Raw genomic sequence first — 57671 nt, 5'->3', positions numbered from 1 at the left:
GAAAAGTCCGTCCTCGAAATTTCAAGGGGTCTTCGACCAAGACCGCCGCAGGTTAGACAACCTGCATTACATCCACGCCGCCTAACTTCATGCCATTGCCCCTGAAGGGGCGCAGGAAACTCAAGCGTCCTGCGCCCCTTCAGGGCGCGCGAGATTTAACTGGCTCATTGACCTGTGGCTGCATCCCAGGCTAATTTCTTTTGCCCCAAAGGGGCAATGAGCCACTGTCAACCTGGATTTTTTAATTTTAAAGAGCAAGCGCAAACCGCCAAGAACGCCAAAAGTTCTCAAAATAATTTGGTGTTGTTGACGGCTTGGCGGTTCCAATTTCCTGAGAGCTAAAATCAATCAGTGTTTGCCCGGAGTCATCGCTACCCCTTTGCGCTGCGCCATAATATAGGCTTCCAGGGCGCGCATCTTCGGGTCATCAGCCGCCAGGCGCGGACCGCGCGCCGGGTTTTCAATACACCAGTTAATCATATCGCGCAGCAACGCTACTTTTTTCAACTGAATTTGAAATTTGGGATAGGTTTCGGGATGGGTATTCGATGCGTTCGGATGACACATCGCACAGGCAACCCCGTTGGCGCTGCCAATCAACTGGTCGCTATGAAAAATCTGATTGCCGTATTCGATCTCCCGCGTCAATTCTTTTTCCCAAATCAACTTATCGCGATTGCTGAAATCAACCGGCTGCTCTTTGGGTGATTGTGCAACCTCCGCATTTTTTTTCGCAGTTGCTTTTTTACCTTTAGCTTCGGCAGCCTGTGCCTCAGCAATTTCGCGCGCCCAGGCTTCAGCCGTCGCTTTGTCAACCGTGGTCATCCACATCGACATCAATTGATTGGATACGGCTTGCGCCTGCTCCGCGTTCATGCGCCCGTCAGCAGCAACGCCCGGAACCTTGATATAGGTTTTGCCATCGCAAAGTTGCACGACCAGATTTTTGCCATCGCCTGGCACCGGCGGATGTTTCGGTTCCTGCGCTCGCGCGACTTGGTAGCACATAACGCCTGCGCCGATGAAGCCAACCAGCATCAGCATCTTCAACCATTTTCTTTTCATCGTTCATCGCTCCTTTCTAATAGGACTCCAGCGTCGTCTTTGCCGGTTTATCCAGCGTGCCGTTTGAAGCCAGATATTTTTCGGAAACCATCATCGGATTGCGATTCCACAAATCGTAACGCATATCCACGTAGCCGCTCGGATTGACCGTGACTTGCCCGTCGCCCATCCCCTCGGTTTGATTGAACGGGTCTGGACGATTCATCTGCACGGTGAGTTTCGGCAAGCCTGTCGGCGCATAGGGCCAGGGCCAGGCGGTCGCCAGCATTCCATGAAAATGAATGTTGCCGATGCGATTGGATAAAACCTGATGCGTATGCCCGTGAATCACCGTGACCGATTTGTAGGGACGGAGAATCGCCTGCACCTGCTCGGCGTCGTCTGTCCAGAAATTCCAGTCGCGATAATATTTGTAAAGCGGCGAATGCGAAAAGACGACAAGCGGCGTGGTTTTGGGAACTTTCGCCAGGTCGCGTTTGAGCCATTCGCGCCCCGCTTCACCGACTTCAAAACGGCTCTGGCGACCATCATCGAGTCCCGCGACAATCTGCATGCGCTGCATCGGCGTCAACCCTTTCGCCGTCCAGAAATCTTTTTCATTGACGCTCATCAAGGTAATAAAGTGAACGCCTTTGTGCTCGAATGAATAATAAGGCTCGCCGAAAAGCTCTTTCCACAAATCGCCCATATCCAAAAACCAGTCGTGTTCGCCAACCATTATCTTCATCGGCGCTTTGAGCTGTTTGAGAATTTCCGCGCCGAGTTTTAATTCGCTCGCCTGTCCGAGTTGCGCGAGGTCGCCGCCGTACAAAACGAAATCGGGTTGCGGGTCGAGCGCGTTGACATCCGTGACAGCGCGTTCAAGCTGACGCACGAATCGTTCATTCAGTTTTTTTTCATAGAGGTGCGAATCGGAAATATAAGCGAAACTGAACGGCTTAATCGCGCCGCTTTGCGCGCCGGTTGCCGCATTCACCACATCGACCATCTGAAATGAGTGTGGCACGAAACTGGCTCCTACAGCCGCTCCTGCGGCGCTTGCTGCCATCTTCATAAATTTTCGCCGACCCGGTTCGACCTGCCCCGCGCTCATCAGTTCCTTAAACCACCGGTCACGCTCGCGCAGGTATTCTTTTCGACGTTTCGTCCATTTCAAAGTAATCATAATTTTTCTCCTTAGTTTGCAAGAGATCATCCTCTGCGTTTAACCTTGCCTAACCTAACTTTGGACTCCCGACTCCAGACTTTCTGAGCTATCCTGGAAACGGTGCGCGGGTTTGCGCTTTGGTATTTTTTGCGCGTTCGCGAATGCTGTCGCTCGTCAGCGTTTTCAAAAATTCCACGAGGTCTTCCATTTCCGGGTCTGTGAGTTTCAACGGGCGCATACCGCCATCCAGGTTGGGGTTGGCTTCGCCGCCTTTGTCATAAAATTTGATGACATCCAGCAAAGTCTTTTCCGACCCGTTGTGCATGTAAGGAGCCGTGAGTTCAATATCTCTCAACATCGAAGTCTTGAACGCGCCGATGTCTTTCAGTTGTTTGGTGACCAGATACCTGCCAAGTTCCGAAAAGCCTTCCTGCAAAGCGAGTTCGTCAATGGCTTTCGGGTCGTTGGCGATTTGTCGCGCCCGCCGCGCCAGTTGATTGAAGTTCACATTCTTTGCCGCAACCCCGATGTTGTGAAATTTAAAGTCCGAGAAAAACGGCGAAGAGGGATTGAACGCATGACAGGATATGCAACGCGCTTTGCCGTTGAATAATTCCCAGCCGCGTTTTGCCGATTGAGAAATGGCGTTTTGGTCGCCCGCGATAAAGCGGTCAAAAGGCGCGTCACCCGATAACAAAGTCCGTTCAAACGACGCAATCGCTTTGGCGATGGTATCGATGGTAATCGGTTGGTTGGGAAATGCGGCGGCAAACAGCGGCGCATACTCTTTGGCTTCACGCACGCGTTGCACGACGATGGTATGGTCTTTCATGCCCATTTCAATGGGATTGATAATCGGCAGTTTGGATTGTTCTTCAAGCGACGGCGCGCGACCATCCCAGAATTGCGCTTCATTAAACATGGCGTTTAAAATCGTCGGCGAATTGCGCGCGCCTTTTTTCATTTCGATACCGATGCCAACCATATTGCTTTCAGCAAAGGCGGTCGCCGGATCGTGACAGGTCGCGCAACTGACGGTTTTATCAACCGACAACCGTTTATCGAAAAAGAGTTTTTCGCCGAGCGCGACTTTCTCAGCGGTGATGGGATTGTCTTTGGGAATCAATTGCTCGAACAGGTCGGCGGGCAATCCTTTGGGAACTTTCACTTCAAACTTGGGAGCCTCAGCCGCCGCCACACGCCCTTCGTTTGAATCGAGGGCGAACAAAAAGGCGGCAGAAAGAAAAATGCTTGCTGCAAAGATTTTGATTTTTGCCTGGCTTCTCATAAGCGATACCTTTCCGGTCTGAAGCGTCTCAGACCGCGCTAGTAAGTTTGACAACAGAGTGAATTGAGATAAAAAAATTTTTCAAGACAACCGCCGGTCAGGTTGCGCTGGCAGTTGCGTGGGTTAGAATATGTCTAAACTAATACTTCGTCAAGTTTGAGATGGGTTGTACAGGGCTTTTATGATAAAAAAAATCTTGCTACTATTGCGGTTGATTTTTTAGAGTGAAAAATTATGGCGGCAATACACAGGGCACACATCGAAGGGCGAATGCGCGAAGGCGGGCTGAAAGTCACGCCGCAACGTTTCGCCGTGTTAGAGTTTCTGGCAGCGAGTCACGACCATCCGACGGCGGATGAAATTTTCAAAGCCATCAACCATCAATTTCCACGCGCTTCGCGGGCAACCGTCTATAACGCGGTGACGGCACTAGCGGAAGCAGGAATGATTGATGTGATGTGTCTGGATGACGGCATCACCCGCTACGATGCCAACCTCACGCCGCACCACCATTTCGTTTGTCGTCAGTGTTATAAAATCTTCGATGTTCCGAGCGATGAAGTGCGCGGCAAACTGACGATGCAAACGCCGCACGAAGTTGAATCTTACGAAGTCATCATTCGCGGACTGTGTCAACATTGCCAGAGCAAGCAAGCGAAGCGGGCGAAGTAATTGAAAATATTGTAGGGGCAAGGCGAGTGAGTACCCTTACTTGCCTTGCCCGGATTTTGCGAAAGCAAAATGACGATTCATCAGCAGCCGATTCGGGCAGGTACCCCTACTTGTTGCAAATTCTTTCAGCCTTCTGATAGGTTAATGAACAACCTTTATTCACCAGCCGTAATACTTTCAGGCAAATTTTCTGAGGAGAAAAATATTACAGTGAAATCTAAAATTATTTTTGCGCTCATGCTTTCCATGCTGTTTTTGAATGTCCCACTCTATGCGCAAACTGCAAAAGCGACGATTCGCGGAACCGTGACTGACCCACAAGGCGCGCGAATTGCAAAAGCGGAAATTAAATTGACCAATAAAGCGACTGGCGAAGTCAGAACGACAACCGCCAACGATGAAGGTGAATATGCGATTTCGCAACTCTTGCCGGGAGTTTATGAAATTTCTGCACAATCGAGTGGATTCACCAAGTATCAAGAAGAAGTTCTATTGAATGTCAATCAAGAGCTTCGCTTAAACCTGAATCTGAAAGTCGGCGCTGCACAGGTGGAACAAAATGTTTCTCGTGAGGGTTCCTCGCAGTTGAAAAAAGAATCCGCTTCGCTCGGTACAGTGATTGAAAATCGACAAGTTACCAACTTGCCGCTTGATGGGCGCAACTTTCTGGAACTTACCTTACTGGTTCCCGGCGCGGCTCCCGCGGCTCCCGGTTCCGCCGGGTCGGTGCGCGGCGATTTCGCCTTCTCGATTAACGGCTCACGCGAAGATTCCAATTATTTCCTGCTCGACGGCGCATTCAACGTTGACCCCAAACTTAACACCTTTGCCGTAAAACCCGCGGTTGACGCGATTCGCGAATTTGAAGTCTTGACCAACAGCTATGACGCTTCGTTTGGTCGCAATGTCGGCGGACAAATCAATGTCGTCACCCAATCCGGCTCGAATAGTTTTCACGGCACGGTCTATGAATTTTTCCGCAACGGGGCGCTCGATGCCCGCAATTTTTTTGCGCCGCGCAATGAAGCGGCTCCGAAATACAGCCGCAATCAATTCGGCGGTTCATTCGGTGGTCCCGTTCGCAAAGACCGAACATTTTTCTTCGCGGATTACGAAGGCACGCGCATTCGCGAAGGGCTAACCCGCGTCACCAATGTGCCGACACTTGCTGAACGCAACGGCGATTTTTCGCAGTCGCTGTTTAATAAACCGCGCGACCCGTTCACCCAGCAACCGTTTCCCGGAAACCAGATTCCCGGATTTTTTATTAATCCTATCGGGCAGGCGATAGCCAAGCTCTATCCGTTACCGAACCGCAACACGCCGCTTGCCAACTTCGTTTCGTCGCCGATTGCGCGCGATAAAAACCATCAATTCGATGTTCGCGCCGACCATCGGTTCAACGATGCGTCAACGCTGGCTTTTCGTTATAGCTTTGCCGACCGCGATTTCTTTGAACCCTTCGCGGGCACGGGCTTTTCAACGATTCCCGGTTACGGCAACGATGTCACCAGACGCGGGCAAAATTTGCTGCTTAGTGAAACCCATATCTTCACCAATAAATTCATCAATGAAGCGCGATTTGCTGTAAGCCGCATCGCTTCAACGGTCTTTCAGGAAAACGCCGGAACCAGCGTGAACAAATTGGTCGGCTTGCCGGATATTTCAACCAATCCGCGCGATTTCGGTTTAACGGCGATTCGCATCGCAGGATTTTCGCCGCTCGGTCATGAATTCAACAACCCGCAAGACAGCACCACAACGGTTTATCAATTTGCCGATAATGCTTCGTATACCAAAGGCGCTCACCTGTTTAAATTCGGCTTCGATTATCGCGCTACACAGCAAAACGCTTTTCGCGATGTGCTCTCACGCGGACTCATCGGCTTCATTGATCAGGCGTTCACGGGTAACGCGCTTGCCGATTTGCTGTTGGGGCTTCCGGCATTCACGACGATTGCGCGCGTCGATAATCCGCAGCGCCTGAGAAATCACAGCTACAATTTTTATGTGAATGATAACTGGCGCGTCTCGCCTAATTTCTCGCTCACCGCAGGGCTGCGTTACGAATACAATTCGCCTTCGGTTGATGCCGACGACCGCGCTTCGATTTACGATCCGGCGACGCGCTCATTCGTTGCTGTCGGAACCAACGGCATTCCGCGAAGCGGTTACGAAGCTGATAAAAACAATTTCGCGCCGCGCCTGGGGTTTGCCTGGACGGTTAAAGAGAGCACGGTGGTTCGTGGCGGTTACGGATTTTATTACGACCAATCGTCGCTTGCGCCCGGTGAATTGATTTATTTCAACTCGCCCTATTATCAACTCAATACCTATTTCACCTTTTTGCCGAATGTATTGCTGACATTGAACGACCCGTTCCCGGCAAACTTCCCGATTCCTTCGCCGCAATCGGCATTCACTTATCAACGCGATTTGCGAACCCCTTACACGCAACAATGGAATTTGAATGTGCAACAGCAACTCGGCAAGAGCCGCGTTCTCGAAATTGCTTATGTCGGGTCAAAGGGCACGAAACTCATTACTGCGCGGGACATCAATCAACCGGCGGCAAGTCCTTCGCCGTTCAACTTCCGACCGCTGCCGCAATTTGCTGATATTAACATTCTGGAATCGCGTGCGAATTCCAATTACAACGCTTTGCAGACGCGCTTTCAACAACGCCTGAGCGCGGGATTATCGGTGCTTACCGCTTATACCTGGTCGCGTTCGATTGATGACGCCTCGGGATTTTTTACGAGCGCCGGCGACCCGAATTTTCCGCAAGACAGCAACAATGTGAGTCTGGAACGGGCGCGTTCGAGCTTTGATGTCGCGCATCGTTTCTCGCTCAGCTATTCGTATGATTTGCCGTTTGGCAATGGGCATAGCGTGTTGGGCGATAACGGATGGCTGACGCATCTGGTTTCAGGTTGGCAAACGCTTGGCATTGTCACACTGCAAACCGGCAGACCGTTTACGGTCGCAATTCTTTCGGACATTGATAACAGCAACACCGGGCGTTCAGGTTTAGGGTTTGGCGCAAACGACCGTCCGAATGTTGTCGGCAATCCGAGTGTTGGCAATCAAACCCCTGACCAATGGTTCAACACCTCGGCGTTTGCTTTCCCGGCATTCGGTTCGTTCGGTGATGCGGGCAGAAATATTCTGGAAGGTCCCGGCTATCAGAATTTCAATGTTTCGCTCATTAAAAACACCCGATTGAAAGAGGATGTGAATCTGCAATTTCGCGCCGAGTTTTTCAATCTGTTCAATCATGCGAATTTCGATTTGCCGGATAATTTCTTAGGCTCACCGACGTTTGGCAAAATTCTTTCGGCGCAAGCGCCGCGCCGCATTCAGTTCGGCTTGAAGTTGTTGTTTTAAGGTTGCATCAGCATCGGTGAATTAAAAAATCGGGTGGGACAAATCTCACCCGATTTTTATTTTGGCAAAAGGCGATTCAGGTCAATGCAGGGATAAGCCCTACAATCAATCTACAACAACCGGCATTTTTATAAATTCGCCATAACGATTTGCGGCATCGCGAATGCTGCGAGTTTGCGCTTTGCTGAATTTTGTGAACGGCGTGGATTGAATAATCAGTTTCTCTTTTTTCACTGTGCGCTTCCAAATACCGACCACTTGCCCGTTAATCACAATGATGGGGCTGAAGATGCCGTTGCCGTTATGTAAGAAATTTGCATACATCGGGTCGAGCACGGCGCTGCGGTCTTTATAAGCAACCGTGTATTCATCAAACGGCGGCAACAAAAAGGCTATGGATTTTTCAAGCTTTGCGGAAGGCATAGACGAAGGCATCCAATAGGTCACGTCAGCAAGGTTTTCCTGCACCAGAAAAGCTTTCGCCAAATCAATCGCCGTTCGCGCATCGGTCATCGTTAGTCCAGACCACCAGACAAAATCCTGCAAGGTTGCGGGCGCGTGACTGGTGAAATAACGCCGCGCGAGTTCTGCTAACGCTTCATCGCGTTCTAAATGCTTTGGCGCGGGAACCCATTCATCGAGCAAAACAAAGGTCGGTTGCTTGCCTTCGCGTGCGCCGAAACAGATGAGTCGTTCATGCGCAAGTCTTCCAAGAATATGCAACCCGCGACTGTTGGTCGTTGAAATCCCGGCGTTTTCTAAAAGCTTATACATCGCGCCGCGTGTCAGTTGGTTGCCGCCTTCAAGCGCGCGAACCAGTATTTTTTCACTGCGGATAATGTCAGCTTCTGTGAGTTCCATCTGTTGGCTTCGCCTTTTGATACCGGCAATCACCCGCGAAGCTAAAAGTTTGAGCATCCAGTGGGCATCGGTTGCCGCGACAAAATGCAAGGTGCCGCGCATCGGCCAGGTGCGCACGATACTTCGCTCAGCAATCGCTTTGTGAATATCGGCTTCAAGGGCATTTTGTGTACGCAGACCGATTGCCCATAATGAGCCGGGAAAATCCTGCGCCTGCACCGCGCCAAGCCAGGCAACCACGTCACCCGGCTTTTTAAATTTTGTGATGGCGAGGTGTTGGTTATGAAGTCGTTGTTTGGGGATGTCTGAGATTTTCATGGTCAAGGAGTATAGCTCACTCTCTTGAGATTTTTCAGGTTTCGCCTCATCACTTCATTTTAGTTGTGAGAGTATTTCATAAACGCGGTCAAAGAGGGTTTCTTCAACCAGTCCTGTGCAATGGCAATCGCAAACTGCACAGATAGTCACTCGCCGCAAAATTATCAGGTTTATTTATCGAATAAAACTTTCATTTGTGGTGACTGTTGCAAAGTGCTATTTTGCATTTCTGCATGGATGTGCCAATCAGACAAACTGTTTTAAAAATTCACCCGCAAGATAATGTGCTGGTCGCCTTGACCGATTTGCCCGCAGGCTACGGAGTTTCTTTAAACGGCACACAGGTCAATTTAATCACCAGCATTTCCGCCAAACATAAATTCGCAACTGCGGATTTAAACATCGGCGAACCGATTACCATGTATGGCGTGCTGGTCGGTAAAGCGATAAAACCGATTCGCCAAGGCGAAGCCATCACTACCGAAAACACCCGTCATCAGGCGGCTGAGTTTCACGAAAAGACTTTTGATTTTCAGTGGTCGCCGCCCGATGTAACGAAATGGCGCGACCGAACCTTTCTCGGCTATCACCGCTCGGATGGACAAGTCGGCACCGGCAATTACTGGTTGGTCATTCCGATGGTCTTTTGCGAAAACCGCAATGTCAGCGTCATTCGTCAGGCATTTGAAAAAGAACTCGGATTTGCCCAACCGGAAATTTACCAGAGCCAGGTCGCCGAACTCGTCAGGCTTTATCAAACCAACCGCATCGAAGAGATTCAAAACTTCCCGGTTAAACCGTTCGCTTATGCGCCACAGCAAAAGCGCGTCTTTGAAAATATTGATGGCGTGAAATTTCTTATCCACGAAGGCGGTTGCGGCGGCACTCGCGAAGATGCGCGCAACCTGTGCGGATTATTTGCTGGATATATCCATCATCCGAATGTCGCAGGGGCAACGATACTGAGTCTCGGATGTCAACACGCGCAGGTCGCCATGCTTCGCGAAGAGCTGCACAAACGCAATCCGCATTTCGCGAAACCTTTGCTGGTTTTTGAACAACAACAGAGCCAATCGGAATTCGCGATGGTGTCGGCTGCTATCAAAGAGACGTTTCTCGGTTTAATTGCAGCCAATCAATTACCTCGCGAGCCTGCGCCGCTTTCGCATCTGACGCTCGGTTTGGAGTGCGGCGGCTCGGATGGCTTTTCCGGGCTTTCGGCAAATCCGGCAATCGGGCACACCTCTGATATGGTTGCGGCGCTTGGCGGCAAAACCATTCTGTCGGAATTTCCCGAACTCTGCGGCGTTGAACAGGCGTTAATCAATCGCTGCACACGCGCAGAAGTTGCCAACCGTTTCATTCAACTGATGCGCGATTACGATGCCCGGGCGCGCGCTGTCGGTTCGGGTTTCGATATGAATCCATCGCCCGGAAATATCCGCGATGGACTCATCACCGATGCAATGAAATCCGCAGGCGCAGCGAAAAAAGGCGGCACCTCGCCAGTCGCTGCGGTGTTGGATTATCCCGAATACGCCACCGAAGCGGGACTCAATCTGCTCTGTACGCCGGGAAGCGATGTTGAATCAACTACCGCAGAAGTGGCTGCAGGAGCCAATCTGGTGTTATTCACCACGGGACTCGGAACCCCGATGGGCAATCCGGTTGCGCCGGTCGTCAAGCTTTCAACCAATTCTAATCTCGCCGAGCGGATGTCCGACATCATCGATATTGATTGCGGCGCGATTATTTCCGGTGAAAAAACCATTGAGCAGATGGGCGAAGAGATTTTGGAATTTGTCATCAAGGTTGCAAGCGGCGAAATCAAAACCAAAGCGCAGCTACTCGGACAGAATGATTTCATCCCCTGGAAACGCGGCGTGTCTTTGTAGTCAAAGAAATCATGAGCAATTTCAGATTAGATAATAAAGTCGCGGTCATCACCGGCGGCGCAAGCGGCATCGGGCGAGCGATTAGCGATACGTTTGCAGCAAACGGCGCGTTCGTCCACATTCTTGAACTCGACTTGAATCAAGCCGAAACGGCAGTTAATGAAATTCGTGCACAAGGTGGTCAAGCCCGCGCACATCTCTGTGATGTCGCCAATCAACCGAATGTTCACGAAGTTTTCAACGCCATCCTTGCCGAACATCCCATCAATATTTTAGTCAACAACGCGGGCATCGCTCACATCGGCAATGTTGAAAACACCGGCGAAGCCGATTTTGACCGCATTTTCCGCGTCAACGTCAAAGGCGTTTATAACTGTATGCACGCCTCTATTGCGCAGATGAAGGCAACTGGCGGCGGGGTGATTTTAAATATGAGTTCGGTTGCCGCCTGGGTAGGCATCGCTGACCGCCTGGCTTATTCGATGAGCAAAGGCGCAGTGGCGGCGATGACCTTATCGGTTGCCAAAGATTATGTGAAAGACAACATTCGCTGCAATTCAATATCGCCGGCGCGTGTGCATACGCCGTTTGTTGATGGTTATTTGAAAAATAATTATCCGGGCAGAGAGCAGGAGATATTCGACAAGCTATCGCAGACGCAACCCATCGGTCGCATGGCACGCCCGCAGGAGGTCGCTAACCTTGCGCTGTTTTTATGTTCCGACGAAGCGGCGTTCATTACCGGAACCGACTATCCGATTGATGGCGGCTTTATCAGATTGAATAGCTGAGTTCGCTCGTTGGCTGGTTGATTTGGTAAGCCTGAATGTTCACTATATTAATGCTCTTTCACCGCAGAGAACGCAGCGGCAGCCCAGAGAGCACAGCGCTTCAGCCAAACGCAAATTTGCTATAACCATGATCATAGATTCGCATCAACATTTCTGGCGTTATGACCGCCGTCGTTACGATTGGATAACCGATGAGATGGAGGTATTGCGTCGTGACTTTCTGCCTGCGGATTTACTGAGTGAATATCAGGCGAGTGGCGTTGACGGTTCGATTGCCGTGCAGGCAGACCAGTCGGAACGCGAGACCCGATTTTTACTCGAACTGGCAGAGCAAAACGATTTCATCAAAGGCGTCGTCGGTTGGGTTGATTTACGTGACGCGAATTTGCCGTTGAAACTTGCTTACTTCGCGCAGTTTAAAAAGCTCTGCGGGTTTCGTCACATTGTGCAATCGGAACCCGATGATGATTTTTTACTCCGTGAAGATTTTTTGCGCGGCGTGGGTTATTTGCAGGATTTTGACTTCACCTACGACATTTTGATTTACCCGAAACAACTTTCGGCGGCGATCAAATTTGTTGAACAAAAACCCGACCATAAATTCGTCGTTGACCACCTTGCCAAACCGTTTATCAAAGACCGGATGGTGTCGCCGTGGCGCGAACAGATGCAGGAACTCGCGCGCCACGAAAATGTCTATTGCAAGGTTTCCGGGATGGTGACAGAAGCCGACTGGCAAACCTGGCAAGCCGAAGATTTCAAACCCTATCTGGATGTCATTTTTGAAGCGTTCGGCAGCGAGCGCGTGATGTTCGGCTCGGATTGGCCCGTGTGTCTGGTGGCAGCAAGTTACGAGCAGGTGAAAAATTTAATCACCGACTACCTCGAAGAATTTTCCGAATCGCAACGGGCAAACATTATGGGATTAAATGCCGCGCGCTTTTACGATTTGCAAGTGTGAATGACAACCTAAGTTTGTAACCAGGCGATTCCGATTCAAACGATTATGAGTAAGCGATTTTGTTTAACTCTGGATTTGCAGGACGACCCGCAACTGATTGCCACATACCGGCAGCATCACGAAAAGATTCCCGAGGCGATTACCGCAAGCATCCAATCCGCAGGCATTGAAGATATGGAAATCTATCTGCTCGGTACGCGCATGTTTATGATTATGGAAACCCGTGATGATTTTTCATTCGAGGCGAAAGCCACTGCCGATAATGAAAATCCAAATGTTCGCGAATGGGAAGCGTTGATGTGGCAGTTTCAAAAACCTTTGAAAGAAGCCAAAGCGGGCGAAAAATGGCTGTTGATGGAAAGAATCTTCAAACTCGAAAAATGATGCGCGCGATGAATTGAATTTGAAAATTTCTCTGCTTGTCTTTGGCGCTGCCTTCACCTAAACTTATTGCACTCGAAGCAAAACCCCACCCGCTAAACTACATTTCTCTGAAAGTTGTTATGCGTTCAAAAAGACATTCAAGCGAAGCGCAAGGGTTTTCGCCTGCTGAACAGCGCGCTGCCAAAGCCGAGAGAATTCAGGTTTCAGAAGCCGAACCTTACGGATGGATTGCCGAATCGGAATCCAAAAAAGAGTCGTATGTGCTGTACGCAGACCCTTACACCAAACGATTGGTTTGCACCTGCGCCGATTTCATCTATCGCGGCAAAGACGACCCGCGATATGAATGCAAACATGTGTCAGCGGTCTTGAAATTCATCGGGCGCTGGTATCTCGTCAACGGCTATGACCCGATACAACAAATCTGTAAAAACGAAAGCGTCTCGACCACCGATGAAACGCTTTCCGCCTGAGTCGGTTTAGGATTTGCCGGTTAATTATCTACCGTGAAAGCGGTCGCGCGCGAGACATTGGTTTGTTCATCGCTTACGGTAATCTTCAATTGATAAGTTCCCGGTTGAAAACTATCGAGCGGGATGGCGCTGGCGAATTGAATGCGTCCGCTGGCATCGGGCGCGGGCAATTGGGCGGCAACGCCTGCGAGTTTTTTGCCGCCCTGTAGGACTTCAATCATCAACCTGGGCGTCGCTTTTGCGCCTTGCGGCAAATAGACATTAAAGAAAATCGGCAACTGTTTGGTGGTCGCTTTTTTTAAGGGTTCGCCGAGGTTCGGATAAATAATCAATTCGCCGTAATGAAACGGATTGGCAATTTTCTTCTCTTCGGCGCGCATTTGTTCGGCGCGTTTTAAAATCACCACGCTGCTCAGACGCAAGCGATTTTCATCGCTTCCTGCAACTTCAAACTCGGCAGTTTGCGTGCTGGCTTTTTTACTGGTTGCGTCATAAGCGACGGCTTCGATGGTATAACGACCGGGCGCGAGTTGCGTCTCTTTATAAAAAAGCACTTCGCCAAGTTTTGCCGCTTCGATTTTATCAAGCGGTCCGCCAAGCAAATAATGTTGACTCAATTTGCTGACCACCTGTTGGTCGGCGTCTTTAATCAGCGCAATAATCGAAAAATCGCTGCTGTAGGTGTTCTTATCTTTATTGGGTGTGTAGGTGAAAGCAATGGATGGCGCTTCAATCAACACCGGCACCAGTCCGGCGCGTTTCGGTTCGGGAAAATTGAATCCCATCACGCGCAGCGGAAAAGCATTCGAGGGTCTATTCATTGCCGCAAGCGCCGGAGCTTCAAAATCAAGCACCGGCGAAGCGCCTGTCGAGCGCACCGCATAATAACCTTTGCGGGTTTGGACTTCGAGGTCGGAGCGTTTCAGCTTCACGGCGATTTTGCGGAACTTGCCATCGTAATCCTGATTTTTCGGAACATAAGAGAGCACATAATGCGAGCGCATATCTTCATCGACGCGGCGCAACCCTAAACCTAAATCATTGGTTTCGCTAATCAGCATGCCGCCGGTTTCACTGGCAAGGTCGGTAAGCCCGCTATGCGGGTTGAGTTTGAGCAAATCTTCGTTGCGCTCCAACTGCATACTGAGCGGGCGACCCGAGGTGTCTTCGCGTCCTGACGCGGTTTGACTGGCGCGACGATTACCGAGGGCGCGAATTTCTTTGGCGGATTCGGCATCGGTGCTTTGTACGCGCAAACCTGCCGCGTCAACCGCATAGATGCTGACGTTGGCGCGATTGGCAGCATTGATGACGGCGCGAAAATGGGCTTGCACAGCGGGGGGAATGGCGATGCCTTCGGAAAAGAAGATAATCGATTTGCGCCCCGGCACGGTGCGAAGCGAATTGACCATCGCCATCAATCCGTTGGTCGTAGCGTAACCTTGCTGGTCGCGTTCGAGCATATCGAATACTTCAAGGGCGCGAAGATTCATCTCTGCGAGTTTCTGTTCGACGACGGCTGCGCCAATCGCATTGCCCGAAGCGTTCGCTCCCGCCGCGCCGCCCGGTCCGCTGGCGGTTGCGCCGCCCTGGGCGACTGAGGCTTGATTTTGCAGACTGGTTACGCGGTCTTGAATATCGCCGCGATCTTGACCCGCGCCGGCGGTGAACGTAGAGGTGCCAAGCGACGCGGCTTTATCGATTCCTTGTCGTAACAACTGTGGGTCATTGGTATAGGGTTGCAGAATTTTCAATGAAAGGTCGATGGCGCAGACGGTTGCCATGTCGTCGGGTTTGAGGCTTTCATTGACAAAACTCATTGCCGCTTTGTGCGCCAAGCCGCGCGCGTTGGGTGACAGGCGATCAAATACCAGGGCAATGACGCTGATGTTTGAAAACGGTTCGCGCGAGGTAACAGGCGTCGTCGTCGTCGTGGTTGTCGGCGCGTCTTTTTTGGTTTCCGTAACTCCAGTCACATCGCGCGAAACCAGACGAAATGAAGTGACCTCCTGCTTAACTTCGTCTTCAAGAATTTCAAAATCCGTTGGCTTTAAATCCTTAACGATGCGCCCTTTTTTATCGCGTACCACAACGTCAAGGACAACTTCGCTGGCGCTCAGGATAATCTGGTCATCACTTTTTTGCGGACTCTGTGCTTGAATAAATAAAGCGTTGGTTGAAATAAAAAGCGTAAAAAGCAATAAATAAATCATGCGAGATTTCATAGGGAAATCCTTTCAGCAGATGAATCAATCAAGGTGGAACCGTATCTGTACGCGCTAAGGGAAATTTTAGCGATGCGGTTATTCTAATTGAGAAACCCTGTGGACGCTATGCGGATTTGGGCATCAAGACAGGGAACTGAAAGCTTATCAAGCGTTGCGTGTCTAAGCTCTTTTGTAAAAAATTACCGATTTTTATCAATGACTTTCCGCTTGATGCGACTGCATTGGCAACGTATAGTTTTTCTATTCGCAAACAAGTATGTAGGTCTTTAAGATGAGCAATCTGAAAATTAAATTTGTGCTGATGTGGGTTGCGGCTGCTTTGTGTGCTGCTCCATTTGCATTTGCACAAGCCAAAGAAGCGCAACAAATTTTTACGCGAGCTATGGAATTGCACCAGGCGGGCAATCTGGAAGCCGCCGCCGAAGAGTACAAAAAATTTCTGACCCTCTATCCCAAGGTCATCGAAGCGCGTTCCAACCTTGGCGCGGTGTATGCGCGGCTCGGTCGTTTTAATGAAGCCATCGAAGAATACAAAAAAGCATTAACCATCGATAAACAGAATGCCGGTGTGCGCTTTAATCTCGCCGTGGCTTATTACAAATCGGCGCAGTATACGGAAGCGGCAAGCGAACTGGAAAAACTGGTGTCGGCTGATGCGGTGGTTCAAAACCCTTTGTTGTTGTTGGCGGATTGTCGCCTGAGACTTGGCGAATATAAAAAAGTCATCGCTTTGCTTTCGCCTTATGAATCGTCGGCTTCGGAAAATCTCACCATCGCTTATCTGCTCGGCACGGCTTACATACGCGACCATCAACCCGATAAAGGACAGGTGCTCATTGATTACATTCTTCGCAAAGGCGAATCCGCCGAAGCGCGTTTGTTGATGGGGTCGGCTTATTTGATGATTCGCGATTATCCGGGAGCCGCCAAAGAATTTGCCCGCGCCATCGCGCTCAATCCGCAATTGCCGACGGCAAATTCGATGCACGGGCAAGCCTTGCTTGGCGCAGGCGAACGCGAAAGCGCGATGAAAGCCTTTACCGCCGAACTCGCAATTAATCCCAATGATTTCGAGGCTAATCTCTATTCAGGAATGTTGCTCAAAGAAGACCAGAAATACGAAGAAGCTTTGAAATTTTTGCAGAAAGCGTTGAGCGTGCGCTCGCGTGAACTGAACGTGATTTATTTCATCGCCAATGTGAATATGTCGCTTGGCAAAACCGTCGAAGCGCAACGGATGCTTGAAGACATCATCAAACAGGCTCCTGATTTTGTTGAAGCGCACGTCTTGCTTGCCACAGTTTATTATCGTTTGAAACGCAAAGTGGACGGCGACCGCGAACGCGCTATCATTCAAAAGCTCAATGCCGAACGGCAATCGAAAGCGCCGGGCGCGAAAGAAGGCTTAGGCCCGGCGTATCGCGGCGAAACTTTGCCGGAAACCAGGAAGCCCGATAAACCCGAAGAGAAAAAGCCATTTTGATGTGCAGTCTTTCGCAAAGAAATCAACAAGCAGATATGAACATGGAAAAACCACAGAGCCACAAAGGCACAGAGCCGGAAAAATTATTCGCAAAAGAGATGTTTAGCAATCCTCTGTGGTTCTGTGTCTCTGTGGTGAAAAAAACAAAAGCCTTGAATCGCGATATTGGCAGAGTCAGAGCGAATTTCAAACAACCGGGCATTGTCCTTTTGGTTATGGCATTGGTTATTTGCCTTTCGCCTGTAACCTTCGCGCAATCGAAAGGGGCAAAGCGGAAAGCGCCTGCGAAAACGGCTCCGAAAGCCAATCCGCAATTTGAACAATTTTCCAGGCAAGCGGATGCTGCGCGGCAGGAAGGGCGACTTGAAGATGCCATTGTGCTTTACAATCAGGCGTTGCGCGCGAGTTCCAACTGGGTGGAAGGCTGGTGGTATCTCGGTTCGATTTTTTATACCCTTGACCGCTACGGCGAAGGGCGCGATGCCTTCAGAAATTTACTGGTTTTACAGAAAACCAATGGTCCCGGCTGGGCGATGATCGGGCTTTGTGAATTTAAACTGAAAAATTACGACGAGGCGCTCGCCGATATTCAATATGCCCGCCAACTCGGTTTGGGACAGAATAAGGAACTGACCAATGTGGTTCGTTTTCACGCTGCGCTTTTGCTGACTCGCGCAGAACAATTCGAGTTGGCTTATGAAGCATTGCGCGATTTTGCCCGTGAAGGCAATGAGAGCATGAGCGTGATTGAAGCGATGGGCATCAATCTTTTGCGTATGCCGTTTTTACCTGCGGAAGCGCCTGCCGATAAACGCGAAATCATTTTGCTTGCCGGACGCGCCGCATTTTTTATGGCAGCGCGCCGCGTCGGTGAAGCGCAAGGCGCGTTTCAGGAACTCTTAGCGCGTTACCCAGACGCGCCCAACGTGCATTACGCTTATGGGGCGCACCTGTTGATTGAAAGCCCCGACCAGGCGCTTGAAGAATTTAAGCGGGAATTGAAAATCTCACCGGCACATATTCCCGCGTTATTGCAAATCGCTTTTGAATATTTGAAACGTAACGACGCCGAAGCGGCAAAACCATATGCCGAGCAATCTGTAAAAATCGCGCCCAATTTGTTTGCGACGCGCAATGCGCTCGGTCGTGTACTGACTGATCTGGGGCAGATTGACGAAGCCATTAAAGAATTGGAAAGCGGTGTAAAACTTGCGCCGGAAAGCCCCGAAATGCGCTTTGCGCTCGCCCGCGCTTACGCCCGCGCCGGTCGCAAAGATGATGCCGCGCGCGAGCGCGCCATGTTCGTTAAACTCGATAAAGAAAAACGCACCCGGCGCGAAGGCGCACAAGCTGTCGGCGGTATCAGCGCCGACTCGGAAAAGAAACCCAAAGAAAAACCCAAGCCTTAATGATTTTTGAATTTTGTAAATCAGTTTCACGGCTTTGATTAAAACCGATGTCCGAAGCCAATAAAAAAATTGTTCTCGATTATGTCGAAGCGTTCAATCGCGGCGATATGAACCGGCTTCGCGAGTTGTTTTCGGAAGACGCCGAAGTGCAGGGCGTGCTCGGTTGGGGCGGCATGGACGTTGTCGTACCGATTTGGCAAGAGTTGCACGCGGCATTCAATATTCAATTGCAGGTTGATGCAATAATTGGCGAAGGTGATACGGTTGCGGCGCGTTATACGGAACGCGGCACCTTCAATCAGGCGTTTCGTGGCAACCAGCCAACCGGAAAAGCTTATGAAATCGTCGCGATGGAATGGTTCATCTTGAAAGATGGACGCATTCACAGGCGCTGGGGCGCACGCGATTCGGCTTCGCAAGCCAGACAAGTAGGCTTGCCGCTCAGTTAAATTTTCAGTTGGTCGCCTGGTTATAAAAAGGCGCGAAATATCGCGCGCTTTAAAGCGCAGGCTGCCGACACGGTCAATCTTAATTCATCATCAACGGTTCCGACACATTCATCAAACTTGGGAGAAGTTGTTTTTTCATGACCCAACCTCGTTCTCTTAACAGTTCACCAACGCGCTTTTTCAAATCCATTGCGCTACTGATGTTGTTCAGTTTTGCCGGAACCCAACTCGCTTTTGCCTGGCAAAATGGCGCGGCAAGCGAGCCAATCTTTGAAGAGATTACGGCGCAGGCAAGCGGCATCAACTGGGTACACGATAACGCCATGTCGCCTGAACGTTACCTGCCGGAAACCCTGGGTCCGGGTTGCGCTTTTTTGGATTATGACAATGACGGGTGGATGGATTTGTACCTCGTCAATTACGGCGCGTGCGATTTTTTCAAACCGACAAAACCGGTTCGCAATGCGCTCTATAAAAATAATCGTGACGGCACATTTAGCGATGTCACCGAAAAAGCCGGAGTCGCGGGCGGCACTTTCGGAATGGGCGCAACCGTCGGCGATTACAACAATGATGGTTGGGAAGATTTACTGGTCACCGCTTACGGCAAATGCATTCTCTATAAAAACAATGGCAACGGCACGTTTACTGATGTCACGGACAAAGCCGGTGTTGCAGCAGCGGGTTGGACGACCAGCGGCGCGTGGTTAGATTACGACAATGACGGATTGCTCGATTTGTTCCTCTGTAGCTTTGTGCAGTTCGGGTTGAATAAACATATTTTTTGCGGCGATAACAAACTGGGTCGTCGTTATTACTGTATTCCGCGTGTCTTCAATCCGTCTTCGAGTCTGCTTTTCCGCAACAACGGCGACGGCACGTTTACGGAAACCGGCAAAGGCACGGACATTGAAAAAGCTCTGGGGAAAGCTCTTGGTGTGGTCGCAACCGACATCAACAATGATGGCTTGATGGATTTGTTTGTCGCCAATGACACCGTGCAAAACTTCTTGTTCATCAATCGCGGCAAAGGCAAATGGGAAGAGGCGGGACTGGCTTCGGAAGTTGGATTCAGCGCCAACGGTGCGCCGCGTTCGGGAATGGGCGTAGACGCTGCCGATTTCGATAATGATGGCTGGCAGGATTTGTTTGTCGCCAATGTTGACCAGGAGATGTTTTCGCTCTACAGAAACAACAAAGACGAAACCTTCACTGATGTTGCAAGACCAAACGGGGTAGCCGAAGCCACGAGGCTACTGAGCGGTTGGGGCTTGAAATTTTTCGATTATGACAATGACAGCAACATCGATTTATTTTTAGCCAACGGACACCCCGACGATATGATTGAACACTATGCAGCGAATGTGAAATATGCCGAACCGTTATTGTTATTTCATAACGAGGGCGGGCAACTGAGAAACCTCAGCGACAAAGCCGGTCCCGTGTTTAAAAAAGATTTTCCGGCGCGCGGGCTTACGGTAGGCGATTACAACAATGACGGACGATTGGATGTGATGGTCGCCAATAACGGCAAACCGCCGCTGCTGTTGCGCAACAATTCCGGCAAAGAAAATCACTGGGTAGGCTTAAATTTGCGGGGCGCAAAATGCAATCGTGATGCGATTGGTTCAACGATTACCTGGTCGGCGGGCGGCGTGAAAAAATCAAGAATGAAAACCAGCGGCGGCAGCTATCTTGCGTCACACGATATGCGCGAAGTTCTGGGAATCGGCAAAGCGACGAAACTCGACTGGATTGAAATCAAATGGGCACAACCGAGCGGCAAAGTCGAACGCTTCACCAACGTGCCGGTCGATAAATACATCACCATCGTCGAAGGCAAAGGCATCGTCACCAATTAGAGTTGGTGACGAAAATAAAGAGTGAGCTTGCTTTGGAGTGCTGCGACCGGTCGCAGCTTTTGATTAAATCAGGATAACCTCGGATTGGTTGTAAGTATTCTACGGCTGCGGTTGCAAAACAAAAGCGGTGACTTGTCACCACACTCCAAAATTAGTTTGCGGTTGATTTTACTTGCTTGCCCGTGCAAGGTTATCCGAGACCGAAAATCTGATTAAGCGATGCTAAATTTTTAGCAGTCTGCTCGGCATCTTCTTTCAGTGAGATTAAATCCGAATACAACACGCGCAATTGGCGTTCGATTTGACTGTCGGCAAAAAGTCGCGCATTGAGTTGCACACTGCTCAAATCAATCGCAAGCCCCAGGGCTTTCCCGTCAATCGGCGCAAAACGCATATACATCACCCCGACATAACCGCTCGCCTGGCTGGCTTCAGTCACCGGAAGCGCAGATTTTGCGCCCGCCGCTCGTGCTCGCGTTTTGATGACATCGGGCACATTGCCAAGTCCGCTTTGAATTGAAAGCAGACTGGCGCGCACGCCTGTGACTTGGCGTTTTTTGCCGCGCGATGAAGCGATGCCCAAACTGCCTGTGAGTTCGAGCCTGCCTTTATTCAGGCTGGCGCTTGTTGGCACAAACACGAATTCATATTTTCCGGCAGCGGTTTCAAAATTACCGGCAAAGTTTTTGCCGCGCATCAGCGCCGCCATCGAATAGAGTTTTTTCGCAGGTTTCGGTCCCGGCGCATCGCGCAAAGATTGTTGACTGATGAAACTGTTCGACATTTTATTTGCTCCGCTGTTTACAAATTACCGCGTTTATATTCTTCGGCGAGATATTCACAGGCGCGAATCGTGAGCGCCAAAATCGTCAGCGTCGGATTTTGATTTGCCGAACCGACGAATGCCGCGCCATCCGTGACGAACACATTTTTCACATCGTGCAGTTGATTGAATTTATTGAGCACAGAGGTTCGCGGGTCGTTGCCCATGCGCGCCGTGCCGAGTTCGTGAATGATGCGACCGGGCGCAGAGATTTCGCCGCCGGCATTGATATTGGTCGCGCCTGCCGCGTGCAGAATTTCCGCGCCGCTTTCGAGCGCGTCTTTTGCCATCTCGCGTTCGTTGTCGGAATGCTGAATGTGGAATTTCAATACCGGGATGCCCCAGGCATCGACTACACCATCGGGGTCAATCTCCGCATAATTTTCAAAACGCGAGAGCATCGCCGCGCGCACCGAAAAATAGGCGGGCGCAGTCCACCAATAACGCGCTTTCTTTTTCAAATCTGAACCAAACCCCGGAACCCCTTTCGCGCCGGTTCCCATGCCAATCGCCGTCCAGCATTCAAACCCGTAACCGCGAATAAATTTCGGATGCCGGGTCTCTTTATTCAAATTGCGAAATCGTGGAATGAACAGTCCGGTTGACTTGCCATCTTCGTTGACCGGTTCGCGACCCGCAAGGCTTGGGAAAGTTGCGGAGATACCGACGCCGCCGAAATGGTCAACCAGGTAATGTCCCAACACCCCAGATGAATTGCCGAGACCGTTCGGATGTTGACGCGATTTTGAATTGAGCAGAAGGCGCGTCGATTCGAGCGTCGAAGCCGCAACCACAATCACTTTGCCGAAAAATTCCAACTCCTGAAAAGTGACGCGGTCAACCACCGCTACGCCTTTGGCTTTGCCGGTGTTGGTGTCGGTGATGAGATGGCGAACGACCGAATTGGGTCTCAAGGTCAGGCGTCCGGTTGCGGCAGCAGCGGGCAAGGTTGAATTGACGGAATTGAACATCGCGCCGACATCGCAACCATCACCGCAGTTGCCGCAGAAATGGCATGCCGCTCGTTTGAATTTTTTGTGATGGGCGCGCGTTGCCGTGAGCATTGCCACACGCGCAGTGATTGCCGGGCGTCCGAGTTTGGCAGCGCCTTTCTTGATTAAATTTTCGCCGCAGGTCAGTTTCATCGGCGGCAAAAAATTTCCGTCAGGCAGATGCGGCAAGCCGTCGCGATTGCCACTCACGCCAATCCAATCTTCGGCTTTGTCGTAATAAGGCGCAATATCTTTGTATTCGATAGGCCAATCGACATCAAATCCGTCGTGCGAGGCGGCTTTGAAATCCAAATCCGACAGCCGCCAGGAAAATCTTCCCCAGTGCAAAGTTTTACCGCCGACCACACGCGCGCGCACCCACAAAAAAGGTTTGCCGGGTTCTGTGGTGTAAGGGTGCTCCGTGTCTTTAATATAAAAATGGCGGCTGAAATGCGAAGCGGTGTCCTGCATCCATTGTTCTTTGGCGCGCCAGTTCGGCGGACCCATTCCGCGATACATATCCTCGTAGGGCCAGGTGTGCTGAGAAAAATCGCGCGCCGGATTAATCGGCGGCCCGGCTTCCAAAACCAGAACGGTGAAGCCGCGTTCGGTGAGTTCTTTTGCCGCCATGCCGCCCGATGCGCCCGAACCGATGATAATCGCATCATAGATTTTTTGCTTCTGCGTAATAATCAAAATTTCCTCCAAATATTGCCGCAGGTGTTTTTCAGAAATGCGTCAGCAGTTGACCAATCAATTCGGATAAGGTTCGCCTTCTTTAACGACGCGAATCTGATGGTCAGTGAATTTGAAATGCGAACCAGGCAATTCGATTTTCGGCATATGGCAACTTGAGCATTTGTTTTTGCCGACCGGACAAGCCACCGCAAGGCGCTTCGTTTCTTGCGCGAAGCCCGCTTTCACAGACTTGTTTTTCGGGTTGTGACAGGCTGTGCATCTGGCGTCGTAATAGGCGATGTCATGTTTGCGCCCTTCGTGCGGGTCGTGACACGCCGTACAACTGATGCGTTTGTCTTCGGTGTCATAACATTTGCTGTTGGTCAGGCGATAGGGTTGAAAGCGTACATTCAACACGCCTCTCAGCCCCATCAAGACAACCTGTTCCCACGAACGATGACACGCGCCGCAAAAATTCGACATGCCTTCGGTATCGAGCCGGTCGGGATTGAAGATGAGTTTCTGACCTTCTGCGCCTGAACTGACCGCTGCAACATGTTTTTCGCCAGGCCCGTGACAGGATTCGCAAGCCACGCCTTCGATAAAATTGTCGAGTTGAAATTTTGCGCCGTTTACCGCGCCGGTCGTATGACAGCCGAAACAGTTGCGCGTCTCTTCGGAACTCATTTCACGCCCGACGGCTTCATCCAGGGTTGCGGGCGGCGTCGGCAAATGCCCCATCGTAAAATCCAATCCGCGAATGTCGTTATAAAAACTCAAGCGGCTTTCATAAAAACGATTTTTGTATTGCAACACGTAAGTTTGCCCGGCTTCGCCATTGCCAAAACAGTAACGCACCGGCACCGATACGGTGTTCGTTCCATCGCTTACGCTGTAGTTGATTTGATTGCCTTCGCGGGCGATTTGATAACTGTATTTGCCATTGCGAAAAGTCAGGTTTTTATTGATGCGAAAGACTTCATTGTTTTCGGCAAAGGTGAGCGCTTTGCCCATATGTGTATGCGGTTGGGTTTTGGCTTTGGCACTGTGACATTCGGCGCAAACTTGGGTGCCGACATATTTTGCTTCGGTGGCTTGATTCGGCAGCCATCCCGGAACCGTCATTTGCTGAGGCTGGCGCGCAGAAAAGGATTGCAGCGTGACTCCTGAAATAAGCAAGCCGAGCGCGACACAAATTTGCAGAATCTTTTTACGACTCATGAAAATGATTTCCAAAGTTTGACTTGTCGGGTGCAAGCATCATAACCGAGCCATTTTTTTGCTGCAACGGATTGCCGCAGCGCACGCCAGAAGAAAATTGCCGAATGAATAGTTGTTGATTAAACAAATTTGATTTTGCCAATTAGGAAATGACAAGCCAAAGCGATGACCAGACCGCCCGCGACATCAATGAAAAAATGCTGTTTGGTGGTCAGTGTTGAAAGACTAATAAAAAGCGTCCACAAAATAATTGCTGCGCCAAATTGATGATTCTCTCGCCAGACGCCCGCCGCTGAAAGCCAGGCGAGCGAAATGTGCAAGGACGGAAAACAGTTGGTCGGCGCATCAATTGCGTAGAGCATAGCGAGGGCTTCGCGGGTTAGCCCCACATCGTTTAATGGCAAACGCGGAATGGTTGTCGGGTAGATGAAAAAAATGAAAAACGAAAGCAGGCTTGCAAAATTCAAGGCATAAAAGACGCGACTTAAATTTTCCCGGCTTTTTAACAGCGCAATATTCAATGCCAGCAACAGGAATTGCGAATGGTAAATCCACACTGTCCAATCTATGAAGGGAATCCTCCGGTCAATAGTTGAAGGCGAGAGCACGACCGGCGTTTGCAAATGCACATTACCCGTCAATGTGTAAAGCAAAACAAAACTCACATAACTGATCGCCGCCACCCACCACTTATATTTGATTTCGATTACCGGTAACTTCATCAGGCGACTTGGTGTTCGGGTTGGGTAATGCGTTCAGGGAGTTGGGCGAGTTGAAAAGCTTTAAGCCGCGCTTGTTTTTCGCGAATCTCTTTACGGTATCGACCTCGGAGGATTTTCCAAAACATTATATTCAGACACCGCGATGCGCGAATCGAAAACACCGCGTCCTGCATATCGATATAACTGCGCTCGAAAAGCAAATGCCCGATAAGCCCCACCAGTTGCGATGAAGGCAGTAATAACAGCAACCAGTAATTTTTTAAGGCAAAGGCTAAAACCACTAAACCATAAAAAATCACCACACCCACAGCATGCAAAAAAATGTTTGCCGGATGCTGATGCTTCAACACGAAAATATCCCAGTAATCGGTGAAGGGGTGTTCAGGAATCTCCCGACTGATGCGATTGCGCCGTTTCTGCTTTTCCAAATTTACGGAAGGCAAAGTTTGCGTGAGCACGTCGCCCAGAGGTTCCCTGCCTGAAATTTCTCTCGCTTCGCCATCTTTAAAAACGCGCGCGCCGTTTATAAAAACCGCTTCAACGAGGCGTTCATTGCCGCGTTTCACCATACGCATTGCGCCGTCCAGGACAGGGTCTTCGATAGCGACCTGTTCGGTGATGGGCGCTTTTAAAAATTCAGGATTGATTAATAGAAAATCGGCTTTTGCGCCTTCGCGTAAAACGCCCGTGTCCAGGCGAAACCACCGGGCTGGCTCTCCGGTCACCCGCGACACCGCTTTTTCGGGCGACATAAAGCGAGTCTGCACCGCCTGTTTTAAAAGCGAAATCGCGCCGTCGTAATATCCCAGATTTTGCACGTGCGCGCCGGCATCGGTGAAACCCGGCAAGACGAATTCCTGCGCCATCAAGTTCAAGCGTTCTGTTAAGCGGTCATTTGCGCCGGTCGTTACCCAGCGCAAATCCGTGTCATAGGTTTCCAGCAGTTCAATAAAGAAATCAACCGCATCAACATTTTTTTCACGCGCTGCCTCGGCAAACGTTTTGCCTGCAAGCGTCGCATCGGGAGCGCGCACAATGGTCATTAACGCGAGGTTTCGATGAAAAGTGTTGCGGAAGCCATTTGACCATTGATGTTTGAACGCTTCACGAAAGCCCGGTGATTGCCAGAGCATTTTTCGCGCGTCGCGGGTGTCGCAATCGTTCAAGCGCACCCCGCAGGCGAACTCTTCAAAAAGCGGTGTAACCGCGCCATCCGAATAAACCGTGAACGGTTCGGTCAAGGTTTGAAAACGGATATTGCAGCCGAGAATTTTATTCAAGAAAAAGAGCATCGGTCGAAACACCCGCCAGAGCCTGCGATTGGCTACGGAATCGAGCGCCGCTAAGATGGTGATTCGCAACTGTGGGCGCTTTAAACTCAGGCGCAAAATATCCAGAAGCGAGCGGTGATTTTGCGGATTGGGCGTAACTTGAAAAACCGCGTCGTGTTGGCGACAGACATCGGCAAGGCAGGCGTACTCACGGAAGTCCGCGTGTTGCGAAGGGATGGTTCTGCCGCGGAATTCTCCGCTCATCATATGCCACGGCACCATGTCAATCGAGATGCCCGTGAAACCGGCTCCCAGAGCCAGTTTGGCGATGCGGCGCATTTCCGCAAGTTCGGCGTCGGGGGCTGTATCTTTCAAACTGCGTTCCAGTCCCATCACCTCGGCGCGAAGCGCGCTATGCCCTAACAGGGCAGCGACATTGACTCCGAGCGGCAGTTGTTTGAGATGCGCGAGGTATTCCACGGGCGTTTGCCAGTTCATCGAAGCGCCGAGCCATTTTTGAATTAAGACGGGCGAAAGGGTTTCGACACGTTGAAAAATATCCGCAAGGGTTTGCGGTTTGCCGAGCGCAATCGAGAGGCTGCAATTGCCGATGACTACCGAAGTGACCCCGTGACGAACCGATTCAATCAAGGACGGAGCAATTTCCAATTCGAGGTCATAATGGGTGTGGATGTCAATAAAACCCGGGGTCAGCCAACGCCCGGTTGCCTCAATGATTTCTCGCGCCGATTCAGCGATATTTTTTTTAATGATTGCAACTTTGCCCTGAACGATCCCGACATCGCTTTGCACGGGCGGCGAACCCAGACCATCAAAGAGCAGCGCGTTTTTAATGATAAGGTCGAGCATGGGAGATTAAGCCACAGCGTATTCTGTGTGTTGCCGCGCTTCGGGTGAATGAAAGGCTAAAACGATGCGATCTTTGGGAATGCCTGCCGCTTCCAACTCCCTGGCAATACCCTGTTCAGTGCCGTCGCGTTGAATCCACAACTTGTCATTGATGATGTCTATGTGAATGAGACAGCCATGCACTCTCCTTTTATCCCAGCCGACATTGACAAGCAGATAATGATCGCCTTCCCTATCAAAAATTGTTTGCGTTTGAATTTCTCCGTAAGCGTAAGGGATGCGCGCATATTCAGTGAGTACCTGTTCAATAATCCGGCGATATTCAATCAAATTATCCATTTCAAAACTACCTCCTCGTGTTCATCGAAAATCAAAAGACGAAGATGTTGGGTATCCAAAAGTAATTTACCAATTGGCTCTTCAAACACATCTTGCCAAGTCTCTTCACGCACTGCCAAATATAGCGCGCGTTCCGGTTCGATTCTACACAAGACTTCGTGGTAAACGATATATTGACCGATAGCATTTTCAAGATCATTCATGCTTGATGCGCTTAGAAAACTTTTGACTTCAACAGCAATTCGGGTACTGTCTTTTTCCGCGCCAAAAAATTGCTCCGCGCCGAGATCAACATACATATCTTTGAGACCCCATTTGAGTTTTAAAGGGTCATGAGTAATTGTCCAGCCATCTTTCATCAACGCGCGTTTTACTTTCTCATGATAAATATCTTTTGCTGGCATAAAAACTCCACGCGGTTGTTTTCCTGGATTATATCACTCGTGAATTTCTTCGGATTAATTATGAGGCGCTACTTTTTACCGCGTAAGAACCAGGCGACAAGGAAACCGATGAGCAAGCCGCCGAGACCCGCCCCGATGCCGACTTTCGAGACATAACTTTTTGCCGCATCAGTGACCGGATTATCTAAAATATTGGCACCAATGTGCAGGTTTAAAATTTTCCATTTGCCATTTTCTTTAATGACGGTCGCCGTCCAGCGGCTTTTCATGATGCGCGTGTCACCGTCGCTGAAATTATAGGTGTCGGTTGAGGTGCCGTGACTGAGACCAACATTATCGCCAACGAATTCCGTTAGCGCGTCGGCTTCGGGGTTGAAGTTGATGCTTTTTAAAGGTGCCTGATTACCGGTAAACAACGCGGCAAATTCTTTTTTGAAATCATCGAAATTGGTGAAGAGTTTCTGGTCAACCGTAGTAATGGAAAATTTTTCGGCAAACAACGGTTTGAGCGCGTCGAAATTTTGGGCGTTCACCGTTTCTCTGGCATTTCTCAACAACGCGCGCAACTCTTCGTGGTCTTTCTCGCGGTCTGGCGCGGTTGGTGTGGTTGGCGCGGGTTGTGCGCCTGGTTGCGTGGTTGGCACGGGTTGTGAAGTTGACGTGGCAGGTGCCGCGTTGCCGGGTTTCTTATCGCCGATTACTGCGCCTTGAGCGAATATGTTGATATTGATAATCAGTAAAGCGAAACTCAATAAAAACAGTTTGATTTTCACGTTGGTTTCCATAAATCCTCCGCAATGGTTTTTCAATAGTGATGGGTTGTTACGCTTGAAAAATGCAATGAGAGGTTAGCAGTTTTTCTTTGAATTTCAAGTTAGAGAGCGAATGATAGAGACGAATAGTGATTTGATTGCCGATTATTTTTACTGTTCTATCGCCAGACCATTAGCTTGCATTTGCCGGTTGAACTGCCCTGGGAAAGTCACCTTGAAAAATAGAGCCGCAGTTTTCCGTAATAATTTTTCGGATGCGAATTCCTACTGATTACGCAAAACATAAACAATTATTCTGCGCTGAGCGAACTGTTCAACGCCCCACGTCTATCTGTCGCTTGAGAAAAATAACGCACCAGCGCCGAACGATAACGGTCGGTTTTATCTATCGTGGCATTGGTTGGCGGATTGCCGCGTTCACTGAGCAAAATAAACGCGATACGAAATTCTTTCGGCGCAATTGCGGCGTCGGGAACTCGCTCGCCTTCGTAAGCGATGACCTGATTAAGCGACACCGTTTTACGCTCACCGGTTATGGAAAAATTAGCGGCGGGTGAAACGATTCTGAGAGCTTCTTTTAATTGCGCATCGCTGACTTCGATATAAGCGAGGTCGCGCACTTCGTCTGCCGAGCGAAGTCCCATCAAATACTGGTCGAGTTCGCTGAAATAATTGGCGGAGGTTTCAAGGGTTCTGAAAGTTCCCGCGGTTCCGTCGCTCCAGGCGTTGCCTTCCATCAAGGATGAAAAACTGCCGCTGTCATTGGTGCGCGTATCCATGAAAAAACTCCAGTGATTCAAATCGCGCCCCAGCAAATCATCTTTCACGCCGCGATTGGTATTGAAGCGAATGTAAGATGTCCAGCGATGCGCCTGTTCGTGACAGGTGATGGCGACCGCCGAAAACAGCCCGACCATATTGGCATTGGGGTCATCAATCCAACTGCGAACCACATCGCCCATCACCACGATTGACGAAAGCCGCGAGGCGCTGCCATAAGGGTTGCCTTTGTCGAATTGTCGTATGCCGATGCCTTGAATGTCGTTGCGAACTACAAATGAAGTTGCGTACCCGGGCCCGTTGTCGAAAGCGAAATCCGTCCACAGATAAACCGTGTCGAATTCATCCGGGAAGGCGCTGTAAAAAGCGCGTGTGAGCGCCGGAATATCCAGGCGTTTTTGAACCGAGAATGATTCAAACACCGGCGCGTCGAGGTGTTGATTTTGCGCTGCTGAAAAATCAATGGGCGCGGCGTCTGAAGCGGAATTACCGGCTGAGAGTCCTATCAAGGCGTTGCGGGCTTTCACTTTTTTGTATGCGAAAACGATGCGCCCGTCATCAAAGAGCGCGAGTTGAAAGGTGCTGATTTCGGCATACTGCGCCTGTGGCGCTTTGTTCCAGGTGACGAGGTGGTGGTCGCTCAAGCGGTTGTAAAAGATGCTGCCGCGATTGGTAAAATCCAGGTCAGCCCAGAGCGGCGCGAGGCGCGGCAACTCTTTGGCGAGCACGGCTGCCGAGGTTCTTGCGGTGGTGTCGCCGCGATTGAAAGTCACGAAACCATTGGTGCCGATGAAAATTTTGTCGTAAGCGGTGTTGAAAAAATTGAATGGCGCAGAGGCGATAGAGATTTCTTTGTAGCCGTTGTTTGCGCCCTCCATCGGCAAATCATCAATGCCTGAGTAATCGTTAATGCGACTGCCGAAATTATCATCGAACTGCGTGCCGCCGATGGTTAAACGATAGCCATTGCCGTCGGGTGTGAAAACCAGCGATTTGTTTTTTAAATCAAAACCATTGGGCTGCATGATGATTGAGCCATCGTCTTCAATGAGCGCAACATCGCCGCGCGTTTCCACACGCGCCACGCTTGGCAAGGTCATTGCATTGAGATGGGTTTTACCGCGCCATTGATTTTCACGATGAACATTCAGGGCATTTTCCGCGCCATACCCGTCAAAGCCACAATTCAACGAGCCGTTATTTAGTGGTGCAATGGTTTGCGGGCTTGATGGCTTGTGTGTATCAGCTTGTAAACGTGGAAATGACGAACACAGGAAAATTACGAAGAGTGCGATGAGCACCGGACTTTGATAAAACTTTTTGTTCATACGAATGCTTGAACGTTGAAAGATAAAACGCGATTAGCATAACACAGGCTCAATTCATCGCGCGCCGAAATTCAATCTGAGTCCCACGCGAGCTAAGATGGGCGGTCCCAATGTTCTGACCGGGGTTCGCCCGATGTCATATTTCTGGTCAAAGAGATTTTCAAATGCCGCAAAAACTTCTACGCCTTGTGTCAGGCGGCGCGACGCGAATAAATCAAGGGTGAAGAATTTGTCCAGTTCAAATAAATTCTGGTCATCATCGAATTGCGTACCGATGGCGCGTCCTTGAACGCCTACCGTAATAATCGACGGATTAGCGTAACGAAATTGAAAAGTCATTTGATGGCGCGGCACCTGTGGAATCCATAAACCTTCAAGTGAGCGATTCGTCGGAAAGCGTCGTACTGTGGCATCGGCGAAGAGATAGCCGCCGGTAATGGCAATGGAATTCGTCAGTCGCGCTTCGGCTTCAAACTCAACGCCGCGTGAACGTGTGCGTCCGAGATTTTGCCGCTGTCTGGTAATCAAATCGGGGGTCACCGAGCGCGTCACATTGGCTACCGGTCTGATGATTTCCGTCCAGAAAAATGTGCCGCGTAAATTCATTCGCTGTTTGAAGGCATTGAGGTTTGCGCCCGCTTCACCGCCTGTGAGTCTTTCAGCCTGCAAATTACTGTTGGCTTGCGTGAGAACATTGCCGACGCGAAACGAGCGGTACAATTCATTCAAGGTCGGCGCGCGAAAGGCGCGATAGCCCGACACAAAGAGCGAAACATTTTCATGCGCTTTATAAAGCAAAGACAATCGCGGGCTGAAGGCGGTTTCCGCGCGGTCTTTAAAAAATGTTGGAGTGACGACTGCGGTTGCAAACACACGACTGGTCGAAAGCCCGTCATAATTGCGCCAGCGGTCAACGCGACCGCCAATCGTCGCAAAAAATTTATCGGTGAGGCGAATGATGTTCTGCCCGTAAATGCCAAAGATTCGTTGACGCCCGCCTGCGCCGACCGCCGAGGTGATGCGCCCGCCTGCGAAAACCAGTTCATCGCTTGCGCCGCGCACTTCGCGAAAATCGAATCCCGCAACTAAGGTTTGCCGGTTGCCCGCCGCGCGCGACCAACCCGACGTAAAGCCGATTTGTTGTGCAGGCGTGCGCTGGTCGCGGGTTAAGTTTTCGCTGTTGCGATTTGCAGCAATTGCCGAAAAGCTCTGATTGTAAACCTGTGTGCTGCCATAAGCGCGAATGAGCAGTGCGCCGACGGTTACCGACCTCCAATCGAAACCGCTTGCGAATTGCCTGATGTGGGTGCGATTGGTCTGCAACGGGGTGCCGTTTTCACGCGATTCGCCGAATACCGAACCGCGAATGAAGACCCGTCCTTTATCCGCAATGGAGCGTTCAAGCGTTGCATCGAGAGTTGAAAATTCCGCGCCCGCTCTGGTATCGACGCTGCCGCGTTCATTTTCGTCAACCAGGATGTAACCATCGGTATGCAGAGCCTGACCGGAAATTTGCGCGCCGAATTTGCCGAACCGCCCGCCCGCAAAAAATGAACCGCTCGGCGTTTGCTGATTGCCGTAAGCGGTCTCTAACGAAAATGCCGCGTCGTGATTTTCGCGCGGAATAAAATTGATGACGCCGCCGAGCGCATCCGACCCGTAAAGATTGGACGCGCCACCGCGCACCACTTCGATGCGGCTTACCTCTTCGCGTGGCACACGTCCCCAGTAAATCCACCCGCCGAACGGGTCATTGAGCGGAATGCCATCGGTTAAAATCACTGCGCGGCTTGCACCGCTTGCGCCGACTCCGCGAAACGATACGCCCTGCGTCGTCGGGTTCGCGGTGCGACTACCGGAACGGCGGAACAAGGAAAAGCCCGGCACTTGTCTTAATGCGTCATCGAGCATGAGCGCCGATGTCGTTGTCAAATCTTCCGTTGATAAAACGGCGACGCTGGTTGCGGTTTCACTCACTCGCGTCAGCGTGCGTTCAGCGGTAATCGTAACTTGTTCGGTGACTGATTCGGGGGTAAGCGTGATGTCGAGGTTGAGGTTTTGTTGCAGATTGATTTCGCGTGAAACCGCTTTGAAACCGCTTGCAGAAATCACCAGCACATATTTTCCTGCGACACTTTCCTTGAATGAAAAATAGCCGTCCTGATTGGTCGTTGTCGCGTCAAGTTGGGAACCGCGTTCTGTGGTTCGGCAACTCACCTTCGCGCCGACAATCGCCGCGCCGGTCTGGTCAAGAACGCGACCTTCGATTTTAAATTTGGTAATTTGCCAGGCGGCGGCTTGAACGGTGAAGATGAAAATCATCAAGGCACTAAAAAATGCAATGCGGATTTCTCTTCTTTTTGAATTGGTTTTGAGCGGTTGTCGATCAATCATAGGCATTATTTGACGCATTTCGTTCCGAAAAGTCAAAGCACGCTTCACCTTGAAATATGGAAGCGTGCAGCTTTGACGTGGAAAGGTCAGCGGAAGTTACGAAATTAATTTTTAGAATGGTCGTGGGGCTTTTTCTTTTCCAGTTCGGCTTTTGAAAGCGGCGCGGTTTTAAAGTCGAAACGCAACAACTCAATCGGTGACTGACCGGCATTCATCAATTGTTGCGCCTGATTTGCCGCAACCCAGGTCGATTGTCCCATTTCTAATTTCAGGGATGATGATTTGCCTTTCACCTTGCTTGCCTTGAACATTGCGGGAGTTAAAGCAATCAGCAAGCCCGGTTCATTAGCACGGGTGTTGACGTCCAGAGTTTTGCCCGCTGCGCAAACCAATCGCGTGATGCGCACCTGTTCGTTTTCAAATTGGACTTTCTGAAAATTTTCGCCTTCGGGATAGGCTTCGCGAAAATAGCGACCATACAGGCTCTTGTCATTCACCGGTTCGGTTTTAAATTCGACTCGCAGAAAATCGCTCGGCGTGTTCGATGGATTTTCGACTTCGTGGATTTCCTGAACCGCTTTGTACAATCGAAAACTTCCGGCTTTGGTCGCCGGTCGCTTAATCGCGCCATACTGTGCGCCGATGTGTTTGAAAATGACCGGGTCACTGTCATTCAAATAAACATAAGCCGAGGCTGTAGCTGTATGCGCGTGCGCCGCGAGTTTTGCATTCGCCGGGTAATGAACGCGGGTGACTTTGACATAGTCATTTTCAAATTGCAGTTTGTAATTTTCCGGCAACGCTTTCAACGGGTCTTGCGCAAAGGCGGTGACCATCACAAAGCAAAGAAGAGTTATCAGGGTCAAAATTTTCATATCGTTCTTTCCTTATTTAATCTCAGAGGCAACCGCAAGATTGACCTCTAGCCTTACAAACGGCAGCTTATTGAAAAGGACGCAAAAAAAGTGGCTGGTTGAAAAAAAAATTTGAGCCTCAACAGGTGTAAGGCTTTTTACACTGGTAATCCTTGACCTGTCCGCGACAGTCGAACTCAAAATGGCAGCACTCGGCAATCACGGCGCGCAGTTGTTCGCGAGCGCGTTGCACACGCGATTTCGCGCCCGAAAGCGAAATTCCGAGACGCCCGGCAAGTTCTGTCTGGGTGATGCCTTCAAGGTCAGCCAGCGTCAAGGCTTCGCGATATTTTTCCGGCAAACGCTTGAGCATCGGTTGCAGACAAGCAGCAATTTCGCTGATGACATTTCTTGTTGAAACGGTTTCGGCGAAATCTTCGGGCAAATCGTTTGCCGTATCGAGACTGACATTCGGTTGATGGTTGCGATAATAATCGATAATCGTATGGCGCGTGACCTGATAGACCCAGGCGTAGAGATTGCTGTTTGGGGCGAGGCGTTCAATGTTGCGATGGATTTTAAAAAGCGCATCCTGCAACAGGTCTTCGGCATCGGCAGCGTTAGGAACGCGACGCACAATGAATTTTTTTAAATCAACAGTCAATTCATTCCATAATATGTCGCGCGAAATTTCCGCTTGTGATTGCATTCGTACCCTTCACCTCAAAAATTTATTTTGCTCAAATACTAACGCTCCCGTTCAGCGGGGCCGCGAGCGGCACTGAGGAAATGATGAAAAACTTACTTCGCGAACTCTACTGCAACGGGTTATTGGGCAGCCTTTGATGGGTTTAGTATCTTTCTCCACCGCAATAGTCTGGTTGCGGTAAATCACGCCCCAAATATGATGCTATATAGTCAATCGCTGTGGGAGAATGTCCCCTCTTTGTCATCGGGTTTCTTCCTGTTCGTGCTGCATTTTCTATCAGAATTCGGTGCGAGCCTTTGATGATGTCCAGTATTTCTTCAGGCTCCTCGTCAAATATGTCGCATACCATTGAACAGGGGACACTCTTATAAACTCCTAAACGGGGATCGTTTTCGTTCTCCTTTAAGCCAACTCTGTCATCTTCCCTCAGTTCTTCCGGTAGTGTATCAAGATCAAGTAAGCAGTGGATGAAATTTGAGAAAAAAGCAAGCACTTCGATCTTTCCGACATTGAGCCGCAAAAAGTCCTTACTCAGAGTCAATCCCCAGCGGTCTGGTGAGAGGGCATCTGCAATAGCGATTGAATCAGCTAGAAAATTTAAAGAGCAACGTTGGGCTGCATCGTCTGGGAACAGGCTTTGAATTACCTCAGCAACTGAGCCTTGATTATCTCTATCTATAGCCATTCATCCTCCTTCTTGCTGTGTCAGACATTGAACTGATTGAACGACGGTCAGGACGCCCAACTATTATTGGCTGGATGGAATGCCTGATAGGTCGCTAACGAAACAAGCGAACCGGCGTTCAGCTTTTTATTTTGTTGATCAACAGACGCCTCGAGTCAAATTGCAAACTAATCCGCGTTGGTGATTTTTTTTGCCATATCGCCGACGCGAATCGTGCCTCCGCAAATGACCTTGGCGTTAATGCCGCGCAGGTTGAGTTCTCTACCCAGAGGCGAATTGACAAATTTCTGAGCATCGACGCCGAAACGTTCGACAAATTTTTTACAGCCGGTGTGCGGCTCGGCAGTGACTTCGACGATTGCCGAACCAATCGCCAGCCGTGTTCCCGGCGGCAAATTGCTTTTGCTTAAATCGAGGTCAACGAAAAGCTGATCGCCCGCCAGTTGCCAGCGCGATTTGTCCTGTGCAATGAGGGCAATCGCCCGCGCATTCATAATGTTGATTTGCATATCGGGATGCGGAGAATTATCCGGTGTGCGCGAACTACTGCGCGTTTGCCAGTTGTCGCCAAGGAGTCCTTCAATCGTACAGAGTTCGCCTTCCGGTAAAATTTCGCGTTCACCGATTTGCGGTCGTCGGACGATTAATTCCAATCGACCTTCATCTCTGGGCGACAGTTGAATGGTTGCAAGCCCCGCCTGCAAATCTTCCAGGTTTAAATGGGTCATCACTTTTTAATTTTTCCTTGTGTTCATTTAATTCGGTTTTCAGGAATTACCTGATGGGCTTACGAGCAAAATCCATCAGCCGTTCGGTGAAATATCAAACCGCTAATTCGTTTAACTCAAGTGAGCGGTTTGGCAATGCTCCTTCGGCGCATTCCGCATCACAGGCGTTTTGAATCAGTCATCCTATTTTTTATAACTGACGCGCCAGATTTTACCTGCGCCATCATCTGTGATGAGCATCGAACCGTCTTTTAAAACCAGCAGCCCGACGGGTCTGCCCCAGACTTTGTCTTGGTCTTCGCCGAGCATCCAGCCTTTGACGAATTCATCATAGCCGCCTACGGGTTTGCCGTTTTTAAATTTAATGCGAATGACATTGTAGCCGGTGCGCTTGTCGCGATTCCACGAGCCATGCAAAGCGGCAAAAGCATCGCCCTGATATTCTTTGGGAAACATTTTGCCTTCGTAAAAAACCAGACCGAGAATTGCCGAATGCGCCTGAATCAAGACATCGGGCACGGTGGCTGTTTGCACAAGGTCAGGTCGTTCACCTTTGCGGCGCGGGTCTTCGTTCTGCCCGATGTAGGAATAGGGCCAGCCATAAAAGCCGCCTTCTTTGACGGACGTTACATAATCGGGAACCAGGTCATTGCCAATCAAATCGCGCTCCTGCACCGCAACCCAGAGTTGTTTGGTCGTCGGATTCCACGCCAGTCCCAGAGGATTTCTCAGCCCGCTGGCATAGATGCGCGAGTTCGTGCCATCGGGATTCATTTCGGAAATCGCCGCGCGCATCGGCTCTTCGCCCGCATTGACATTGGATTTCGAGCCGACCGTAACATAGAGCTTTTTGCCATCCGCGCTGAAAATCAGATTGCGCGTCCAGTGTTCGCGGTAGCCGTTCATTGGCAAACTGGCGATTTTTTCGGCTTCGCCTTCGGCTTTAGTCTGCCCGGATTTGTATTTGAATCGCACCACGGCATCGGTGTTGCCGATATACAAAAAACCATTCTGAAAAGCCATGCCGAAAGGTCGCGAAAGTCCCGTAGCAAAAATGAACCGCTCGTCGGCTTTGCCGTCATTATTGCTGTCGCGCAGGATAGAAATCTGCCCTTTTTCGGATTCGGCAACAAACACATCACCGTTTGGCGCAAGCTGCATCCAGCGCGGCTTGATTAAATCAACGGCATATTCGCTGACGATGAAACCTTTGGGCGCGATGAGGTCTGCGCCTTCGGGTCGCGGAATGATTTTGGAAAAATTAACCGGACCGCGTTGCACTTCGGGCGGCGGCAAATCTTTCAAGGTAATGTTGTAGTGGTTGAGCTGGGCGCTGTCTTGAGCGGGCGCAGGTTGTGAACTTTTTTGCGTTCCCTGAGCGCAAGCCAGTACGGCAATAACCAATACTAAAATGCTGAAGGCAACCGGGGATTTGGATTTGCGAATCAATGAGGCGAACATTTTACTCTCCTTGCTCGAAACGTTTTGAAATTTTTTACCACTGGGGAACCGTTTTACTTCACCGGATATGAATTGAGTTTATGGCAAAGACCGCAAACTCTGCCACGCGAATTTTGATTTTACGTTGGTCATGCAACTTTTAACCGCAATCGGATAAAAACCACAAAGACACCAAGGCACGAAGTTTCACGAAGGCACTTGGTGTACCTTTGTGCTCTTTTGTGGCAAATCGTTTTTGAAGGGAGGAATTCAACAAAAGGTATAAATTTTTACGAACGTTGCGCGGTGCCTTTGTACATTTCCGCCAGGATGCGCGGGGATTTTGGCATCAGGAAACGTTCAAGGTTGGTGATGGTAAAACCGTTCGCTTCGATAAGCGCATCAATCTTGCGATTCATATTGCAACCGACGCCGACGATTTTTTGCAGAGGGTTATACCGGTCTTGCCGCCGGGCGGTTTTTGCGTCGTCGCTGCGCCCGTGCTCGAAAAAAATATACTGCCCTTCGGGTTTCAGTACCCTACGCATTTCGGCAAGCGCCGCATCTACGTGTTCAATCGAGCAGAGCGTAAAGGTCGTCACCACGGAATCGAATGTTGCATCATCGAAAGGCAAATGTCCCGAAGCATTAAGTTGAAAAAATTCGACCGGCACATTGGATTTTTCGATGCGTTCGGCGACGCGCCTGGCGAGCATACTTTCGGGGTCAATCGCAGTGATTTGCGTGACCGCTTCGGGATAGTAAGGCAAATTCAAGCCGGTGCCGAAACCGATTTCAAGCACCTTGCCTTTTGCCTCCGCGAGCGCGCGCCGCCGGTATTTGCCGAGTTGCGGATTATTGAGCGTCAGGTCAAGCAGACGCGGAAAAATATATTTTGCGTAAATGCCCATAATGAATAAGGCAAAAGGCAAAAGTAAAAAGGCAAAAGTAAAAAGTTCGGAATTTATAAAGCGTTAATTACAAATGTCATTTTTGCCTTCTTACTTTTTGCTTTTGTTTTTTTTACTTTTGCCTTTCCTATTTCTTTTCCAGTTTTTGCGCGAGCAGCCAGTTGAAGAATTCCGGTTCAGCGTAAGCTTTTTCCCACGAATTGTGATTGACGCCTTCGTATTCGGTGTATTTGACGTTGCCGCCGGTGGTTTTCAAAGCTTCGTTCATCTTGCGCGATTCGGTCACCGGAACGACGGCATCAACCGCGCCGTGAAAAATCCACACCGGGGTTTTGCCGATTTTTTGCGCAACCGGGGTGTACGGGTCTTCGCCGTCGGTTGCCGGAATTTTCAGTTGATCGGCGATTCTTTGCGGAAGTCGAACGCCGCCGCAAATCACCGCAATCGCCGCGAATTTATTGGGATTTGCCGAGGCAATCGCCCACGAACCGTAGCCGCCCATCGAAAGCCCGGTTAAGTAAGTATGCGTCGCGTCGCCGTTAAATTCTTTGCTGGCGAGTTCAAGGGTTTTAAGCGCCATCGTTTGCATTTCGGGTTCACTCCACCAGCGATTTTTCGGGCATTGCGGAAAGACGATGAGGCATTGGGCGCGGTCTGTGTAACGACGCACAGCGGTGCCGATGCCGACTTCGGTTTGAATGATGCCGTCGCTTCCGCGTTCACCTGCGCCGTGCAGGAAAAGCACAACGGGCAATTTCTTTTTCGCATTCCAGTTGAGCGGCAAATAGACTTGATAGCGATATTCATTCGCGCCGATTTTTGCGGTGCGATTTAAAAAACCGGTTTCGCTTTTCGCGTGTATCGCCGTTGCCGAGACCGTTAAGAAAGCTAAAGTGAAAAGGAGATTTTTATAACGGAACATAACGCGCTCCTGGTCGTTGAATTTCACTGCGCGATTACTCTACAAACCGGCGCACCTAAAATCAACGTGAGATTGCCTGCAATGAATTGATTTATGGATATATCCGCGTTAGCATTTTGCCGCGATTTATTCGGCGCAATGCCGAAGCGGTTCAAAGTTTCCAACCTTACAATGTTCAGGAGGTCTTATGATGCGTTTTCGTCACCTTCCAATTTTACCCATTCTGGTTTTGGCTTTCGGGTTATCAACTGCGGCAATTGCGCAAGACCGCGCCAAACTCGAACAAGAAATCGAGGCTTTGAAACAACAAATCAGAGAAAAAGAGAGAGAATTTCTCGAACCTGCAAAAGAAGATAAAGCGGCTTTCGCTGAGTTTCTTGCTCAATCCGACAGAGGCATGTTTCGCTTGATGCCGAGAGAAAAATATCGAGACAAACTATTGATTCGTGAAGGCGGCGCATACTATTCGTTTACGAGGTTGGTTCATGAATACGGTAATGGGTCGGACATCAGTCTGGAACAAGGAAGACTTCAGGCAGGATTTTTAGGTGCGGGTTTCGGTTTCATTACCATGATTGGCGATGTGCCGCTTGATGAAATAACCCTCACGCATCCGGCAGTCGAATTCTTAGCGAATTTCAATGCGCCAACCGCTGAACCACAGGCGCGCGAACAACAGCACATCAGCGGAACCGGGATTGCCGTTCAAGGTTTTAATTACAGCCGTTATGTGGGAGCAAGAGTCAATCGCACTTATGTATTGCGTTCCATTGATTATCATCAATCGGATGTACTGGTTGCTTTCCGCGTGATTCGTCAGGATGCCGACGGCAGCTTAACGATTATCTGGAAGATGCTCAAAGATTTTCCCACCCCCATTCTTGAGCGAAAATAAAGTTATGATTGGTTGAGTGTCCACCTCAGTGAGCACTCAACCTGCTTTTCATTTCGCATGGCGGTCTAAATAATCGAGCAAGACATTTGCCATCACTTTCACGCCAACGACCAATGATTGTTCATCAACATCGAATTCCGCCGTATGCCACGCCGCAGTAATCCCACGCGCCTTATTGCCGACGCCTAAAAAATAAAAGAAGCCGGGGACGACTTGCTGATAATAAGAAAAATCTTCGGCAGGCATAAACGGTTTTGGCGCAATCGTATTGGTCGCGCCAACAATGCGGCGAATCGTCGGCAAAGTTGTTTCGACGAGCGCCGGGTCGTTATAGGTTACGGGGTTGGGGTTATCGAATTGCAAATCGAAAGTTGCGCCATAGGATGAGGTGACGCCCGCGAGGGTTTCGCGAATCAAAGTCTGAGCGCGTTTGCGGGTTTCTTCGCTGAGCGCGCGCATGGTGCCGGTCATCTTCACTTCGTCGCCGATGATGTTGTAGCGGTCGCCGCCATGAATCGTGCCAATGGTTAAAACCAGCGGGTCGAGCGGGTCTGTGCGACGGCTGCGAATGGTTTGCAAAGCGGTGACACATTCGGCAGCAACGACGATGGCATCGACGCCGAGGTGGGGTTGCGCGCCGTGCGATTTTTTGCCGCGAATGGTAATCAAAACGCGGTCGGATGACGCCATTGCCGCGCCCGAATGATAAGCGATTTGCCCGGCTTCGATGCTCGGCATGGTATGCAATCCGAAGATGGCTTGCGGGCGCGGATTTTCCAGAGCGCCTTCTTTAATCATTAAATTCGCGCCCCCTTCTTCGCCGGTCGGCGCGCCTTCTTCAGAGGGTTGAAAGATGAATTTAATAGTGCCGGAAATTTGCTCGCGCATCTTCGACAAGACTTCGGCAACGCCGAGTTCGACAGTCATATGAACATCGTGACCGCAGGCATGTTTGACGCCGGGGTTTTTCGATTTGTACGGTACATCGAGGGTTTCCTGAATCGGCAACGCATCCATGTCTGTGCGCACGGCAACCACGGGTCCGGGCTTTTTGCCTTTCAGTAAAGCGACGATGCCGTGATGCGCCACACCGGTTTTCACTTCATCAAAGCCGAGGGCGCGCAGGCGTTCGGCAATGACCTGTGCGGTGCGGGTTTCGCGATTTGAGAGTTCCGGGTGCATGTGAAAATCGCGGCGCGTTTCGATGAGTTTGGCTTTCGAGGCTTCAACGGCTTGGGCGATTTGCTGTTCGCGTGTTTCAGCAGAAGTTTTCTTTAAGGGTTGATTGGCGGCAAAAGAGCTAAACGTAAGTAAAAAGACCAGAGCAAGAACGATGCTTTGTTTCATGAGAGTTCTCCGATTAATTGATGAAAAAGTTGGCGCGAGATAGATACTTGAATTTATCAGCAGTGTCAACGATGGGCGTCAATGCAAAATGATTCAAGGGACAATCATTGCTCAAAGTTTCAATGTTGATTTCCCGGCGGATGAAGGCGGATGTTCAACTGCCAACATCGTTTGCTGATATGAAATTTGTGAACTGGTTTGACCAGGAGCTATTTGCGCAAATCCGCTTAATCGGCAATATCCGCCGGGAATGTTCATTGATACCTGGCTCATTGGCATTTTTGTAGAAACTTCCCGATTTTTTGCTGCTCCGGTGAACGCGGTAACTGGCTATCTCATCTTTGTGTATGGCAAAATGCTCATTTCCCGAAGACAATTTAAGGAGCGCATAAATTAAAATGAAAAAATTTGTCTGGCTTTTGTCGCTGCTGTTATTGATCAGCAGCGCCGGTTTTGCCCATTCCAAAGCAACGAAAGCCTTAACTTCTGCGACAGCCCAAGCCACCAAAGAAATTGCCCCCGAAGCGGTGCCGCGCATTTCGGTTGATGAATTGATTTTATTGATGGCGAAAAAGAAAGGCGCGTTTGTGGTTATCGATGTGCGGGCGCTTGATACCTACAGCGATAAAATTCGCGGCGCCTTGCAAATTCCTTATGACCAGGTCGAAGCCCACTTGAAGGAGATTCCGCGCAACAAACAGGTCATTCTCTATTGCGCCTGACCGAGCGAACACACCAGCGCCGGTGCGGCGATTAAACTCCTTCAACTCGGTTATAAAAATGTCAAAGCCTTAAAAGGCGGTTGGGCGGCGTGGTTACAAGCCGCCGGCGCTACCGAACAAAAACAGTAAACCAAAATCGCATCGTTGCTTCTTCGTTGAACGATGCCATACCTTTCACCAAAGATGATAATCGTCAATCGCAATCAGGCTCGCATCATTGAAACCGCGCATGGCAGCGCGCTTCGCCCGCTCATTGACCGCACGACTTCAACGATTACGCAGTGCAGTCTTGCCGAAGAGCTATTGCCGCCGGGCGCTGCCGTCACTGCGCATCACCATCGCGAACTCGAAGAAATTTATTACCTCATCGAAGGCAAAGGCTTGATGACGGTGGGCGATGAAGAAAGGGAAGTCGGCGCGGGCGATGCGATTTATGTTCCGCGCGGGGCAAGACACAGGTTGAAAAATATCGGCGATGAACCCATCAGATTATTGGTCGCCTGCGGTCCGGCATTCTTTTACGAAGATGAAATCAAGGAAGATAAACCTGTAGCGATTGACAATTTTTAAATCGCGAAGCTTTCTAAAATCCGCAATCCGCAATCCGCAATTTCTACATTCCCGGCGGCACATAGTGAATGTAGGTATTGAGCATTCTCAGTTCATCGGCTTTTTCATCAACATCGACGAGCAGCAAATCGCGCAGGGAAACCAATCCTAAAAAGCGATTGCCTTCAAGCACCGGCAAATGACGACTGTTGGCTTGACGCATTTTGCTGATGCCCTCTTCGTGCGAATCATCAGGGCTGCCGGTAATCAGTTCGACGGTCATCACCTCGCGAACCCGTACTTCTTTGGGGTTGAGTCCACGGGCAATGACCCGTTTCATCAAATCGCGTTCGGAAAACAATCCGACGATGCGGTCGCCTTCAGCAATCGTGACCGCGCCGACATTGCGCGAAACCATATACTCAACGGCTTCCTGCACAGAGGCATCCGCCGCTACGGTGTACAAATCTCTTTTGGAATCTTTGACGATTGCGCCGAGCGTTTTCATGTTCGCACCTCCCGCCCTACAACGCAGGGCTTGCAAAAAGATTGAAATCAAGGTCGAGCAGCTTTTGCCGGAGATTAGGGAATGTCGCAAAAACCGCGACCGGTTTGCAGTTTATCGTTTCACTGTTGCATTAAAAGAGCGTTTGTAAAAGTGCGGAAACCCGTTTGAACCTGATGGCAAAATCTAAACATTGATTGTCGAGGTTGTCAATTTCACGCCGCCTCGAATGGTTTGGCATATGCTAAACTACAGCGGTGAACAAAGAGCAAATCAAAGCGATTCTGGAAAGCGTGCGCCGGGGACAAGTAAACGTCGAAGAAGCGACCAATCAATTAACCAACCTGCCTTATGAAGATTTAGCTTTTGCCCGCGTAGACCATCACCGCGAATTGCGCATTGGCTTTCCCGAAGTCATCCTTGGGCAGGGCAAAACCGCAGAACAGATTTGCCAAATCGCCGAGCGCATTCTTGCCAACAGTCACAATCTGTTGATTTCAAGAACCGATGAAGCGGTCTTTACACAAATTCTCAAGCTTGCGCCCGAAGCCGAATTTTCCCGCCAAGCGCGAATGATTTCCGTGTTGCGCGATAGGACGGAACGCGGCGCAGGGGTGATTGCGGTCATCTCTGCGGGCACTTCCGATATTCCGGTTGCCGAAGAAGCGGCAATTACTGCAACGGCGATGGGCAATCGCACGGCGCGTATTTACGATGTTGGCGTCGCCGGCATTCATCGCCTGTTTCGCGCCCGCGAAGAATTTGCCGACGCGCGGGTGATTATCGTAGTCGCAGGGATGGAAGGCGCGCTGCCGTCGGTCGTCGGCGGATTGGTTTCGGTTCCGGTGATTGCCGTGCCGACGAGCATCGGCTATGGCGCATCGTTTGGCGGCGTAGCGGCGCTTCTGGGGATGCTCAATTCCTGTGCTTCAAATGTCGCGGTAGTGAATATCGATAATGGATTTGGCGCAGGGTTCGTGGCGAGTTTGATTAATCGAAAAAAATAAAATTTGTCATTCGACTTTGGTCAGTGGTCATTGGCTTTCTGTGATGGATTGCCGGTAGCTTTAAATTCCTTTGTCAATGACCAGGGACTAATGACTAATGACCAAATCAGGAAAGCTTGGTTTTCACCAGATCGCTGAGTAGTTTTCCGTCAACGGTTTTGCCTTCGAGTTTGGCGCGCGCGGCTTTCATCACCGCGCCCATATCTTTCATCGAAGAAGCCCCGGTCTCGGCGATTGCGGCGGCAACCGCATTCGCTAAATCCTCTTCGCTTGCCGATGCGGGCAAATATTCCTGAATGATTTTCGCTTCGCGGTCTTCCTTGTCGGCGAGTTCCGCGCGACCTCCTGCGCGAAATTGTTCGGCGGCATCACGACGCTGTTTGAGAAGCGTAGTTAAAACCTTTGCCGCTTCGGCGTCATCCACAGGCTTCATGATTTCAGTGCTGCGCAACTTGAGCGCCGTCTTGACCATTCGCAAAGCGCCCAACCGCTCACTGTCTTTCGCCTTCATTGCGGCAATCATATCTTTATCAATTTGTTCTACGATAGACATAAATACTCCAATTTTAACCTTGATCTTGAATCGAAAATCCTAATAATCTTTTCTTTTCAAGTTTAGCGCCTTCTTCTAACCAGTTAAGGCAATGATCATCAATTTTATCTGGATTCGACCACGCGACAGTTTTCAATTCCTTTACCGTTTGGCTTGCCTCACTAAATAAAGTACGCACTATCTCGTCAAGCGATATAACGATTCTATCTGAAGCTAAGGCGGCTTCAATCATGTGTATATCTTTCAACATTGCTTTTCTATCGCGAGCTTTTTTGGCTGTCTCCTCAATCCTATATCGCAAGTCAGTATTTTCAGTGTTTCTAACAATGTGTAACTTTTTTCTCGCAACCATAGAAGCTCGCCATTCATTGGCGAAGTTTGATTGATGTTTTCTCCACTCTTCGTACACCTCTAAGGTCATGACAATTTGGTGGCATATCTTGAGAACTGCAATGAGAATACCCCGGCAATTTTTTGAAGTTGGGTTTTGCGTCTCTTCGCCTCCAGCAGCACGTGCGACAGAGGCATCGATAACCAGTTGCCTTGAAGTTTTCTTCGGCATATTAATTTATCAATAGATGCTGTTCAGCTGCATCAAGATAACGACTTTGCGCTTCAAGTGAAGTTTCAGCAAAATCTTCGGGCCAATCACCAAAAGCTCCTGATTCGTCAAGATCGGCGCTGTTAATGTCTGTAGAACCATCATCACGTCGGGTGAACCAGTGAAGCTTGACCAAATCTTTCGCCAGCTTGCCTTCAGCAACCAGAGTTTGAATGCCCATAAGCAATAATTGACTATGGGTTTCGATGACCACGCGAACCCCACGAATAGCGGCATCAGCAATGATTTGCGCAAGTGCCGTTTGTGCGCGTGGATGGAGATGGATTTCCGGCTCTTCGATATAAACCAGTTGACCCGGTTCTGCAACTAGGAGTGCAACCAGCATTGGTAAAGTTTGGGACACACCAAAACCAACATCGGCAATATTGACCAAATCTTTTGCCCCACTTTTGGCTGCACGGGGCAGGCGTCCAACTTGTATTTCAACTTGCGCATCGTTGATTTGTTTTGCTGTAACTTTCCAAGTCAATCCCAGCCGTTCTAAATCCTTGCTTAGCTTCGCAAGCTTTTCGTGATTTTTTTCAATTTGCCAACGCGCAATAATGCTTGCTGTATAGTTTTCAAATGTGCCCGAAAAGCCTAATCCGACACCCGTCACCAGGTAAGTTCTTTCCGGGTTCCCTCTCAGCCCAGGCAAGTGAATGGTCTTTTGTACCTCGGAATCTATTTTTGATATAGAAAAGTAGAGAGGCAGGATAGCATCTTCTTGTGAACTGTATTTTAATTCCAAAAAGCAACGATCATTAGTTACTTCCCATTTGAATTCCTCTTCTGAAAAGCGCTCTTCAAACTTTTTCACCAAGGGAATTGATAAAATATCCTTCTCACTCATCCCGCGTTGTAATGTAATACTGTCCTCATTATCTTTACAAAACATTTTCTTAACGCTTACTCCGCCCTTTTTATGCTTTTCAAATTGCAAATTCAGAATGTGATTTTGTTCGACTTTTATTCCTATTTTGAAGGAGTCATTAAATTGACTGTTTCCAAAGCGAGAAAAAAACTGCTCAACAGATGTAAATTTCACGTTAGGCCCGTTTAATAGAAGAGGTCCCGGATCGTAAGTCGCTTCGAGAGTTTGTTTCAACAACAGAAGCGGTTGCATAATGCTGGATTTGCCTGAACTGTTCGCGCCTGCAAGTATGGTGAGGGGTCTAATCTCTATGCTCTGTTCGCGGTTAATAGACTTGAAGCCACACACGGTGATTTTAGTGATGCCCGTTTCGGCTTGTCTTTTTTTCGGTTTTTTTGAATTCCCGTTTCTATTCATGGCTGAGATATTTTATCACCAGTGAACTGTTATTTCGCCTGAGCCTCACCATCATCTTTGGCTTTGGATTTACCGTTGCCGTTGCCTTGTTCAAGTTTGTAAAAATCGAGCATCACATCGGTGGGCACGCGCAAATCGCGTTCTAAACGATTGAGCGCAACGCGCACCACATCGCGATGATGCACACGCTTGCGGCTCGGAATATTACTGACTTTCAACCAGAGTTTATGAATCAATGCCAAATCTTCTTCGGTTAAATCGGGGGCGTGCGCGCCAAGATATACCACATGGTCTTCGCCTTCGGCGCCGACGATGCGGAAACAGACCTGACGGCGCGGTTTAGTGCCTAAAGATTCCCACGACCGACCGAGTTGGCGCGCCTGTTCCTGCGCAGTCATTTTGTTGGAAACCCCGGCGACGATTTCCGCCGAATCGAGTTGCAAAGCGGTTTGCGCGACGGCATCGAATACAGAGGTTGCCGGAACCACGACTAAATCCACCGGCTTGCCATGTTTTTCCGCAAGCCCGACGACCCGGGTAAATAATTTTTGTTCATAACTGGTGAACAGATTTTCATCATAAACGTCACGGTCAGCGCCGTCGGGACCTGCAACGAGTCTGGTGGTCATCACTACGATATCCTGCTCTTCGGTATTGGTTTTTTCCAAAGCCCTCACCAGATGTTCAAGGGTGTTGAAATCGCGCACCGCCACCAGCACATTTCCGGGTCGCGTGCCGACCGCCTCCTGATCGACGATTTCGCTTTGTTGCAATTGAAATTGATCGAGGGTGGCAATCGTGCGGTCTTGTTTGCGGCGATTGATGCGTTCGGACACCGTAAACACAATGAAAAATGCAACCGTGAACGCGACCCCCCATTTGGTGGCAATCTCTTTGGTAAAGAGATTGGTTAAAGCCAGCGAACAAAGCGCGACGGTTACAATCATCACGCCTATCGGAATTTCAACTTTGCCGATTCGCAAATTCAATGGCACGCGCCATTCGCGACCTTCGGGCTTTTTAAATCTGAGTACCAGGGTTGCCACCGCGTTGAATGAAAAACTCCAGATGACGCCGAAGGCATAAGCTTCACTTAAATAGAAGATGTCGCCGCCGGACGCGATAATGGTAACCAGTTGCAAGATGGCAATGAGGTTGATGATGCGATAGGTGGTGCCGAATTTTTTATGCGGGGCGCGAAACCAGTCGGTAAGCACACCGTCTTCCGAGACACGGTTTAAAACGCCGTTCGACCCGATAATAGCGGTATTGACCGCGCCTGACAGCATTAAAAATCCGACCAGTACGACAAACGCATGAAAGAGCAGTTTCAAATATAGTGGCCCGGAAAAATTCATCGCCAACCCGGCAATCAGATTATCCAGATATCCGCCGCGCAGGTTATCGGGAATGATTGCCGAAGCGAAAAATGACACCAGCGAGGTGAACAATAGCGAAAAGATAAATATGACAATTGCTGCGCGCCATAAATTTTTCAGTTTGGGATATTCAAGCTCGCGGTTGACCTGCGCCAGCGTCTCTTCGCCGCTCATCGCCAGAATGGAATGTCCGAAAGCGATGGTGACGCCGAAAAGCGTAATAAAACCGGGCGCATTATCAACGATTTTGTAACTGTCGCCGCTGGCTTCAAACCATTTCAAGGGTTTAAACCAACCGAGCGCCTCTGCCGAAAAGTTGAGGTTTTGCGGCAATGGCAATGGCGGCAACACGCCGCCGCGATCAATCAGTGTGATGACGCTCCACAAAATCATAATCACCACCATCGCTGTGGTGATGTACATGATTTTCAACGCATCATCGGATGATTCATGAATGCCTTTGATATTGCGCCACCAGAAATACAAGGTAACGATGATGGCAAAGGTCATCGCCAGAAAATTTTTGTTGAGGTGATAGGTATAGCCCATCAAGGTGAGCACTTCTTCGGTCAGTCCGGCTAAATAAAGCCCGGCAGAAACTCCTGAAATCGGTCCCGTCAGAATGAAATCGAAAATCAGGGCAGAGACGCTCAACTTAGCCATGGTGCTTCCCAGGGCTTCTTTAACGACGCGATAGACGCCGCCGCGTGTAAACATCGAAGACGATTCGATGTAGAGCAGGCGCACGGCGAAACTGAAAAGCATCACGCCGAGAATGAACCACGGCGCGGATTTGCCGACAAACTTTTCGGCAATCCCCCCGGCATAAAAGGCTGATGAACCTAAATCGTTTAAAACAATCGCTGCGGCGCGCCAAAACGAAATAAACGACAACATGACCGATGTTGCAACGACAACCTTCACACGCTTGTTCGTTTGTGGAATTTCCATCTTTGACTCACATTTTTCTTTCAGGGACATGACGCGAATTCATTCGGGAAATTAAATGAATTCGTTGGCAAGAATCTAATCAAGTGGATAACAATACCCCGCTGAAAATTATTGTCAAGCGATGTTGCCGCGATTTTTCTATGAAAAATCTTCATCGATTTGATGATAACGCATCCTTACAGGCGCGGAAATGACGGCGCATAGAAAAAAATATGACAAGCCCAGTGGCTGACCATTTGCTTTAGTTGTGCTTGTGCTATAGTGCGAATTGGTTAACTCAATAACCTGATGACAAGATGTTAATCGAAAGAATTACAAGCAAACAAAATCCCCTGGTGAAACGCTTTCGTCAGGTGCGCGCCGGCAATGAACGCCACTTACTTTTCATCGAAGGTATCCGTTTAGTCGAAGACGCCATCCGCGCCGGTGCGCATTTTGAAAGCGTTGCCTATTCCCTGGCGCTTGAGAGCAGCGAACGCGGGCGCGATTTGCAGGATGAATTACTCAATGTTCGTTGTCGCGCGGCGCTGGTGCCACAACCGATTCTCGAACACATGGCTGACACCGAAACCCCGCAAGGCATTGTCGCCATTGTTTCTCGCCCGTACTTTGAATTGAATGATGTGTTTGCTGACAACTCGCTCATCATTATTGCTGATGGCTTGCAAGACCCGGGCAATATGGGAACCATGATTCGCACCGCCGAAGCCGCAGGGGCAAGCGGCATTGTCACCACACGTCAGACCGTTGACCCGTTCAATCTGAAAGCCCTGCGCGCGTCGATGGGTTCGGTTTTTCGGTTGCCTATCGTGACCGGCGCTGCGCGCGAAGAGATTATTTCAACCTGTAAAGCGCGGGGCGTGAAAATCGTGGCGACGCGCGCTCAACCTAAATCTAAACCCCTGCTCGAAGATGTCACGAAAGCACAGCCGGTTTTAATTTATACGGAGGTTGATTTCACTACACCTTCGGCTTTTGTTTTAGGTCGCGAAGCGAGCGGCGTATCCGAAGAGCTGTTCACCGAGGCAGATGTTTTCGCTCACATCCCGATGGCGGAAGGCATCGAATCGCTTAATGTTGCCGCTGCCGCCACGGTTCTGCTTTATGAAGCGGCGCGCCAGCGCCAGTTCACTTTTAAATCGAAAAATCAGGAAATTTCCCAAAAACCGTGAATCAGTCTTTCGCAAAAATCCACGCATTCCTAAAAAGCGAAATCGCGCGCGGCACTTTTCCCGGCGCACAATTTGTCATTGGTGAACGCGGTAAGATAATCGAAGATGCGGCGCTGGGGTTTGCCGTACTGACGCCTGAACGAATTGCCGCAACCACTGAGACGATTTACGATCTGGCATCGCTTACCAAACCGCTGGTGACCACCTTACTGACGGTCAAATTTTCAGAACGCGGCTTGCTCGATTTACACGCCGAGGCGAGCCGCTACCTTGAAGAATTGCTTGGCACCGATAAACAGGCGATGACGCTTCAAGAATTGCTCACCCATACATCGGGACTTGAGAAGTGGCGACCCCTGTATCTGGAAGCGCGAAGTCGAAACGATGTGGTCGCGGCAATCTCGCATGCTGCGCGTGACACGAAATCGGCTCCGGTAGCCGTTTACAGCGATTTGAACTTCATTCTGCTCGGATTTGTCCTGGAGCGTGTCGCGGGCGCGAGACTTGACGTCATTGCCCACAGAGAAATTTTTGAGCCGCTCAATCTGCGGCGCACCAGGTTTCATCCGCCGCCTGAACTCAAATCGCAAATTGCCGCAACCGAACTCGGACAAATGCATGAGCGCGCCACCGTCAAAGCCGAGAAATTCCTCTGTCGGTTGCCGGATAAAACCTTGATTGAAAAATCGCCGCAACCGCTCAAGCGAAAACAACTCATCTGGGGCGAAGCGCATGACGGCAATGCGTATTTCATGGATGGCGTTGCGGGACACGCCGGACTGTTTTCAACGGCGCGTGAAGTATGGGTGATTGCCAATCAATTTCTTCCGGGTAGCCAATTATTAAAAAGCGAATCCCTTAAGTATTTTTCAACCAACTATTCACCCGGCGGCAGCAATGACCGTTCACTGGGTTGGATGCTGGCTTCAACTTCGGATTGTTCGGCGGGAAAGCGGCTGCCGCCCGAAGCTTTCGGGCATAACGGTTTTACCGGAACCAGCGTATGGCTTGATGGCGAGCGCAAGCGGGTTTTTGTCTTGCTCACCAATCGCGTACATCCGCAAGTGCGCGATTTAGGCATGAAGCAGGCGCGCCAGCAATTTAATTCACTCGCGGTTGAAGCGTTGGAAAGGATGGCGCAGTAGAGTTTGCGCCAGTGAGCAGAGGTTGATGCGGGTTTTTCTGCGCAGCGCGCGACGCTTTCATGGCGTTTGGTTGAACTTTTGGCTATTGCGATTTGTTTTGCCGTGTCGCGATTTTTCGTTATAATGCAGCGACTCGAAAGAATCTTTGTGTAGCCCTTCGATCATACATGGAAGAGAATAACTTTTAAGCGAGAGAGGACGTGCTTTATGCAGCGACAGGCGCGCATAGGCGTGAAAGATGTTTTTGAAAAAGCCATAAGCTATACCAAGCCAGATGAGTTCCGGGAGGTCGGGTTGTATCCTTACTTCACGGAATTTACCAGCGGTTCGGATTCGGGCAATGCCGAGGTCATGATGGGCGAACGCCGCATTATGATGTTTGGCTCGAATAACTATCTCGGCTTGACCACCCACCCGGAAGTGAAAGCTGCTGCCCGTGAAGCGATAGAAAAATACGGCACCGGTTGTTCGGGTTCGCGTATGCTCAATGGCACGATGAATCTTCACGTCGAACTCGAAGAACAGCTCGCGCAATTTATGAATCGTGAAGCGGCGCTGGTTTTTGGCACCGGGTTTCAAACCAATCTGGGCGCGATTTCCAGCATTACCGGGCGCGGCGATGTGATTGTTGCCGACCGCAATATTCACGCATCATTGCTTGACGGATGCCTTGCCTCGTTTGCCAGGACTCTCAGATTCCGCCACAACGATATGGAGGATTTGGAAAATATCCTGGCAAGCCTCGCGCCCGACGAAGGGCGTTTAATTGTTGTGGACGGTGTTTTTTCAATGGAAGGTGACATCGCCAATTTGCACGACATCGTCAGTCTGGCGACGAAATATGGCGCGCGGGTTTATGTTGATGAAGCGCATGGTATCGGGGTGTTGGGGGCACATGGTCGGGGAGCCGCCGAACATTTCGGCGTCGAAGACCGGGTTGATATTGTGATGGGAACCTTTTCAAAATCCTTTGCCTCGATAGGCGGCTTCGTGGCTGCCAAACGCGAAGTCATCGAATTTATTAAGCATCACAGCCGGGCATTCGTTTATTCGGCGTCACTTGCGCCTGCCAATGCCGCGGCAGTTTTAAAAGCTATTGAAATCATTAGACGCGAACCCGAACGCCGCGAGGGGGTCAAGGCGATGGGCGATAAAATTCGCAGAGAATTTACCCGCCTCGGTTTTAAACTGTTAGAAGGCAATACCCCGATTATTCCTGTGGTGCTGGGCGATGAATCGCTGGTTTGCCGTTTCTTTCTCGATTTACTGAACGAAGAAAATATCTATACCAATCCCGTGTTGCCTCCTGCCGTGACGCATGGCTTAATCAGAATCAGTTGTATGGCGACGCATACAGATGAACAGGCGGAACAATTATTTGCGGCAATGCATCGGGTAGGCAAGAAATTAGGAGTCATTCAATAAGAGTCGAGTGTCTGGAGCCTGGAGTCTGGAGTCAGAACGGTTAGCTGGCTTTTGACTCCAGACTCCAGGCTCCAGACTCCAGACACATATGAAAAGAGTTGTTGTAACAGGCATTGGAATCGTTTCGCCGATTGGTGTCGGTCGCGAAAATTTCTGGTCGGCACTCACTATGGGGCGTAGCGGGATTTCGCGTATTGAAGCATTCGATACCGCGAATCTTAAAACCAGCATCGCGGCGGTGTGTCGCGATTTCAAGCCTGCGGATTTTTTTGATGAACGCGAAATGTCGCGCCTCGACCGGGTTTCGCAGATGTCTATCGTCGCCACCAAACTGGCGCTTTGCGAAGCCAGGCTCACTGAAGAACAGATTAACAATTACGCTACCGGGGTGATTTTGGGAACCGGGTTTGGCGGGCAAAGCTCCATCGAAGATTTTTATCAGGCATTTTTATTGAATGAGCGCAGCAAACGTTCAGCCATCGCGATTCCGAAATCCATGTATAACGCTTCGGCAGCCAATATTTCGATGCGCTTCAAAATGCGCGGTCCCAATATTACGGTGACGACTGCCTGTTCGTCGGGCGCTAACGCCATCGGCATCGCCGCGCATATGATTCGTTATGGGCAGGCCGAGCGCATGATTTGCGGCGGAGCGGATGCGCCGGTCATTCCGTCGGTGATGGACGCCTGGAAAGATATGCGGGTGTTATCGACGCAAAATGAAACGCCTGAACGCGCCTGTCGCCCGTTTAGCGCCACGCGTGACGGATTCGTTTTAGGCGAAGCCGCGGGCATCGTGGTTTTGGAAAGTTTGGACGATGCGCTTGAGCGCGGCGCGACGATTTTCGCAGAAGTGCTCGGTTACGGCTCAACCGCAGATGCTGCGCACATCACTTTCCCTGACCCGGAAGGCGAAGCCCAGGCGATATTGAAAGCCTTGCAGGATGCCCAGGTCAGTGCTGCCGAAATTGATTACATCAACGCCCATGGCACGGCGACAAAATTGAATGATGCTTCGGAAACCGAAGCCATCAAGCGCGTATTTGGCAGCCGGGCTTATGAGATTCCCATCAGTTCGATTAAATCCATGCTCGGTCATTCGATGGGCGCCTCGGGGGCAGTCGAATTCATCGCTACGGCGCTCGCGGTAAAAGAGCAAATGGTGCCGCCAACGATAAATTTTGAAGAACGCGACCCGCAATGTGATTTGGATTATGTGACGGATGGGGCAAGACCGATGCTTCAGAGAGCAGGGAAGCGCACCGCCATATCGAACTCGTTCGGTTTTGGCGGCAATAACGCAGTTCTTGTTGCGCGAGCGTACACTTCATAGGCAATATATCGCTGTCAAATTTAATCAATTAAGGAAAAACCGAAAGATGACCAGAGAGGCTACAGAAAGCGTTGCTGCGATTGAGGAGACTGTGAAGGAAATTATCGTTGCCGAATTGCGTGTTGATCGAAGCAAACTGGAACCGACCACTCATATTATGAAAGATTTGGGTGCCGATTCACTCGATGCGCTCAATATCGCCTTACGTCTGGAAGACGCCTTTAAAATAAAAATTCCCGATGAAGCGATTCCCAATTTCCTGACCGTCGGTGACATCGTCAGAGGCGTCAACGATCACTTGTCAGTGCGCAATTAACCAACATTCAACTCGCCGAAAAATTAAAGGCGGCTCAAGACCGCCTCTAAGCAAATTGAAAAATATTCTCTTACCAATGCCTGCCGGATTTATCCACATTGATGAAGTTGCAGTGATTAACCGGCGCTACCTTTTCTGAGTTCCATCAACACCTGTTTAGCAACCGCCTTCAAGGTGTCAAAAACCCCCACGCCTTTATTGGCTACCGCTTCAAAAATCGGTTCGTCTTTGCGTAACAATTCTTTTCTGAGTTCATCATAAGTCACTGCATTCGCGAGGTCGCGTTTGTTGAATTGCAACACATAAGGAACCTTCATTAAATCGTAGCCGTGTTGTTTGAGGTTTTCATCGAGGTTATAGAGCGATTCGATATTCGCATCCATGCGTTCGCGTTGCGAATCGGCAACAAAGACCACGCCATCAACCCCTTTGAGGATGAGCTTGCGGCTGGCGTCATAAAACACTTGTCCGGGAACGGTGTATAAATGAAAACGGGTTTTAAAACCGCGCACGGTGCCGAGGTCGAGCGGTAAGAAGTCGAAAAATAATGTGCGGTCGGTTTCAGTAGCCAGGCTGATGAGTTTGCCTTTGGATTGGGCGGCGGTCGAATCATAAATGTATTGCAGGTTGGTCGTTTTGCCGCCTAACCCGGGACCATAGTAGACAATTTTGCAGTTGATTTCTCGCGATGCGTAATTGATGAACGTCACGGCTGTATTCCTTATTCTCTATTCACTATCAGTATTCTTTGCTACAGGGGCAACGAACCTTTGTGGGCTGAGGGTTACGGGTTTAATTAAACAGAGCGTCAATATCGTCTTCGGTAATTTCCGCAAAAGGCGAATCGAACGAAAATCCCATATCGCGTTCACGGGTAACTTTTGCGTCAATGGCTTCAAAAATCTGGTTCATTTCGCCCGATGCGCGCTTGACCCTGAGACGTACCAGTCCCAGGCTCGACCGTTCATCGAATATCACCACCAGAATAACCCGACCGGCGACGATGGAAATATGGATATTCTCTTTTTCGCCTTCGTGCGAAAGCACGGGGAATCCGCGTTCACCAATCAAATTTGCCAGACCATCGGTGGCTGCAACATTACCGGCAGTTAAACTGGCAAGGCTGGTGGTATCGAGGTCGGTCATCTCGCCATATGAGGCGATTTGTTGACCGTTCTTGTCAACCAGAAAGACAAATTTTGCATTGGCATCTACGCACAGACGAGAGATAACCGTTTTTAACAGTGCGTACTCTTCTTCGTACATTACGACAGGAGTCGTCATCGCTTCTCCTCAATCATTTCAATTTGTAATGGGACGTTGCCGGAATTCTAGTCACCTTGAACCATTCACTCTGCAACAGCTTATTCCCCACTGCCGGCTTGATGAACTGTTGCGGATTTCAGAACCCGTATGCGTGACCTGAAAGGGGCATCAATGAGGGTAGCTTCGTTATAACACAGCGTCAAACCACTGACAACAGTTTTTGTTTTGTAAATTATAAGTGCGAAATCGCCCGATTTTTATTAGGGTTTCTTGATGGTCAAGGTGACGGAAGGTATCATCCTTGACACTCGAAAATTATTCTTGGAGCGTCACTATGGAATCGAAATTTGCCCGACACCTGAGCCGCGAAGAAATCGTCCGCATCGTTTGTGAACTGGTGCGCGTCGATACCACCAATCCGCCCGGTAATGAATATCTCTGCAAAGCCATAGTCACCCAGTGTCTGAATAAACTCGGCATGGAAATTTCTTATTATGAAAAAGCGCCGGGGCGCACCAATGTGGTTGGCAAGCTTGGCAACGGCAAAAAATCCATCGGCTTCGTGTCGCATATGGATGTCGTGCCACCGGGCGAGCTAGACCTTTGGCAGACGCCGCCTTTTGAACCGACGATTATCGAAGACAAAATATTCGGACGCGGCACGCTCGATGATAAGGGGTCGTTTGCCTGCGCTTATTCAGCCTGCAAAGCGTTTCTTGCCGAACACCCGGATTTCGACGGCACCATTTATCTGATTGCCGCCGCCGATGAAGAGATGGGGTCAGAGTTAGGCATTATTTATCTGGTTGAAGAATGCGGTTTGAAATTCGATGTCGCGATTATTCCCGATGGCGGGCGCATGGATTTATCGATTTATGGCGAAAAAGGCATTCTCTGGGTCGAGTTAGAGAGTCGCGGCATTCAAGCGCACGGTTCGACGCCTGAACTCGGACGCAATGCCATCGTGCCGCTTGCCGAATGGATTGGCGAAATCAAGACGCTCGATTTAGGCGCGAATTTCGATAAAGCATTTGATGGCTGGACGATGAATGTCGGCACCATTCAAGGCGGCGTTTCGACCAATACCATTCCACCGGTTGCCCGCGCCACCCTTGATTTTCGTTTGCCCGCAGGCATCGCAAAAGCCGATGTTCTGGCAAAACTTGAGGAGAAAGCGGCGCTCGTGCGTCATCGTTCGCCCGATGCCGAGTTGAGTTTAAAAATATTGCATGAAACCGAGCCGCACCTGTCGGATAAAAATTCGGTGATTATTCAAAGTTTCGATGCGGCGGCAAAACGGTTGAATTTACCAATGCGCTATGAAACTTTCGGTGGCAACACGGTGGCAAAAAATCTCTTTTTCGCGGGTATCACCTCGGTGGTGCATTATCCGGGCGACGAAAAACTCGCGCATGTGCCCAATGAATTCGTCAACATTGACGAACTCCTGCTCGGTTCGCTGCTCTATGCCGAAACCCTTGAGGCATATTTTTTCGGGGAAGTGTCTGAGCTTGAATAACCGTGCATCAAGCTTTAAGAGATATATGAAGTTCAATCTTCTACTTTGAGGTTAGTACACCGTTTTTTAAGTTTTGTTATATTTCTGATTGTCTGCATTGACCTTCTCATAATGCCTGTTCAATTTGCTTCTTGCAGACTCTATGGAAAATTGCCAATCTATTTTTATCTGTTTTTCT

51 protein-coding genes are annotated in these 57671 nt (G+C 49.9%); 21 read left to right on the top strand and 30 right to left on the bottom strand.

Going from position 1 to position 57671, the window contains the following annotated elements; translation table 11 throughout:
* Nucleotides 1-348: 348 nt before the first annotated feature.
* From AB1757_27535 to AB1757_27525, 3 genes are all read right to left on the bottom strand, one after another.
* The gene (locus AB1757_27535) at nt 349-1065 is read right to left on the bottom strand and encodes a cytochrome C (GenBank protein MEW6130813.1); all 717 of its coding nucleotides are present in this window, start codon (nt 1063-1065) and stop codon (nt 349-351) included.
* 16 nt (nt 1066-1081) lie between these two features.
* Nucleotides 1082-2230, bottom strand: coding sequence for a metallophosphoesterase (locus AB1757_27530; GenBank protein MEW6130812.1), 1149 nt, complete (start codon nt 2228-2230; stop codon nt 1082-1084).
* An 88-nt stretch (nt 2231-2318) separates the two neighbouring features.
* Nucleotides 2319-3500, bottom strand: a complete 1182-nt coding sequence (locus tag AB1757_27525) for a cytochrome c peroxidase (protein MEW6130811.1) — start codon at nt 3498-3500, stop codon at nt 2319-2321.
* A gap of 234 nt (nt 3501-3734) precedes the next feature.
* On the opposite strand from AB1757_27525, the gene AB1757_27520 reads away from it, so the two are divergent.
* A complete protein-coding gene (locus AB1757_27520) occupies nt 3735-4172 on the top strand; it encodes a Fur family transcriptional regulator (protein ID MEW6130810.1) in 438 nt (145 codons plus the stop codon).
* A 210-nt stretch (nt 4173-4382) separates the two neighbouring features.
* Nucleotides 4383-7559 (top strand): carboxypeptidase regulatory-like domain-containing protein, encoded by a 3177-nt coding sequence (locus AB1757_27515; GenBank protein MEW6130809.1) that lies wholly within the window; start codon nt 4383-4385, stop codon nt 7557-7559.
* 105 nt (nt 7560-7664) lie between these two features.
* Here AB1757_27515 and AB1757_27510 read toward each other — a convergent pair whose 3' ends face one another.
* The gene (locus tag AB1757_27510) at nt 7665-8738 is read right to left on the bottom strand and encodes a winged helix DNA-binding domain-containing protein (protein ID MEW6130808.1); all 1074 of its coding nucleotides are present in this window, start codon (nt 8736-8738) and stop codon (nt 7665-7667) included.
* 233 nt (nt 8739-8971) lie between these two features.
* On the opposite strand from AB1757_27510, the gene AB1757_27505 reads away from it, so the two are divergent.
* The 5 genes from AB1757_27505 (at nt 8972) to AB1757_27485 (ending at nt 13242) form a co-directional block, all read left to right on the top strand.
* A complete protein-coding gene (locus tag AB1757_27505) occupies nt 8972-10633 on the top strand; it encodes an altronate dehydratase family protein (GenBank protein MEW6130807.1) in 1662 nt (553 codons plus the stop codon).
* A gap of 11 nt (nt 10634-10644) precedes the next feature.
* Entirely contained in the window at nt 10645-11424 is a 780-nt protein-coding gene (locus AB1757_27500; GenBank protein MEW6130806.1) for a glucose 1-dehydrogenase, read from the top strand.
* 127 nt (nt 11425-11551) lie between these two features.
* Nucleotides 11552-12385, top strand: a complete 834-nt coding sequence (locus AB1757_27495; protein MEW6130805.1) for an amidohydrolase family protein — start codon at nt 11552-11554, stop codon at nt 12383-12385.
* 45 nt (nt 12386-12430) lie between these two features.
* Nucleotides 12431-12769, top strand: a complete 339-nt coding sequence (locus tag AB1757_27490; GenBank protein ID MEW6130804.1) for an L-rhamnose mutarotase — start codon at nt 12431-12433, stop codon at nt 12767-12769.
* Between the two features lie 119 nt (nt 12770-12888).
* Nucleotides 12889-13242, top strand: coding sequence for a hypothetical protein (locus tag AB1757_27485; GenBank protein ID MEW6130803.1), 354 nt, complete (start codon nt 12889-12891; stop codon nt 13240-13242).
* Nucleotides 13243-13262: 20 nt separating this feature from the next.
* Here AB1757_27485 and AB1757_27480 read toward each other — a convergent pair whose 3' ends face one another.
* A complete protein-coding gene (locus AB1757_27480) occupies nt 13263-15467 on the bottom strand; it encodes a VWA domain-containing protein (protein ID MEW6130802.1) in 2205 nt (734 codons plus the stop codon).
* 274 nt (nt 15468-15741) lie between these two features.
* On the opposite strand from AB1757_27480, the gene AB1757_27475 reads away from it, so the two are divergent.
* The 4 genes from AB1757_27475 (at nt 15742) to AB1757_27460 (ending at nt 20673) form a co-directional block, all read left to right on the top strand.
* Nucleotides 15742-16953: a tetratricopeptide repeat protein gene (locus AB1757_27475; protein MEW6130801.1), complete on the top strand. Its 1212-nt coding sequence runs from the start codon at nt 15742-15744 to the stop codon at nt 16951-16953.
* A gap of 41 nt (nt 16954-16994) precedes the next feature.
* On the top strand, nt 16995-18362 hold the full coding sequence (locus tag AB1757_27470) for a tetratricopeptide repeat protein (protein ID MEW6130800.1): 1368 nt from the start codon (nt 16995-16997) through the stop codon (nt 18360-18362).
* Nucleotides 18363-18409: 47 nt separating this feature from the next.
* On the top strand, nt 18410-18811 hold the full coding sequence (locus tag AB1757_27465) for an ester cyclase (GenBank protein MEW6130799.1): 402 nt from the start codon (nt 18410-18412) through the stop codon (nt 18809-18811).
* A gap of 137 nt (nt 18812-18948) precedes the next feature.
* Entirely contained in the window at nt 18949-20673 is a 1725-nt protein-coding gene (locus tag AB1757_27460) for a CRTAC1 family protein (protein ID MEW6130798.1), read from the top strand.
* 190 nt (nt 20674-20863) lie between these two features.
* Here AB1757_27460 and AB1757_27455 read toward each other — a convergent pair whose 3' ends face one another.
* The 17 genes from AB1757_27455 to AB1757_27375 all read right to left on the bottom strand — a co-directional run bounded on the left by AB1757_27455 (nt 20864) and on the right by AB1757_27375 (nt 39517).
* Nucleotides 20864-21457: a hypothetical protein gene (locus tag AB1757_27455; protein MEW6130797.1), complete on the bottom strand. Its 594-nt coding sequence runs from the start codon at nt 21455-21457 to the stop codon at nt 20864-20866.
* 17 nt (nt 21458-21474) lie between these two features.
* Nucleotides 21475-23184 (bottom strand): GMC family oxidoreductase, encoded by a 1710-nt coding sequence (locus AB1757_27450; protein MEW6130796.1) that lies wholly within the window; start codon nt 23182-23184, stop codon nt 21475-21477.
* Between the two features lie 57 nt (nt 23185-23241).
* Nucleotides 23242-24387, bottom strand: coding sequence for a multiheme c-type cytochrome (locus tag AB1757_27445; GenBank protein ID MEW6130795.1), 1146 nt, complete (start codon nt 24385-24387; stop codon nt 23242-23244).
* A gap of 119 nt (nt 24388-24506) precedes the next feature.
* Nucleotides 24507-25109: a phosphatase PAP2 family protein gene (locus AB1757_27440; protein ID MEW6130794.1), complete on the bottom strand. Its 603-nt coding sequence runs from the start codon at nt 25107-25109 to the stop codon at nt 24507-24509.
* Nucleotides 25109-27250: an amidohydrolase family protein gene (locus tag AB1757_27435; GenBank protein ID MEW6130793.1), complete on the bottom strand. Its 2142-nt coding sequence runs from the start codon at nt 27248-27250 to the stop codon at nt 25109-25111. Before AB1757_27435 ends, AB1757_27440 begins: the two co-directional genes overlap by 1 nt.
* Before the next feature lie 6 nt (nt 27251-27256).
* Nucleotides 27257-27589 carry a XisI protein gene (locus tag AB1757_27430; protein MEW6130792.1) on the bottom strand — a complete coding sequence of 111 codons (333 nt, stop codon included), beginning with the start codon at nt 27587-27589 and terminating at the stop codon, nt 27257-27259.
* Entirely contained in the window at nt 27577-27993 is a 417-nt protein-coding gene (locus AB1757_27425) for a XisH family protein (GenBank protein MEW6130791.1), read from the bottom strand. The genes AB1757_27430 and AB1757_27425 overlap by 13 nt, the downstream gene beginning before the upstream one ends.
* 68 nt (nt 27994-28061) lie before the next feature.
* Complete coding sequence (locus AB1757_27420) at nt 28062-28778, bottom strand: nuclear transport factor 2 family protein (protein MEW6130790.1); 717 nt, start codon at nt 28776-28778, stop codon at nt 28062-28064.
* A gap of 278 nt (nt 28779-29056) precedes the next feature.
* The gene (locus AB1757_27415; protein ID MEW6130789.1) at nt 29057-30874 is read right to left on the bottom strand and encodes a hypothetical protein; all 1818 of its coding nucleotides are present in this window, start codon (nt 30872-30874) and stop codon (nt 29057-29059) included.
* A gap of 54 nt (nt 30875-30928) precedes the next feature.
* Nucleotides 30929-33268: a TonB-dependent receptor gene (locus tag AB1757_27410; protein MEW6130788.1), complete on the bottom strand. Its 2340-nt coding sequence runs from the start codon at nt 33266-33268 to the stop codon at nt 30929-30931.
* Between the two features lie 104 nt (nt 33269-33372).
* Nucleotides 33373-34143, bottom strand: coding sequence for a hypothetical protein (locus AB1757_27405; GenBank protein ID MEW6130787.1), 771 nt, complete (start codon nt 34141-34143; stop codon nt 33373-33375).
* A gap of 118 nt (nt 34144-34261) precedes the next feature.
* Nucleotides 34262-34831 (bottom strand): RNA polymerase sigma factor SigZ, encoded by a 570-nt coding sequence (sigZ, locus tag AB1757_27400; GenBank protein MEW6130786.1) that lies wholly within the window; start codon nt 34829-34831, stop codon nt 34262-34264.
* Nucleotides 34832-34973: 142 nt separating this feature from the next.
* Nucleotides 34974-35516, bottom strand: coding sequence for a hypothetical protein (locus tag AB1757_27395; protein MEW6130785.1), 543 nt, complete (start codon nt 35514-35516; stop codon nt 34974-34976).
* A gap of 167 nt (nt 35517-35683) precedes the next feature.
* A complete protein-coding gene (locus tag AB1757_27390) occupies nt 35684-36244 on the bottom strand; it encodes an MOSC domain-containing protein (protein MEW6130784.1) in 561 nt (186 codons plus the stop codon).
* A 183-nt stretch (nt 36245-36427) separates the two neighbouring features.
* Nucleotides 36428-37705, bottom strand: a complete 1278-nt coding sequence (locus AB1757_27385) for a sorbosone dehydrogenase family protein (GenBank protein ID MEW6130783.1) — start codon at nt 37703-37705, stop codon at nt 36428-36430.
* A gap of 269 nt (nt 37706-37974) precedes the next feature.
* Entirely contained in the window at nt 37975-38595 is a 621-nt protein-coding gene (locus tag AB1757_27380; protein MEW6130782.1) for a class I SAM-dependent methyltransferase, read from the bottom strand.
* 127 nt (nt 38596-38722) lie between these two features.
* The gene (locus tag AB1757_27375; GenBank protein MEW6130781.1) at nt 38723-39517 is read right to left on the bottom strand and encodes an alpha/beta hydrolase-fold protein; all 795 of its coding nucleotides are present in this window, start codon (nt 39515-39517) and stop codon (nt 38723-38725) included.
* Between the two features lie 187 nt (nt 39518-39704).
* On the opposite strand from AB1757_27375, the gene AB1757_27370 reads away from it, so the two are divergent.
* Entirely contained in the window at nt 39705-40412 is a 708-nt protein-coding gene (locus tag AB1757_27370) for a hypothetical protein (GenBank protein MEW6130780.1), read from the top strand.
* A 48-nt stretch (nt 40413-40460) separates the two neighbouring features.
* Here AB1757_27370 and AB1757_27365 read toward each other — a convergent pair whose 3' ends face one another.
* Entirely contained in the window at nt 40461-41759 is a 1299-nt protein-coding gene (locus AB1757_27365; protein MEW6130779.1) for an amidohydrolase, read from the bottom strand.
* A 398-nt stretch (nt 41760-42157) separates the two neighbouring features.
* Between AB1757_27365 and AB1757_27360 the strand changes: the two genes are divergently transcribed.
* Nucleotides 42158-42610, top strand: coding sequence for a rhodanese-like domain-containing protein (locus AB1757_27360; protein ID MEW6130778.1), 453 nt, complete (start codon nt 42158-42160; stop codon nt 42608-42610).
* Nucleotides 42611-42643: 33 nt separating this feature from the next.
* A complete protein-coding gene (locus tag AB1757_27355; GenBank protein ID MEW6130777.1) occupies nt 42644-43051 on the top strand; it encodes a cupin domain-containing protein in 408 nt (135 codons plus the stop codon).
* Between the two features lie 43 nt (nt 43052-43094).
* On the opposite strand, the gene AB1757_27350 is transcribed toward AB1757_27355, so the two are convergent.
* A complete protein-coding gene (locus AB1757_27350; protein ID MEW6130776.1) occupies nt 43095-43538 on the bottom strand; it encodes a CBS domain-containing protein in 444 nt (147 codons plus the stop codon).
* 254 nt (nt 43539-43792) lie between these two features.
* Here AB1757_27350 and larB point away from each other — a divergent pair, with 254 nt between their 5' ends.
* A complete protein-coding gene (larB, locus tag AB1757_27345; protein ID MEW6130775.1) occupies nt 43793-44542 on the top strand; it encodes a nickel pincer cofactor biosynthesis protein LarB in 750 nt (249 codons plus the stop codon).
* Between the two features lie 106 nt (nt 44543-44648).
* Here the strand turns inward: larB and AB1757_27340 are convergent, their stop codons facing one another.
* From AB1757_27340 to AB1757_27325, 4 genes are read right to left on the bottom strand one after another with little or no spacing between them, the layout of a single operon-like run.
* Entirely contained in the window at nt 44649-45095 is a 447-nt protein-coding gene (locus tag AB1757_27340) for a GatB/YqeY domain-containing protein (GenBank protein ID MEW6130774.1), read from the bottom strand.
* A 13-nt stretch (nt 45096-45108) separates the two neighbouring features.
* Nucleotides 45109-45657 carry a hypothetical protein gene (locus tag AB1757_27335; protein ID MEW6130773.1) on the bottom strand — a complete coding sequence of 183 codons (549 nt, stop codon included), beginning with the start codon at nt 45655-45657 and terminating at the stop codon, nt 45109-45111.
* A gap of 1 nt (nt 45658) precedes the next feature.
* Nucleotides 45659-46987, bottom strand: coding sequence for an AAA family ATPase (locus AB1757_27330; protein MEW6130772.1), 1329 nt, complete (start codon nt 46985-46987; stop codon nt 45659-45661).
* 29 nt (nt 46988-47016) lie between these two features.
* Nucleotides 47017-49317, bottom strand: coding sequence for an APC family permease (locus tag AB1757_27325; GenBank protein MEW6130771.1), 2301 nt, complete (start codon nt 49315-49317; stop codon nt 47017-47019).
* 296 nt (nt 49318-49613) lie between these two features.
* On the opposite strand from AB1757_27325, the gene AB1757_27320 reads away from it, so the two are divergent.
* The 5 genes from AB1757_27320 to AB1757_27300 all read left to right on the top strand — a co-directional run bounded on the left by AB1757_27320 (nt 49614) and on the right by AB1757_27300 (nt 54708).
* Nucleotides 49614-50489: an RNA methyltransferase gene (locus AB1757_27320; protein ID MEW6130770.1), complete on the top strand. Its 876-nt coding sequence runs from the start codon at nt 49614-49616 to the stop codon at nt 50487-50489.
* Nucleotides 50486-51634 (top strand): serine hydrolase domain-containing protein, encoded by a 1149-nt coding sequence (locus AB1757_27315; protein MEW6130769.1) that lies wholly within the window; start codon nt 50486-50488, stop codon nt 51632-51634. Before AB1757_27320 ends, AB1757_27315 begins: the two co-directional genes overlap by 4 nt.
* A 207-nt stretch (nt 51635-51841) precedes the next feature.
* Nucleotides 51842-53059 carry an aminotransferase class I/II-fold pyridoxal phosphate-dependent enzyme gene (locus AB1757_27310; GenBank protein ID MEW6130768.1) on the top strand — a complete coding sequence of 406 codons (1218 nt, stop codon included), beginning with the start codon at nt 51842-51844 and terminating at the stop codon, nt 53057-53059.
* Between the two features lie 88 nt (nt 53060-53147).
* The gene (gene fabF, locus AB1757_27305) at nt 53148-54392 is read left to right on the top strand and encodes a beta-ketoacyl-ACP synthase II (GenBank protein MEW6130767.1); all 1245 of its coding nucleotides are present in this window, start codon (nt 53148-53150) and stop codon (nt 54390-54392) included.
* 46 nt (nt 54393-54438) lie between these two features.
* Nucleotides 54439-54708, top strand: a complete 270-nt coding sequence (locus tag AB1757_27300; protein MEW6130766.1) for an acyl carrier protein — start codon at nt 54439-54441, stop codon at nt 54706-54708.
* A gap of 116 nt (nt 54709-54824) precedes the next feature.
* On the opposite strand, the gene AB1757_27295 is transcribed toward AB1757_27300, so the two are convergent.
* A complete protein-coding gene (locus AB1757_27295) occupies nt 54825-55418 on the bottom strand; it encodes a GTPase domain-containing protein (protein ID MEW6130765.1) in 594 nt (197 codons plus the stop codon).
* Between the two features lie 82 nt (nt 55419-55500).
* Complete coding sequence (locus AB1757_27290; GenBank protein MEW6130764.1) at nt 55501-55992, bottom strand: roadblock/LC7 domain-containing protein; 492 nt, start codon at nt 55990-55992, stop codon at nt 55501-55503.
* Nucleotides 55993-56308: 316 nt separating this feature from the next.
* On the opposite strand from AB1757_27290, the gene AB1757_27285 reads away from it, so the two are divergent.
* Entirely contained in the window at nt 56309-57493 is a 1185-nt protein-coding gene (locus AB1757_27285; protein MEW6130763.1) for an ArgE/DapE family deacylase, read from the top strand.
* Nucleotides 57494-57671: the final 178 nt, after the last annotated feature.

Source organism: Acidobacteriota bacterium (assembly GCA_040754075.1).
Lineage (GTDB): Bacteria > Acidobacteriota > Blastocatellia > UBA7656 > UBA7656 > JBFMDH01.
The sequence above is the reverse complement of the archived record's forward strand: the minus strand, read 5'-3'. Positions and strand labels throughout refer to the sequence as shown.

Bases quoted from the DNA above. Each gene is read 5' to 3' on its own strand.
- AB1757_27455 (MEW6130797.1), bottom strand. From the start codon at position 21,457: ATGTCGAACAGTTTCATCAGTCAACAATCTTTGCGCGATGCGCCGGGA.
- AB1757_27465 (MEW6130799.1), top strand. From the start codon at position 18,410: ATGTCCGAAGCCAATAAAAAAATTGTTCTCGATTATGTCGAAGCGTTC.
- AB1757_27520 (MEW6130810.1), top strand. From the start codon at position 3,735: ATGGCGGCAATACACAGGGCACACATCGAAGGGCGAATGCGCGAAGGC.
- AB1757_27340 (MEW6130774.1), bottom strand. From the start codon at position 45,095: ATGTCTATCGTAGAACAAATTGATAAAGATATGATTGCCGCAATGAAG.
- AB1757_27330 (MEW6130772.1), bottom strand. From the start codon at position 46,987: ATGAATAGAAACGGGAATTCAAAAAAACCGAAAAAAAGACAAGCCGAA.
- AB1757_27415 (MEW6130789.1), bottom strand. From the start codon at position 30,874: ATGAACAAAAAGTTTTATCAAAGTCCGGTGCTCATCGCACTCTTCGTA.
- fabF (MEW6130767.1), top strand. From the start codon at position 53,148: ATGAAAAGAGTTGTTGTAACAGGCATTGGAATCGTTTCGCCGATTGGT.
- AB1757_27325 (MEW6130771.1), bottom strand. From the start codon at position 49,317: ATGGAAATTCCACAAACGAACAAGCGTGTGAAGGTTGTCGTTGCAACA.
- AB1757_27405 (MEW6130787.1), bottom strand. From the start codon at position 34,143: ATGAAAATTTTGACCCTGATAACTCTTCTTTGCTTTGTGATGGTCACC.
- AB1757_27285 (MEW6130763.1), top strand. From the start codon at position 56,309: ATGGAATCGAAATTTGCCCGACACCTGAGCCGCGAAGAAATCGTCCGC.
- AB1757_27420 (MEW6130790.1), bottom strand. From the start codon at position 28,778: ATGGAAACCAACGTGAAAATCAAACTGTTTTTATTGAGTTTCGCTTTA.
- AB1757_27495 (MEW6130805.1), top strand. From the start codon at position 11,552: ATGATCATAGATTCGCATCAACATTTCTGGCGTTATGACCGCCGTCGT.
- AB1757_27460 (MEW6130798.1), top strand. From the start codon at position 18,949: ATGACCCAACCTCGTTCTCTTAACAGTTCACCAACGCGCTTTTTCAAA.
- AB1757_27290 (MEW6130764.1), bottom strand. From the start codon at position 55,992: ATGACGACTCCTGTCGTAATGTACGAAGAAGAGTACGCACTGTTAAAA.
- AB1757_27485 (MEW6130803.1), top strand. From the start codon at position 12,889: ATGCGTTCAAAAAGACATTCAAGCGAAGCGCAAGGGTTTTCGCCTGCT.
- AB1757_27365 (MEW6130779.1), bottom strand. From the start codon at position 41,759: ATGAAACAAAGCATCGTTCTTGCTCTGGTCTTTTTACTTACGTTTAGC.
- AB1757_27320 (MEW6130770.1), top strand. From the start codon at position 49,614: ATGTTAATCGAAAGAATTACAAGCAAACAAAATCCCCTGGTGAAACGC.
- AB1757_27410 (MEW6130788.1), bottom strand. From the start codon at position 33,268: ATGATTGATCGACAACCGCTCAAAACCAATTCAAAAAGAAGAGAAATC.
- AB1757_27390 (MEW6130784.1), bottom strand. From the start codon at position 36,244: ATGACCCATTTAAACCTGGAAGATTTGCAGGCGGGGCTTGCAACCATT.
- AB1757_27380 (MEW6130782.1), bottom strand. From the start codon at position 38,595: ATGGGCATTTACGCAAAATATATTTTTCCGCGTCTGCTTGACCTGACG.
- AB1757_27425 (MEW6130791.1), bottom strand. From the start codon at position 27,993: ATGCCAGCAAAAGATATTTATCATGAGAAAGTAAAACGCGCGTTGATG.
- AB1757_27300 (MEW6130766.1), top strand. From the start codon at position 54,439: ATGACCAGAGAGGCTACAGAAAGCGTTGCTGCGATTGAGGAGACTGTG.
- AB1757_27505 (MEW6130807.1), top strand. From the start codon at position 8,972: ATGGATGTGCCAATCAGACAAACTGTTTTAAAAATTCACCCGCAAGAT.
- AB1757_27535 (MEW6130813.1), bottom strand. From the start codon at position 1,065: ATGAAAAGAAAATGGTTGAAGATGCTGATGCTGGTTGGCTTCATCGGC.
- AB1757_27430 (MEW6130792.1), bottom strand. From the start codon at position 27,589: ATGGATAATTTGATTGAATATCGCCGGATTATTGAACAGGTACTCACT.
- AB1757_27350 (MEW6130776.1), bottom strand. From the start codon at position 43,538: ATGAAAACGCTCGGCGCAATCGTCAAAGATTCCAAAAGAGATTTGTAC.
- AB1757_27445 (MEW6130795.1), bottom strand. From the start codon at position 24,387: ATGAGTCGTAAAAAGATTCTGCAAATTTGTGTCGCGCTCGGCTTGCTT.
- AB1757_27470 (MEW6130800.1), top strand. From the start codon at position 16,995: ATGGAAAAACCACAGAGCCACAAAGGCACAGAGCCGGAAAAATTATTC.
- AB1757_27310 (MEW6130768.1), top strand. From the start codon at position 51,842: ATGCAGCGACAGGCGCGCATAGGCGTGAAAGATGTTTTTGAAAAAGCC.
- AB1757_27480 (MEW6130802.1), bottom strand. From the start codon at position 15,467: ATGAAATCTCGCATGATTTATTTATTGCTTTTTACGCTTTTTATTTCA.
- AB1757_27530 (MEW6130812.1), bottom strand. From the start codon at position 2,230: ATGATTACTTTGAAATGGACGAAACGTCGAAAAGAATACCTGCGCGAG.
- AB1757_27510 (MEW6130808.1), bottom strand. From the start codon at position 8,738: ATGAAAATCTCAGACATCCCCAAACAACGACTTCATAACCAACACCTC.
- AB1757_27370 (MEW6130780.1), top strand. From the start codon at position 39,705: ATGATGCGTTTTCGTCACCTTCCAATTTTACCCATTCTGGTTTTGGCT.
- AB1757_27335 (MEW6130773.1), bottom strand. From the start codon at position 45,657: ATGCCGAAGAAAACTTCAAGGCAACTGGTTATCGATGCCTCTGTCGCA.
- AB1757_27395 (MEW6130785.1), bottom strand. From the start codon at position 35,516: ATGGCTATAGATAGAGATAATCAAGGCTCAGTTGCTGAGGTAATTCAA.
- AB1757_27440 (MEW6130794.1), bottom strand. From the start codon at position 25,109: ATGAAGTTACCGGTAATCGAAATCAAATATAAGTGGTGGGTGGCGGCG.
- AB1757_27475 (MEW6130801.1), top strand. From the start codon at position 15,742: ATGAGCAATCTGAAAATTAAATTTGTGCTGATGTGGGTTGCGGCTGCT.
- AB1757_27385 (MEW6130783.1), bottom strand. From the start codon at position 37,705: ATGTTCGCCTCATTGATTCGCAAATCCAAATCCCCGGTTGCCTTCAGC.
- AB1757_27355 (MEW6130777.1), top strand. From the start codon at position 42,644: ATGCCATACCTTTCACCAAAGATGATAATCGTCAATCGCAATCAGGCT.
- AB1757_27375 (MEW6130781.1), bottom strand. From the start codon at position 39,517: ATGTTCCGTTATAAAAATCTCCTTTTCACTTTAGCTTTCTTAACGGTC.
- sigZ (MEW6130786.1), bottom strand. From the start codon at position 34,831: ATGCAATCACAAGCGGAAATTTCGCGCGACATATTATGGAATGAATTG.
- AB1757_27435 (MEW6130793.1), bottom strand. From the start codon at position 27,250: ATGCTCGACCTTATCATTAAAAACGCGCTGCTCTTTGATGGTCTGGGT.
- AB1757_27525 (MEW6130811.1), bottom strand. From the start codon at position 3,500: ATGAGAAGCCAGGCAAAAATCAAAATCTTTGCAGCAAGCATTTTTCTT.
- AB1757_27490 (MEW6130804.1), top strand. From the start codon at position 12,431: ATGAGTAAGCGATTTTGTTTAACTCTGGATTTGCAGGACGACCCGCAA.
- AB1757_27500 (MEW6130806.1), top strand. From the start codon at position 10,645: ATGAGCAATTTCAGATTAGATAATAAAGTCGCGGTCATCACCGGCGGC.